Origin of the sequence: Arcticibacter sp., assembly GCF_045629565.1 — a bacterium.
In the GTDB taxonomy this organism is placed as follows: Bacteria; Bacteroidota; Bacteroidia; order Sphingobacteriales; family Sphingobacteriaceae; genus Arcticibacter.
Genome location: NZ_JAZQRL010000043.1, coordinates 1 through 57,671 on the forward strand (window position 1 = coordinate 1; position 57,671 = coordinate 57,671).

Annotated in this window: 34 protein-coding genes and 1 pseudogene (1 of these 35 running past the window's edge); 28 read left to right on the forward strand and 7 right to left on the reverse strand. The window is 45.6% G+C overall.

Annotated features, from left to right (window positions below):
• The 21 genes and pseudogenes from ACKI5J_RS05790 to ACKI5J_RS05890 form a co-directional block, all read left to right on the forward strand.
• Positions 1-2,679 (forward strand): SusC/RagA family TonB-linked outer membrane protein (locus tag ACKI5J_RS05790; RefSeq protein WP_407427445.1); only part of this gene is annotated, 2,679 nt, incomplete at its 5' end.
• Positions 2,680-2,694: 15 nt separating this feature from the next.
• On the forward strand, positions 2,695-4,407 hold the full coding sequence (locus ACKI5J_RS05795; RefSeq protein ID WP_407427447.1) for a RagB/SusD family nutrient uptake outer membrane protein: 1,713 nt from the start codon (positions 2,695-2,697) through the stop codon (positions 4,405-4,407).
• Positions 4,408-4,622: 215 nt separating this feature from the next.
• The gene (locus ACKI5J_RS05800) at positions 4,623-5,642 is read left to right on the forward strand and encodes a LacI family DNA-binding transcriptional regulator (protein WP_407427449.1); all 1,020 of its coding nucleotides are present in this window, start codon (positions 4,623-4,625) and stop codon (positions 5,640-5,642) included.
• 82 nt (positions 5,643-5,724) lie between these two features.
• Positions 5,725-6,124 (forward strand): annotated as a pseudogene (locus ACKI5J_RS05805) (sodium:solute symporter family transporter); the annotation flags it as partial.
• Positions 6,125-6,216: 92 nt separating this feature from the next.
• On the forward strand, positions 6,217-7,206 hold the full coding sequence (mgrA, locus tag ACKI5J_RS05810; protein WP_407427451.1) for an L-glyceraldehyde 3-phosphate reductase: 990 nt from the start codon (positions 6,217-6,219) through the stop codon (positions 7,204-7,206).
• A gap of 160 nt (positions 7,207-7,366) precedes the next feature.
• Positions 7,367-9,694, forward strand: coding sequence for a glycoside hydrolase family 2 TIM barrel-domain containing protein (locus ACKI5J_RS05815; RefSeq protein WP_407427453.1), 2,328 nt, complete (start codon positions 7,367-7,369; stop codon positions 9,692-9,694).
• A 563-nt stretch (positions 9,695-10,257) separates the two neighbouring features.
• Positions 10,258-11,613 carry a glycoside hydrolase family 43 protein gene (locus ACKI5J_RS05820; RefSeq protein ID WP_407427455.1) on the forward strand — a complete coding sequence of 452 codons (1,356 nt, stop codon included), beginning with the start codon at positions 10,258-10,260 and terminating at the stop codon, positions 11,611-11,613.
• Positions 11,614-11,620: 7 nt separating this feature from the next.
• Complete coding sequence (locus ACKI5J_RS05825; RefSeq protein ID WP_407427457.1) at positions 11,621-12,994, forward strand: glycoside hydrolase family 43 protein; 1,374 nt, start codon at positions 11,621-11,623, stop codon at positions 12,992-12,994.
• 10 nt (positions 12,995-13,004) lie between these two features.
• Positions 13,005-15,047, forward strand: a complete 2,043-nt coding sequence (locus tag ACKI5J_RS05830) for an NPCBM/NEW2 domain-containing protein (protein WP_407427459.1) — start codon at positions 13,005-13,007, stop codon at positions 15,045-15,047.
• 2 nt (positions 15,048-15,049) lie between these two features.
• Positions 15,050-17,026 (forward strand): glycoside hydrolase family 97 catalytic domain-containing protein, encoded by a 1,977-nt coding sequence (locus ACKI5J_RS05835; RefSeq protein ID WP_407427461.1) that lies wholly within the window; start codon positions 15,050-15,052, stop codon positions 17,024-17,026.
• A gap of 20 nt (positions 17,027-17,046) precedes the next feature.
• A complete protein-coding gene (locus tag ACKI5J_RS05840) occupies positions 17,047-19,656 on the forward strand; it encodes a TIM-barrel domain-containing protein (protein ID WP_407427463.1) in 2,610 nt (869 codons plus the stop codon).
• A 70-nt stretch (positions 19,657-19,726) separates the two neighbouring features.
• Positions 19,727-20,683: a glycoside hydrolase family 43 protein gene (locus tag ACKI5J_RS05845; RefSeq protein ID WP_407427465.1), complete on the forward strand. Its 957-nt coding sequence runs from the start codon at positions 19,727-19,729 to the stop codon at positions 20,681-20,683.
• A gap of 29 nt (positions 20,684-20,712) precedes the next feature.
• Positions 20,713-23,133, forward strand: a complete 2,421-nt coding sequence (locus tag ACKI5J_RS05850; protein ID WP_407427467.1) for a TIM-barrel domain-containing protein — start codon at positions 20,713-20,715, stop codon at positions 23,131-23,133.
• Positions 23,134-23,183: 50 nt separating this feature from the next.
• On the forward strand, positions 23,184-23,675 hold the full coding sequence (locus ACKI5J_RS05855; protein WP_407427469.1) for a hypothetical protein: 492 nt from the start codon (positions 23,184-23,186) through the stop codon (positions 23,673-23,675).
• Between the two features lie 449 nt (positions 23,676-24,124).
• On the forward strand, positions 24,125-27,199 hold the full coding sequence (locus ACKI5J_RS05860; RefSeq protein ID WP_407427471.1) for a SusC/RagA family TonB-linked outer membrane protein: 3,075 nt from the start codon (positions 24,125-24,127) through the stop codon (positions 27,197-27,199).
• 12 nt (positions 27,200-27,211) lie between these two features.
• Positions 27,212-29,167, forward strand: coding sequence for a RagB/SusD family nutrient uptake outer membrane protein (locus ACKI5J_RS05865; RefSeq protein ID WP_407427473.1), 1,956 nt, complete (start codon positions 27,212-27,214; stop codon positions 29,165-29,167).
• Positions 29,168-29,328: 161 nt separating this feature from the next.
• Positions 29,329-31,167 carry a sialate O-acetylesterase gene (locus tag ACKI5J_RS05870; protein ID WP_407427475.1) on the forward strand — a complete coding sequence of 613 codons (1,839 nt, stop codon included), beginning with the start codon at positions 29,329-29,331 and terminating at the stop codon, positions 31,165-31,167.
• A 282-nt stretch (positions 31,168-31,449) separates the two neighbouring features.
• Positions 31,450-35,598: a two-component regulator propeller domain-containing protein gene (locus ACKI5J_RS05875; RefSeq protein ID WP_407427477.1), complete on the forward strand. Its 4,149-nt coding sequence runs from the start codon at positions 31,450-31,452 to the stop codon at positions 35,596-35,598.
• 137 nt (positions 35,599-35,735) lie between these two features.
• On the forward strand, positions 35,736-38,165 hold the full coding sequence (locus ACKI5J_RS05880) for a DUF4982 domain-containing protein (protein WP_407427479.1): 2,430 nt from the start codon (positions 35,736-35,738) through the stop codon (positions 38,163-38,165).
• A 195-nt stretch (positions 38,166-38,360) separates the two neighbouring features.
• Complete coding sequence (locus tag ACKI5J_RS05885) at positions 38,361-38,660, forward strand: ArsR/SmtB family transcription factor (RefSeq protein ID WP_407427515.1); 300 nt, start codon at positions 38,361-38,363, stop codon at positions 38,658-38,660.
• Positions 38,661-38,671: 11 nt separating this feature from the next.
• Complete coding sequence (locus ACKI5J_RS05890; RefSeq protein ID WP_407427481.1) at positions 38,672-39,778, forward strand: NADH:flavin oxidoreductase; 1,107 nt, start codon at positions 38,672-38,674, stop codon at positions 39,776-39,778.
• A gap of 51 nt (positions 39,779-39,829) precedes the next feature.
• On the opposite strand, the gene ACKI5J_RS05895 is transcribed toward ACKI5J_RS05890, so the two are convergent.
• Both ACKI5J_RS05895 and ACKI5J_RS05900 read right to left on the reverse strand, forming a co-directional pair.
• Positions 39,830-40,651, reverse strand: coding sequence for a ferritin-like domain-containing protein (locus ACKI5J_RS05895; protein WP_407427483.1), 822 nt, complete (start codon positions 40,649-40,651; stop codon positions 39,830-39,832).
• A 10-nt stretch (positions 40,652-40,661) separates the two neighbouring features.
• A complete protein-coding gene (locus ACKI5J_RS05900; RefSeq protein ID WP_407427485.1) occupies positions 40,662-41,357 on the reverse strand; it encodes a ferritin-like domain-containing protein in 696 nt (231 codons plus the stop codon).
• Positions 41,358-41,495: 138 nt separating this feature from the next.
• On the opposite strand from ACKI5J_RS05900, the gene ACKI5J_RS05905 reads away from it, so the two are divergent.
• The 6 genes from ACKI5J_RS05905 (at position 41,496) to ACKI5J_RS05930 (ending at position 49,706) form a co-directional block, all read left to right on the forward strand.
• On the forward strand, positions 41,496-42,044 hold the full coding sequence (locus ACKI5J_RS05905) for an RNA polymerase sigma factor (protein ID WP_407427487.1): 549 nt from the start codon (positions 41,496-41,498) through the stop codon (positions 42,042-42,044).
• 1 nt (position 42,045) lies between these two features.
• Positions 42,046-42,858, forward strand: a complete 813-nt coding sequence (locus ACKI5J_RS05910) for an anti-sigma factor domain-containing protein (RefSeq protein WP_407427489.1) — start codon at positions 42,046-42,048, stop codon at positions 42,856-42,858.
• Positions 42,859-42,999: 141 nt separating this feature from the next.
• Positions 43,000-43,710 carry a carboxypeptidase-like regulatory domain-containing protein gene (locus ACKI5J_RS05915; RefSeq protein ID WP_407427491.1) on the forward strand — a complete coding sequence of 237 codons (711 nt, stop codon included), beginning with the start codon at positions 43,000-43,002 and terminating at the stop codon, positions 43,708-43,710.
• Between the two features lie 97 nt (positions 43,711-43,807).
• On the forward strand, positions 43,808-46,936 hold the full coding sequence (locus ACKI5J_RS05920; protein WP_407427493.1) for a glycoside hydrolase family 2 TIM barrel-domain containing protein: 3,129 nt from the start codon (positions 43,808-43,810) through the stop codon (positions 46,934-46,936).
• A complete protein-coding gene (locus ACKI5J_RS05925) occupies positions 46,936-48,981 on the forward strand; it encodes a DUF2264 domain-containing protein (RefSeq protein WP_407427495.1) in 2,046 nt (681 codons plus the stop codon). The genes ACKI5J_RS05920 and ACKI5J_RS05925 overlap by 1 nt, the downstream gene beginning before the upstream one ends.
• A gap of 83 nt (positions 48,982-49,064) precedes the next feature.
• Positions 49,065-49,706: a DUF1801 domain-containing protein gene (locus ACKI5J_RS05930; protein ID WP_407427497.1), complete on the forward strand. Its 642-nt coding sequence runs from the start codon at positions 49,065-49,067 to the stop codon at positions 49,704-49,706.
• A gap of 88 nt (positions 49,707-49,794) precedes the next feature.
• On the opposite strand, the gene ACKI5J_RS05935 is transcribed toward ACKI5J_RS05930, so the two are convergent.
• The gene (locus tag ACKI5J_RS05935; RefSeq protein ID WP_407427499.1) at positions 49,795-51,264 is read right to left on the reverse strand and encodes an aminoacyl-histidine dipeptidase; all 1,470 of its coding nucleotides are present in this window, start codon (positions 51,262-51,264) and stop codon (positions 49,795-49,797) included.
• A gap of 80 nt (positions 51,265-51,344) precedes the next feature.
• Positions 51,345-53,381 carry a M13 family metallopeptidase gene (locus ACKI5J_RS05940; RefSeq protein WP_407427501.1) on the reverse strand — a complete coding sequence of 679 codons (2,037 nt, stop codon included), beginning with the start codon at positions 53,379-53,381 and terminating at the stop codon, positions 51,345-51,347.
• A gap of 227 nt (positions 53,382-53,608) precedes the next feature.
• Between ACKI5J_RS05940 and ACKI5J_RS05945 the strand changes: the two genes are divergently transcribed.
• Positions 53,609-55,066, forward strand: coding sequence for an aldehyde dehydrogenase family protein (locus ACKI5J_RS05945; protein ID WP_407427503.1), 1,458 nt, complete (start codon positions 53,609-53,611; stop codon positions 55,064-55,066).
• Between the two features lie 65 nt (positions 55,067-55,131).
• Here the strand turns inward: ACKI5J_RS05945 and ACKI5J_RS05950 are convergent, their stop codons facing one another.
• The 3 genes in view from ACKI5J_RS05950 to ACKI5J_RS05960 are tightly spaced (at most 54 nt apart) and all read right to left on the reverse strand, a layout consistent with a single transcriptional unit that may run on beyond the window.
• Positions 55,132-55,995, reverse strand: coding sequence for a family 16 glycosylhydrolase (locus ACKI5J_RS05950; RefSeq protein ID WP_407427505.1), 864 nt, complete (start codon positions 55,993-55,995; stop codon positions 55,132-55,134).
• Between the two features lie 54 nt (positions 55,996-56,049).
• Positions 56,050-57,435 (reverse strand): PKD domain-containing protein, encoded by a 1,386-nt coding sequence (locus ACKI5J_RS05955; protein ID WP_407427507.1) that lies wholly within the window; start codon positions 57,433-57,435, stop codon positions 56,050-56,052.
• Between the two features lie 16 nt (positions 57,436-57,451).
• Positions 57,452-57,671 carry the 3' portion of a RagB/SusD family nutrient uptake outer membrane protein gene (locus ACKI5J_RS05960; protein ID WP_407427509.1) on the reverse strand. It continues 1,355 nt past the right edge of the window, so the window shows 220 of its 1,575 coding nt (coding positions 1,356-1,575); its start codon lies off the right edge, out of view; its stop codon occupies positions 57,452-57,454.

A 57,671-nucleotide genomic window follows, 5' to 3' on the forward strand; every position in this document is an offset into this window, starting at 1 on the left:
GTTGTAGTGGTGGGTTATGGTACGCAGAAGAGGTCGGATATTACGGGATCGGTTGCGTCAGTATCCAAGGAACGTCTCTCCAAACTACCTGTTAATAATGTTATGCAGGCTATTCAGGGAGCAGTTGCGAACGTAACGGTAAACCAGGCGTCCTCTATCCCTGGTGATGCACCATCTGTTCAGATACGTGGCAGAAGCTCCATCAATGCTTCTTCAGAGCCGTTTGTTGTAGTGGACGGAATTCCGTTAACAAAAACTGATGGAAGTATTAATGACATCAATCCAAATGATATCGAATCTGTGGAGATCCTGAAGGATCCTTCGGCAGTGGCTATTTACGGGGTGAACGGGTCAAACGGCGTTATTCTGATCACGACTAAACGAGGTACGACGGGTAAACCGACAATCCGCTATAGTGGTTACGGAGGTGTGGAGAATGCTACCGACGTGCTGGAAGGTGCCACTCCTGATGAGATGTTAGCCAGATACGCTGAGTATGCGCGAATCAATCAGGCTCCCCTGTTTAACGGCGGGCCTGTTAGAAATGAATATGAGTTTGAAAACTACCAGAACGGAGTTTCCATCGATTGGCTTGACGCCGTTATGCAAACGGGTGTTAATCAGAATCATAACCTAAGCATGAGCGGGGGTAATGAATACGCCAAGTATTATGTGTCGGGCGATTACATGACGCAGAAGGGTGTAGTGCTGGGATATGATTACAAACGTTATTCGTTCCGTGCTAATACAGATGTTAAACCTACTAAGTATCTTACTGTTGGAACTTCTTCTTTTATTGTTTCTCATAACCGGGATGGCGGTCGTGCTCACTTATTGAATGCTACGGCAATGAGCCCCTTTGCGAGAATGTACGAAGCGGACGGCAGGCTTACGCAGTTTCCAATGCGAGGAGAGCAATTGTGGACCAATCCCCTGCTGCCAACTACCATTAATCCAGAGAGGCGCCAATTTAATATGACGCTAAATGGCTATGGCGAGCTTAACTTTGGGGAGCTGGCGAAGTCTCTAGAAGGATTAAAGTTTAGGTTGAATGCGGGATATACTTTCGTGCCTAGACGTGAAAACTATTATGAAGGCGAAACAGTGTATAATGTGAATGGTCGGGGTAGAATAACCAACACCGAGTCGCAAAGTTATACTATTGAAAATATCCTTACCTATAACAAGGATTTCGGTAAACATCACCTGGATTTTACCGGCTTGTACTCTGCCAAGCAAAAATATTGGCAAGAGGCATTTGCAGAAGGCCAGATTTTTCCGAATGATGACTTGGGTTGGGGTAACCTCGGGGGAGCCACCACCCAGATTGCATCATCTGTAGCTGATAAATACAACACTCTTTCGCAGATGGGTCGTCTGAATTACGGCTATGACAGTAGATATCTGGCAACGTTTACCGTACGCCGTGACGGATCTTCAGTGTTCGGTGCCAATAAAAAGTATGGGGTATTCCCCGCTGGAGCACTCGCCTGGAACATGCATAATGAATCTTTTATGAAACCAATAAAAGATGTTTTGAATAGTCTTAAACTTCGTGTGTCTTATGGCCTTGCCGGAAACGAAGCCATTGGAATCTACCAATCCTTATCGCTGTTGAACACGAATGGTCTCGCGATGGGTGGACAATCTAGAACAGCCCTCGATGTCAGGGCATTGATGGGAAATCCAACGCTGGAATGGGAAAAGAACCGCTCCTTTAACACCGGGCTTGACTTTGGATTATGGAATAACCGCATAAGCGGAACTGTAGATTTTTATAAGTCGAACACTTTCGACTTGCTGTTGCAGCAAAGCCTGCCAAGATTGACAGGTTATGAACGCGTTTTTTCGAATCTTGGCGAAGTGTCGAACACCGGTGTTGACGTAACGTTAAATACCAGGAATATCGTTAAAGAGAATTTCACCTGGTCAAGTGCAATAGTTTTTGCAACCAATAAAAACAAGATTACTAATCTCTATGGAAATGGTCAGAGTGATGAAGGAAACCGCTGGTTTATCGGCCAGCCTATAGGTGTGATCTATGACTATACGAAAGTAGGCATTTGGCAGGAAGACAAGATTGCTGCGGGTGTACATACCACCTGGGATGCGAATGCCCGGGCAGGTGACGTGAAACTGGCTGATCTTAGTGGAGACGGTAAAATTGATAATAACGACCGGTCCATTCTTGGACAAACTGCCCCAAAATGGACAGGAGGTTTAACGAATACATTTACTTACAAAAATCTTTCTTTAAATATCTTCATCAACACCGTTCAGGGCCATTTGAGAGAAAACAGTCAGCTGAGAGTGGCAGGTGATGAGACGGGCCGTCGAAATTCTCCGCGTATAATCGGTTACTGGACACCGGAAAATAAAAGCAATGAGTTCCGTTCACTTGGTAATAACTCAAACCGCTATGGATACGGATTTCCGTCAGATGCAAGTTTTACCCGGCTGAAAGATGTTACGCTAAGCTATACGCTACCTGGGGCCGTAATGAGTAAGATCGGTATTGGAAGCGTGCAGGTCTATGCCAGTGGTCGTAATCTGTATACCTGGACAAACTGGGTAGGATGGGATCCCGAATCACGCGATATAACGCGCGGATCTGAAAATGCAGACATCAATTACCCAATGGTAAGAAGCTTTGTTTTTGGCGCCAACATCACCTTTTAACTTAAATCACAGAAGATGAAATATCCTAAATATATATACGCTATCCTTGGTGTCACAGCGTTGACAGTGGCATCTTGCAAGGATGATTTTCTTGAGGAAAAACCTTATTCACAATATAGCCTGTCGGGATTAAGCGCCTCCACCATCGAGGCTCAGCTTGTAGGTTTACATCGTACATATGCGGAACTTTGGGGCTATAGCAGTGAACAGGGTTTTGTAGCTGCGTGGCACATCGGTACAGACATTGCCAGTGCGGGTTCCACGCAGGGGGTGGAAAATCCTTTCTATCAGTATGCTACTCTTAATCCGGAAAACGGAGCCGTGAGAGTGATGTGGCAGCGCTGCTATGACTTTATCAATAATGCGAACATCATCATTGCCGCAACCGGTGAGAATAATACAGCAGCGAATGCGGAAGCAAGGTTTTTTAGGGCCTACGCTTATAATACGCTAGTAACCTTATGGGGAGATGTGCCCCTACTGACAGAGCCCATCTCTGTTCCGACGTTTGACTTCACCCGGCAATCAGTCGCCGAAGTCGATCGGGTGATTGATGAAGATCTGGTATATGCCATTGCTAATCTTCCTGATGTTGACCAGCCCAGTGTTTATCAGAGCCGCACGAATAAGGATATGGCCCGGCAATTGGCCGCTGAGGCTTATCTGCGAATTGGAATGAGAGACAATGCATTTTTCGCTAAAGCCGAGCAAGCCGCTACCGATATCATTAACGGAGGAAAGTATAAGCTGATTGAAGCGAGGTATGGCCGGTTTACCGGAGAGGGTGGCGACTATTATCGTGACATGTTCCGGTATGGAAATCAACGGCGTAATCAGGGGAATACGGAGGCCATCTGGACTTTCGAAATGGAATATAACCGGAATGTGCCTAACGGAACAATTGACAACCCTCAGCATCGTCGTATCTGGCAACCGTCGTATCATAACTGGGCCGAGATGGTAAACGCTGATTCTTTAGGTGGTCGGGGAAACGGACGTCTTCGATTAAGCAACTTTATGAAATATACGGTATGGCAGGGGCTGCAGGGAGATATCCGTAATAGTAATTATAATATCCGTAGGACCACCAACTATAATAAGCCAGGCGTTAGTACGGTTATTGGCATTGACGCAAAGGGATTTCGCGTTGCAGCGAACTCTCCTCTTGCGGTGAGCACAAGGACGATTAGAACTGGTGATAAGGTAATACCGTTTGAAGCAGACAGCCTGCAAAACTGGTATCCCTTTCCGACCAAATGGGGGGGGTATGATCCTGCAGATGACTTTGGTTTTGCGTTGGTTAAAGATTATCCTGTGATGCGGTTTGGTGAAACGTATTTATTGCGTGCTGAAGCCCGCTTCCGTCAGAATAATCTAAGTGGGGCAGCTGAAGATATTAATGTTTTGCGCGACAGAGCCTTTAAGCTCGCCAGGACGGCTCAGGCTAATCCCAATCTTGGAAGAGTGACTGCCGGCGATATTAATATCGATTTTATCCTTGATGAACGTGCACGTGAACTTATTTCAGAAGAGAACCGTCGTATGACCCTTGTCCGCACAAATAAACTAAAAGACAGGATTGCTAAGAACGGCGACGCTGGCCCTGCAGAAAAGATCATTACCGGTTTCCAGGACTTTAATGTTTTGTTGCCTATTCCGTTACAGGATATTCAGCTTAACAATAAGTCAGGTGAGTCATTGGTGCAGAATCCGGGATACAGTAAGTAAGGACGGATGCCCGTTTAGATGAGCGAAGGCCTGAGAGAAATCTCAGGTCTTCGCTCTTTTCACGCGCAAACAACAACTCATTGAATGGCTATCTTGGTATGAGGGTTTTAATTATGCAGGAAGCCGAATGGTCTTTACTTCTTCTAACTGAAAAGCGTTTACCTAAATATTGTTTAGCAAATTTTTTATTATTATGTTCGTAAACGATTACGACGATGAAAAAACCGGTAACCATCAATGATATTGCAAAAGAGCTGAACATTACTGCGGCGACGGTTTCACGCGCTTTAAGTGATCATCGCGAAATTAGCGCTGCTACAAAAGAAATAGTGCGACAGGCTGCCATAAGGCTCGATTATAATCCGAACAAGGTTGCGTCTTCGCTGCGGTCGGGAAAGACAAATATTATCGGGGTGCTTATTCCTACAGCTGAACATATTTTTTTCGGTTCTGTGATTCATGGCATTTCCAATGCCGCCAGTATGAACGGATATGAAGTGTTGATTTACCAATCGAATGAATCAGAACAATTTGAGAAGAAGGGCATTAACGCGTTTCTAAGTGCGCGCGTTGATGGAATACTTGCTTCAATTGCTAAAGACACCAAAGATTTTTCACACTTCAGCTATGTTAAAGAAAAGAATGTTCCTATTGCTTTTTTTGACCGCTTCAATGACAGTTTGGGAATATCTTCAGTTTGCATTGACGATTACCGGGGCGCCTTTCTGGCTGTTGAAAGCTTAGTCAAAGAAGGATATAAAAGCATTGCTTATATTTCGGGTCCCTTGCACATCAAAACTTTTTCGGAACGTGTGCGGGGATATAAAGATGCGCTAGAACACTACGGTATTGATTTTGATCCTGCGTTTATTTACCCCGGGGATATCAGTATCGAGGCGGGAAAAAATGCCATCAAGGAGTTTTTTAAACTCAATAGGAAGCCTGATGCTGTCTGTGCGGTGGAAGACTTCACCGCTCTTGGGGCACTTAAGGAGTTGAAGGAGATGGGAGTAAATGTACCAGAGGATTTTGGGGTGATAGGCTTCTGTAATGATCTGTTCAGTGAACATATATCCCCATCGTTATCTACTGTAGATCAGCAAACTGTAGCGATGGGAGAGGAAGCATTTGAGCTTATTCATAAGTTGATCAACAATGGCCAGGTAAATCAACGGGTACATAGAAAAGTGCTCGAACCTGTGTTAGTGATCAGGGAGTCATCTAAAAGAAGATAAATACTATTTTTTTCCGGTTCTACGTAATCGATTACGGGATCTTACTGGAAATAAACTGAGATTGCCAATTAAACCGATTATGATGAAACATTTGTCCGTTGCGGATTATCTTGTGTTTTTGATTTTACTTCCTGATCATCGCCATCTACGGCCGGTGGATTTACCGCCGGAAAAAAACTGTCGGTCAGGATTCAAAAGAATACTTTCTTGCAGAAGGTTCATTGACCTGGTGGGCAATAGGGGCGTCCCTTATTGCATCGAATATTTCTGCGGAACAGTTTATAGGAATGAGCGGGTCGGGATTTAAAATGGGCCTCGCCATAGCAAGCTATGAATGGATAGCGTCTGCTACGCTGATTTTAGTGGCTATTTTCTTCATACCGGTATATCTCAAAAATAAAATTTATACAAAGCCGCAGTTCCTTAACCAGCGTTACAACGGTACAGTAAGTATGATTATGGCTGTATTTTGGTTACTGCTATAGGTTCTGGTGAATCTTACCTCCATCCTTTATCTAGGAGCATAACCGGAATACTAACCGCACTTTATACATTATACTGGTAAATATATTATATGACTTATATAGCTGCAGCAAATCGCTACGAGCGAATGGAGTACCGCAGGTGCGGAAATTCAGGATTAAAACTATCAGCGTTTTCGCTTGGTCTATGGCATAATTTCGGTTATGTCAACAATTTTGAAAATGCGCGGAACCTTTTAAAGACTGCGTTCGATCATGGGATTACTCATTTTGATTTAGCGAATAATTACGGCCCCCCGTATGGATCGGCTGAGAGTAACTTTGGCAGGTTACTGGATCTGGACTTCCGGCCTTACAGAGATGAACTGATCATTTCTACTAAGGCAGGTTATGATATGTGGGAGGGGCCTTATGGAAACTGGGGATCAAAAAAGTACCTTACCGCTAGTCTTGATCAGAGTTTAAAGCGTATGAAGCTGGACTATGTCGATATTTTTTATCATCATCGTCCCGATCCTGAAACTCCTCTGGAAGAAACCATGTCGGCTCTGGATTTGATTGTCCGTCAGGGAAAAGCATTGTACATAGGGATATCGAACTACCGGCCGGAGGAAGCGGCGAAAGCATTGAAAATATTGAAGGGACTTGGTACACCATGTCTCATTCATCAGCCAAAGTATTCTATGTTTGAACGCTGGGTTGAAGATGGTTTACTTCATTTGCTTGAGCAGGAAGGCGTAGGTTGCATCCCTTTTTCGCCGCTTGCCCAGGGCTTGCTTACAGACAAATATTTGCAGGGGATACCGGTCGATTCCAGGGTGGCAACCAGCGGGAAGTTTCTTAACGAAAGTCATATCACGCCTGATAAAATCGAAAAGATCGCCAAGCTCAACGTATTGGCAAGTCAAAGGGGACAAAAGTTGGCGCACATGGCTTTGTCCTGGTTGCTCAAAGATAGCAGGGTTACATCAGTTCTTATCGGCTCGAGTAAGCCTGAACAAATTGTGGATTCGATTATGGCCCTGCAAAATACTGATTTTAGTGAAGAAGAGATTGGCATCATCGACAATATTTTAACATAAACAACTGCCCCACGTCATCAACGCCAACGACATCGCAGCCGGGACGGATGAGCGTGTGAGAGATTCCGTTGGTAAAGAAAGGGGTACACATTTCGAGTATAAATGCGCTAAAGAAAACTAATCAATAATGAATAATACAACTAATCGAAAACTGAACAGCATGTTAAATTGGAAAAAACTCAGTCTGGTATTGCTCCTGGCACTATCACAAACAGTCATTTATGCTCAATCAAGAAAAATAACATCCTTCGATGAGAGCTGGAGGTTCTTCAAAGGGGATATGCCCGGCGCTGAGAAAGCGACTTTCAATGACTCGGAATGGAGACTCCTTGATGTGCCGCATGATTGGAGTATTGAGGGGCCATACGACAAATCCAATCCAACGGCACGCGGTGGTGGGTATTTGCCTGCCGGCATCGGCTGGTACAGAAAAACCTTCACACTGGATGAAACGGGCGTCCGGAAAAAGCATTGGATAGAGTTCGATGGTGTGATGATGAACAGTGAAGTTTGGATAAACGGAGTTTATTTGGGTAAGCGGCCGTACGGCTATATCAGCTTCGCCTATGATCTGACGAAACATCTGAAATATGGAAAAGACCGGAAAAATGTTTTGGTGGTTAAGGCCGATAATACTATCCAGCCTGCTTCCAGGTATTATCAGGGTGCGGGTATCTTTCGCCATGTTCGTTTGGTCTCCGTAAATCCGGTCCACTTTACAAAGTGGGGGACTTTTATCACTACGCCCAAAGCGACAGCTGCCAGCGGTACTGTAGTTGTTAAGGCTGAGGTGGTCAATACAAGTGGTAAAGCAGCTGAGTATACGGTTGAAACAATTATTCAAGATGACCGTGGTAAGGCTGTTAAGAGTTCTGTATCCAAGGAGTCCATAGCTGCGGGAGATACTCTTGAGTTTTCTCAAAATCTCGAAGTCGCGAAGCCTAAGCTTTGGGATATTGAGCAGCCTAACTTATACAAAGCGGTTGTTAGACTAAAATCGGGAGCAACAGTTATTGATGATCAGGCCATTACTTTTGGTATAAAAACGTCGAAGTTTGATGCCGCTACCGGCTTCTGGCTAAATGATAAGAATTATAAGATCAAAGGGGTTTGCCTGCATCATGACGCAGGTGCGGTAGGAGCGGCGGTGCCGTTAGCTGTTTGGGAGGAGCGCTTCAAACTACTGAAAGAAGTGGGTGTAAATGGAATCAGAACCTCTCATAATCCGGTAGCCCCGGAGTTCCTTGATCTTTGCGACCGTATGGGGTTCGTGGTTATGGATGAGACGTTTGACACCTGGACTGCATCTAAACATAATGGGGAGAAAGGTTATAATCTCTATTTCAGAGAATGGTGGGAGCGAGATACCCGCGATATGGTTTTACGCGACAGGAATCATCCTTCTATTGTGATTTACAGCATCGGAAATGAAATCCATGATCCGCTTACTTATCCTGAAGGTTACAAGCGTTACAAGGATCAGGAAGACGTAGTGAAGAAGTTTGATCCTACCAGGCCGGTGACGATGGCGTTATTTCGTCCAAATGTTTCGAAGGTGTATTCTAACGGCTTCGCAGAGCAGATGGAAGTTGTGGGGCAAAATTATCGGGAGAATGAACTTGTTGCGGCTCACGAAGCGAATCCTCATTGGAAAGTTATTGGAACCGAGAATACGCATGTATTAAATCAATGGCTCGCCTTGCGGGATAAGCCTTATATGGCAGGTCAGTTTCTGTGGACAGGATTTGATTATCTCGGTGAAGCAGACTGGCCGGAAACAACTAATAACCAGGGATTATTCGATCGTGCAAATAATTGGAAACAACAGGCGCTGCAACGCCAGAGCTGGTGGTCGGCTAAGCCAGTGGTTCGCATCGTTCGCAGGTCTGATAACGCGGGAGCAGGAAACTGGGTAGCGAACTGGACGCCGACGGACTTCGATACCTATGATAACGCAAAAATACAGGTATATAGTAATTGTGATGAGGTGGAGCTTTTCCTGAACGGTAAATCGCAGGGTACAAAGTCAAAGCCGGCTGACGATTCAGCCCGCGAGTGGGATATTACCTTTGAGCAAGGAACACTTAGAGCCGTAGGCAGGAACAAAGGGGTCGACGTCGCGTCGGAAGAATTTAAGACTGCGGGAGCTCCAGCGAAGCTGATACTGTCTGCTAGTAAAAATAACCTGGAAGCTAACTGGGACGACGCATCGGTCATCCAGGCAACCATTGTGGACGCTAAAGGGATTCCATGTACCAATGCTGACAACCTGATTAAGTTTAGCGTTACTGGTCCCGGAAAGATACAGGGGGTCGATAACGGGAACATTATCAGTCACGAACCCTATGCATCATCACAGTATCCAGCTTTTATGGGCAAAGCAATAGCAATTATTAAAGCTCAGAAAGGTCCGAATAAAAAAATAACAGTGAAAGCACAAGCGGATGGTTTAGAAGCAGCATCTGTGATTATTGATATCACTCAATAGTTGATGTATGTTTCATAGAGCTTCGTACAGCCTCGTGCGCATTTAAAGATATAACGGGGAGGCCTTCGGCTTCACGGGCGAAAGGCCTCCCCGTTATGCGGAAAAGTGGCATTCCTATTTATTATTAACATTGCCGTTTGTATGCGCAAACAGTACTGCTAAGGACGCTTTCTCGACTGCTGTGCTTACTGCTATTAAAAAAGCAGACAGACGCATCCGTCTCATACCGTAATTAATGTAAGCTTCAACCGGCCAACGAAGTACCTTGAGTCACCAAGTCTTTATGAATAATGAAAATCAAAGGACAGTTACAACGGGTTTTATAAGCAATAAGTAAATCCTCCGGAGCTCAGGACGTTATTGAACTAAGCCGCACAATCAAGTTTTCAGAAGTACTTTCCTGCCTTAAATGAACATTCTTGTTGCTCATTTAGACAAATGTCCCATTCTGTTCGCTTTCTTCTGTTGATTTTTGTTTTAAATGGTTGCCTGGCAGCCGTTGGCTAACCGTAGGCCTCGACTAGTGTCAAGTGTAAGCGCCTACTACTATAAATCAATTACTGATGGGTATTAAGAAAATCGGACTACAGCTGGCTGTGGTTTTTGCGGCCTTTACTGCACATGCACAAAATCCAATTATCCAAACTATCTATACGGCCGACCCGGCACCGATGGTATACAACGATACCGTTTACCTTTACACAAGTCACGACGAGGATAATTCAACCTGGTTCACCATGAACGACTGGAGGTGTTACTCGTCAACGGACATGGTGAACTGGACCGATCGGGGATCACCGCTCTCGCTCAAAACTTTCAGTTGGGCAAAGAAAGATGCCTGGGCTGCGCAGTGCATTCCGCGAAATGGTAAGTTTTATTTTTATGTGCCGGTTAATCATCATACACTGGGTATGTCGATAGGGGTCGCGGTATCCGATAGTCCTACTGGTCCGTTTACCGATCTTCTTGATAAACCACTCGTTCATAGTGGCAATGGAGATATTGATCCATCTGTTTTTATTGATACGGACGGGCAGGCTTATCTGTATTGGGGAAATCCCTATCTGAAGTATGTAAAGCTGAATGAGGATATGATATCTTATTCGGGAGATGTGGTTGAAGTTCCTCTTGAAAAAGAAGGTTTTCATGTGCGATACAAGGATACAGACAAGAGGCCTTCCGCTTACGAGGAAGCTCCCTGGTTTTATAAACGCAAGGATCTTTACTACATGCTCTATGCTGCGGGCGGGGTGCCTGAGCACCTGGCCTATTCAACCAGCAGTAGTCCTACCGGTCCCTGGAAGTACCGGGATACCATAATGCCGGTTATCACTAAAGGAGGGGCCTTTACCAATCACCCCGGTGTAATCGATTATAAAGGGAAATCTTATCTCTTCTATCATAACGGTGCACTTCCCGGAGGAGGCGGTTTTAACCGTTCGGTGTGTGTTGAAGAATTTAGCTACAACGAAGACGGAACTATTCCGCGAATACCAAATACGGTAGAGGGTGTGCGGCCAGTTGGTACTCTGGATCCTTATCAGCGTCAGGAGGCGGAAACCATTGCCTGGGAGGTGGGAGTTGAAACGGAGAGCAGTGTTGACGCGGGGGGATTATACGTGACGGATATAAGTAACGGAGACTATATCAAAGTAAGAAGCGTCGACTTTAAGAAAGGGGCCAAGGGCTTTGAGGCGGATGTGGCTTCTGTGAGCGGTGGTACAATAGAAGTGCGTCTTGGAGGTTTTGACGGGATCTTGCTGGGTAGATGTGAGGTATCAAATACCGGAGGAATGCAGTCGTGGAAAACGTCGTCAGCGACGATGAAGAAGGTTAAAGGGGTTCATGATGTCTATTTTGTATTCAAAGGTGGAGATGGTCCTCTGTTCAATTTTGACTGGTGGAAATTCAAAAATTAAATTTTTTATGCTAAATCGCCTTTTTGTTTTTGTCGTTTGCCTGTTTTATTCTTACGCAGGGTACACTCAGAATCCTATAATTCAGACAAAGTATACTGCAGATCCCGCTCCTCTTGTATATAAGGACACCGTGTTTCTTTATACCAGCCATGATGAAGATAATTCGCCTGTAGGGCAGGGTAAGTTTTTGATGCGCGACTGGCTTTGTTACACTTCTACTGATATGGTGAACTGGACAGATCGCGGTACAGTTGCTTCTCTGAGAAATTTTGAATGGGCCGATAAGGCCATAACCGGTTGGGGTGGTTTTGAAAATGGAGCCTGGGCTCCTCATACGATCGAACGTGATGGTAAGTTTTATATGTATTGTCCGGTTCAGGGAAGAGGAATTGGAGTGCTTGTAGCGGATAATCCCTTAGGACCATTTATAGATCCGCTGGGCAAGCCGCTGATAGGTGATAAGTATGACAGCATCGACCCCAGCGTATTTATCGACGACGACGGGCAAGCGTACTTATATTGGGGAAACCCAAACCTTTGGTATGCAAAGCTGAATAAGGATATGATTTCCTTGTCGGGTGAAATAATAAAGGATGCTTCATTTGCGAAAGTGAAAGATCAGCCAGATCCGTTTCACTATCAGGAAGGGCCCTGGGCATATAAACGAAATGGTAAATATTATATGGCGTATGCTTCGACTTGCTGTCCGGAGGGGATAGGATACGCAATGAGCGACAGCCCTGTAGGTCCCTGGGAATATAAAGGATATATCATGCCGCCTAACAAGAAATCCACGGGCAATCATCCGGGGATCATTGATTATAAAGGGAAGTCATATGTATTTGGATTTAACTTCCGCTTAAATTTCATGATCACGGATAAGCACCACGAAAGGCGCTCAGTATGTGTCGCGGAGTTACGCTATAATCCGGATGGTACTATACAGGAATTGCCCTGGTGGACAGAAGAAGGACTTGAGGAAACCGGTTCGATTGATCCGTATGTAGTTAACCAAGCGGAAACTATTGCCTGGGCTTCAGGCTTAAAGACCGCACAAGATTCTTCAGCAGAAGGCATATATGTAACTCAGATCAATGACGGTGATTACATGAAGGTACGCGGTGTTAATTTCCAGAGAGGATCAAAGGCTTTTTATGCAAATGTGGCGTCTTTATCTGGTGGATCTATCGAAATTCGTTTAGACAGCCTCGGTGGAAAGCTGATGGGAGTTTGCGATGTGAAGACCAGGGGTGGATTGGAGAGGTGGAAAACCGTGACTGCAAAAATCAGTAAAGCAAACGGCACACATGATGTCTATTTTGTATTCAAAGGTGTAAAAGGTGCTGATCTGTTCAACTTCAATTGGTGGAGATTTAGTTAGGGAAAATCGAATGGAAATCGGAAAAAGATCTATGCTTGTTCTGGCATTAATAATAGTGGGGCTGCTCTTTACTAATGGCCTCGTATATGCCCAGAAAAGTCAGACAGTGTGGCTCGACCAGCTTGATCTAAGTGCGGCTACACAGGGCTATGGCGTACCCAAAAGGAATAAAACGGTCGACGGGAACATTATGACCATAGCCGGAAAAACGTTTGAACGGGGATTTGGAACACATGCTGAAAGCTCTCTTACTATTCAACTGAATGGACAAGCGAGGAGCTTTACCGCACAGGTAGGTGTGGATGATGAGATGAAGGATCATGAACCGGCTGTTGAATTCATTGTAAACGGAGACGGGAAAACACTTTGGTCAAGCGGTGTGATGCGTTTGGGTGATAGGGCAAGAGCCTGCTCCGTCTCTCTCGCTGGTATTCAAAAAGTTGAACTTGTGGTTGCCGATGGAGGTAACGGAAATTATTATGATCACGCGAACTGGGCTGACGCCAAGTTCGAAGCTGCAGGAGTTCAGACTTTTGCGACGACTAACCCTGTTCCCAGCGAACCTTATATCTTAACACCGGCGCCTCCCGCTAAGCCCAGGATTAATGGTGCAAGAGTATTTGGTGTACGGCCCGGGTCGCCTTTTCAATTTAGAATACCAGCTACAGGACTTAGGCCTATGACCTTTTCTGTAAGCGAATTGCCTGAGGGACTTCAGATAGACACAGAAACCGGTGTCATCACGGGCAAGCTTTCAAAAGCCGGAACTTACATTGTTGGCTTGAAGGCAAAGAATGCAAAAGGGGTTGCGGAAAAAAAGCTCCGCATTGAGTGTGGAGAGCAGATTGCCCTGACGCCTCCTATGGGATGGAATAGCTGGAATTGCTTTGCAGGTGAGGTTTCAGCAGAGAAGGTGAAGCGGGCGGCTGAAGCGATGGTCAGTAGCGGTCTTGTAAATCATGGCTGGACTTACATCAATATCGATGACTTCTGGCAAAATAACCGGGATTCTAAAGACCCTGCGTTGCAGGGAAAGTTGCGCGATGGGGCAGGTAATATTCTGCCAAATGCCCGGTTTACCGATATGAAAGGTCTCGCCGACCATGTGCACGACCTTGGTCTGAAAATTGGGATTTATTCGAGTCCAGGTCCCTGGACATGCGGTGGATGTGCAGGCAGCTATGGCTTTGAAAAGCAAGACGCGGAGAGCTATGCGAAATGGGGTTTCGATTACTTGAAGTATGACTGGTGCAGTTACGGTGGAGTAATTGACGGATTGCCGGATAACGACCCTTACAAGGTGGGTTCGCTATCTTATCAGGGGGGCAGTGAACTTACAACCGCGATGAAGCCATTTAAAGTTATGGGCGACCTTCTGCGTGCGCAACCAAGGGATATTGTATACAGCTTATGTCAGTATGGAATGTCTGATGTTTGGAAATGGGGTAACACGGTTGGTGGCCAAAGCTGGCGCACTACGAATGATATTACCGATACGTGGACAAGTGTAAAGAATATCGCTCTGGCCCAGGATCAGTCGGCAGCATGGGCTAAACCCGGAAGTTGGAATGACCCCGACATGTTGGTTGTAGGTACGGTAGGTTGGGGTGACCCACATCCCAGTAAGCTTAAGCCAGATGAGCAATACCTCCATTTTAGTCTTTGGAGCTTGTTTTCGGCGCCCTTGCTGATTGGCTGCGACATGGAAAAGCTGGATGCATTCACCTTGAATTTATTGACCAATGATGAAGTGATTGCGATTAATCAGGATCCGCTCGGTAAGCAGGCGACTTGTGCCCAGACGATCGGTGACCTGCGCATTTACGTTAAGGAGCTTGAGGACGGCAGTCGCGCAGTGGGGTTCTGCAATTTTGGTCTCGAAAAGGTTAATCTTTCTTATAGTGATTTTCAAAAGCTGGGAATTACGGGTAAACAAAAGGTCCGTGATCTTTGGAGGCAGCAGGATGTTGCGACTATACAGGCCGGAGACGGGGTGCTTTCAGTTAAAGTTCCGGTTCACGGGGTAATGCTATATAAATTAACATCGCTGTAGATATGAAATATCAACTTTTTATATATAGATATCGTCGTTCCTTGCGGTTGGCTGCTCCTGGTTTTATGGTGGTTTTATTATCCTTCTGCTTTCAGCGATCCTTTGCTCAAAAACTTACTGTTCAGTCACCAGACAGGAAGATTGCAGTTAGTTTACACGAAGAAGGTACAGACAAGCAAGTGCTTTGGGTTTTGAAGACCTCCTATAGCAACGAAGGGAAAAGTACGGACGTGATTCCGGAAATAGCGCTGGGGCTGAAAAGAAGCGATCAGGATTTTTCAAAAGGCCTGAGGTTTGTTATAAGAAGTAATGAACGGCTGATACATGAAAAGTATAGCGCGCTCCACGGTAAGCGTTCCGAGCGTAGCAATTCGGCAAATGAAGTAGTTGTTGCTTTTGAAAATCCTGCAAAGGCGAAGATTAATGTAATTATCCGCGCTTACAATGACGGGATAACCTTTCGTTATGAGTTTCCCGGAAAGGGAGGAAATTATGTAATAGAGGATGAGCTTACATCATATACAGTGCCGAAGGAAACGAAACGCTGGATGCAAAAGTGGAACCCTGCCAATGAGGGGATTTATACTGTGATGAGTGATAGTGCTATACAGGTTAGGGAATGGTGCTATCCGGCGCTTTTTCAGACCGGCGATGCGTCTTGCTGGTACTTGTTGCACGAGGCAGATCTGGACCGAACCTATTGTGGGACGAAATTAAGTAACACGGCGGATGTGCATAAGTATAAGCTTACCTTTCCTGACCAGGGTGATGGGCGTGGACAGGGAGCATCGAAGCCGGTGATTTCGTTGCCATGGAAGTCGCCCTGGAGAGTTGTTATCATAGGCAGTTTGCAAAATATTGTAGCTTCAACTCTTGTTGATGATGTTTCTACACCATCACTTTTGAAGAAAACCGACTGGATCAAGCCGGGCAACGTATCCTGGAACTACTGGTCGAGCAATCATGGAACGAAAGATTATAAAATAGTAACAGATTTCGCTGACCTGGCCGCAGAAATGACCTGGCCCTATACTCTGCTGGATTGGGAATGGGATGGTATGACAAATGGTGGCAATGTTGAAGATGCTGCTAAATACATCCTATCAAAGGGAGTAAAGCCCTTGATCTGGTATAATTCAGGTGGAGATCATACCTGGGTGCCTTCAACGCCTAAGGACAGAATGCTGACGCATGAGAATCGGGTGGCCGAGTTCACTAAATTGAGGAGGATGGGCTTTTCCGGGGTGAAGATTGACTTCTTTGAGAGTGAAAAGCAGGATATGATCAAATACTATCTGGATATTCTGGATGATGCCGCTAAATTCGAGATGCTGGTCTATTTTCATGGCTGCCTTGTTCCTCGTGGCTGGGCAAGAACCTATCCGCATTTAATGACCTATGAGGGCGTGAGGGGAGCGGAATGGTACAACAACGGTCCGGAGTTTACCTACTCGGCACCGGAGCATAACACCATTCTTCCGTTTACACGTAATGTTGTTGGAGCAATGGATTATACCCCCGTTACTTTCACTAACTCCCAATTTCCGCATATCACTTCTTATGGTCATGAACTGGCACTGAGCGTCCTGTTTGAGTCGGCTTTGCAACACATGGCCGACCGTCCTGATGGATATCGGCTGCTGCCGGACTTCGCTAAGTCTTTTCTAAAGACAGTTCCAGCAGCCTGGGATGAAACAAAGCTGTTGGGCGGGTTTCCAGGCAAAGACGTTATAATAGCCAGACGGAAAGGTGACATCTGGTATATCGGCGGGATCAACGGTGAAATAAAAGAGAAAAAACAGACTGTTGCCCTGGGTTTTCTTAAACCTGATGCTACATACTCACTTAACCTGATAGCAGATGGTAAGCATGACAAAGAATTTGCTGTCAGATCCGGAGAAGTTGACTCTTCTGATTCTGTAGAGGTCAGACTACTTAGACGTGGTGGTTTCGTAGCCACTTTGACGCCAGTTAATTGAATATGAACTGAATTTTGATTATGAGAGCTTTAATATATTTACTGTTTTTTCTTCCCGTTGTTGCGTTGGGTCAGGCGTACCAAAAGCATTCGCTTCGTGCGGACAGGCTTTCTATAGAACTGTCGGATGGCATACTCCACCTCATTCCGCTTTCTGAAAAGGCAGTTAGAGTGCAGTGGGAAAAGGATGAAATACGAGAGGAACAGCAATTCGTTCTTATTAGTAAAACTGCTGTTCCGAAATTTAAATATTCGGAATCTCCGTCTCAACTGAGGTTGAATATGGATAAACTAACTGTTGTGTTCAATAAGCAGAGTGGAAGCCTGGAATTTATGGACAACCTGGGTGCCGTTTTTCTGAGCGAAAAAGCCGGTAGCAGGAAACTGGTTGCTGATACGGTTCTCGGAGAACGCTGCTTCGTTGCAGAACAGCGTTTTAATTCGCCCGAAGGAGAAAGCTTATTTGGTCTCGGTCAGTTCCAGGACGGGAATTTTAATCTCAGGAATGTAAGCAGAAAGTTAACGCAAGTAAACTCCCAGATAGCGATACCTTTCTTGTATTCGAGCAAAAACTATGGGCTCCTCTGGCACCAGTATGGTCTTACCTACTTTAATCCCACAGATAACCAGGTTCCACTTGAGAAAGGTGCGGTCTCTTCCGGAGAGAAAGGCGAGGTGGAAGTAACAACAACTTCGGGAACGCAGCGGGTGTCCCAGCAGCAGTCAGTTTATAATGGTAAATTCAGGGTTGACAAAGATGGCGAGTATTCCATTATGCTCGATTTGGGGGATATGGATAATCGGCATTTGGTGGTCATTGATGGAATTGCGCACATCGATCAGTCTAACTTATGGCTCCCTCCGTCTGCCGGGAAGCTGATCAGGCTGAAGGCGGGAGAGCATACCGTTCAGATTGTTTGTAAGGCAACGAACACCCCCAAGTTTTCATGGAAGCCTACTGAGGATGTTACTACGTTTCGCTCTCCTCACGCCAAATCGTTAGACTATGTGGTCTTTTGTGGGAAGGATGCAGATGAAATCATAGCAAACTACCGCAATTTAACGGGCAACGTACCTATGCTCCCCTTGTGGGCCTTCGGTTTCTGGCAGTGCCGCGAGCGTTATACTTCGGGTACACACCTGGTGGAAACGGTGAAAGAGTTTCGAAAGAGGAACCTTCCGATGGACGTTATTGTGCAGGACTGGCAGTATTGGGGAAAATATGGCTGGGGAGTGCCAAAGTTTGATGAGACTCATTATCCTGAACCAGCTAAGTTTATCAACGAACTGCATGACCTGAATGCAAGGTTATCTGTCTCGGTATGGGAAAATATTGACAAGAAGTCGGAAATCGCAAAGCCATATCTGGAAAAAGGGCTTTATATACCCAATAGTCCCTGGATTGATATTTATAATCCGGAAACGCAAAAAATGCATTGGAATGCATTGAACGATAATCTGTTTAGTCTGGGAGTGGATTCCTGGTGGATGGATGCTACGGAACCGGAGAATGATGCGCTTGCAGGAAGGAAGACCTATTTTGGCCTGGGTAATTTTTATCGTTTGACTTATCCTTTGTTTGTCAGCAAAGCTGTTTACGAGGGCCAGCGCAAGACCGATCCGAGCAAAAGGGTTGCAATCCTGACTCGTTCAGCTTTTGCTGGTCAACAGCGTTATGGGACAATTAACTGGTCAGGTGATATCGGCTGGAACTGGGATACGTTTAAGAGGCAAATAGTAGCAGGGCTGAATTTCAGCCTGACAGGAATGCCATACTGGACAACGGATATTGGCGGATTCTTCAGACCAGGACAATCTCAGTATACGGATGAGAAGTATCATGACATCTTAGTTCGTTGGTTTCAATGGGGTGCTTTTAATCCGGTTTTCAGGATACATGGTTACCAGTCGGAGACCGAGCCCTGGAAATATGGCGAAAAGGTAGAGAATGCCATGAGAAAGATGTTGAACCTTCGCTATCGCCTGATGCCTTATATCTATTCCACTGCATGGCAGGTGTCAAAGAATGGTTCAACGATAATGAGACCACTGGTTATGGACTTCAGTACAGACCAGAAAGCTGTTCAGCAAGGGTACGAGTATATGTTTGGGAAGTCAATGCTAGTTGCTCCTGTGACTGAGGCTGGTGTATTAGCCTGGGAGGTCTACTTGCCAAAGGACTTTGTATGGTATGATCTGTGGACTGGCAAAAAGTCCAGCGGAGGTCAGACACTGAGGGCAGACGCTTCTGAAAACAAGATTCCTGTTTTTGTGAAAGGTGGTTCGATCATTCCGCTTGGTAAACAAATGCAGTATACGGGTCAGAAATCTGCTGATACGCTTGAAATCCGGATTTATAAAGGAGCTGACGGACGGTTTGACATGTATGAAGACGAGGGTGACAATTATAATTATGAGAAAGGAAAGTATACGGTTATACCGTTTAAATGGAGTGAATCAACCAAGTCGCTGAGCATTGGATCACTTCAGGGTACCTTTGCTGGTAGTCTGAAGAGTCGGGTGTTCAATGTGGTTGTGGTAAAAGAAGGAGTCGGGATAGACGAAACCAATCATACTGTAGGCAAACTTATCACTTACAAGGGTAAAAATGTATCCATAAGACTGGAATAGCGGATATGAAGAAAAATATGCAATAGTTCCGGACACATAAAAACGAAATACTAATTATAACCAAATTGATATGAAAGCAACGTTTCTCACGGCCGCTTTGACCCTTGGTGTTATCTTCGCCGTCAAAGCTCAAAATCCGATCATTAAGCACATTTTTACGGCTGACCCGTCGCCGATCGTTCACAATGATACGGTGTTCCTATACACTAGCCATGATACAGCATCAGTGAAGGACACCAACTATAAGATGCCCGATTGGCATGTATTCTCTTCCACCGATATGGTCACATGGAAAGATCATGGAGCTTTACTGTCTCCTAAAACATTTTCCTGGGCAACAGGTGACGCTTATGCGGCACAGTGTATTGAACGCGACGGTAAGTTCTACTGGTTTGTTTCCACTTTTCATAAGAATGACGGACGAAGCAAAGGGGGGGCGGCTATTGGTGTAGCGGTATCCGACAGACCTACAGGTCCGTTTAAGGATGCTATCGGACAGGCTCTTATTATTAATGAGATGACTAAAGATTTGCCACATGCCTGGGATGATATCGACCCGACTGTATTGATTGATGATGACGGTCAGGCGTATATGTATTGGGGTAACGGAAGTTTAAAATGGGTAAAACTGAAGAAGAACATGATCGAAATGGATGGTCCGATTACTACATTGAAGCCGAAAAACTTTATTGAAGGTCCCTGGGTGTATAAACGTAACGGGCTGTATTACTTGGTGTATGCCAGCGCCGGCACTAAGCCTGAAATGATAGAGTATTGTACCGCTACAAGTCCGACAGGCCCCTGGACCTACCGAGGTATTATTCAGGAAAATGTTCCCAATAGCTTTACAACCCACCCCGGCATTCTGGATTACAAAGGGAAGTCTTATTTTTTCTATCATAATGGAGTGCTACCGACTGGAGGCAGCTACAGACGTTCCATTTGTGTAGATTATATGTATTATAACGCAGATGGAACTATACAAAAGATAGTTCAGACCACTAAGGGCGTAGATCCAGTTAAATAGCTATATTGTATCGACCATAGATAAACCGAATGATAAACCGCTTTATAAGTGCATTGGTATGTATCCTCACCAGTACATGCTACTTCTCAAATGCCCAGAACTTCCAAAGGACTAGCACTGGAGTAAAAACGAAGTTTGGCTCCAGTGAGATTGAAATACGTTTCTACTCTCCGTCAATTGTGAGGATTTTGAAATCGCCGGAGTCGGGAATGATCGTGAAAGAAAGTTTATCCGTGATCAAAACACCAGAGAAAACATCCTTCAGCGTGAAGCTGGTGGGTGAAGAGTTGCAATTGTCTACTACGGATATCCAGGTTGCGTACAATCAAAAGAATGGTCAGTTATCCTATGGAACCCCGAGGCAAAAAAAGCTATTAAGGGAAAAAGCGTCGGGCTCTTCCTTCAAACCCTTCAATGATGCCGGTAGTCAGACATATAGCGTGACACAGGTGTTTGATCTGGAAAAGGATGAGAGTATATATGGTTTAGGTTCGCAGCAACAAGGTAGGATGGTACAACGGAATCTGAAGTTAAATATGGTTCAGGGCAATACCGATGACTACGTTCCCTTCTTTCAATCGGTAAAAGGATATGGGCTGTTCTGGGATAATTATTCTCCAACTGTCTTTGAAGATGGTCCCGGTGGTACTTCTTTCCAGTCGGAGGTAGGGGAGGGCATAGATTACTATTTCATGTATGGTGGTAATGCTGACGGAGTCATCGCAAAAATGAGAGATCTTACTGGTCAGGCTCCGATGTTTCCATTGTGGACTTACGGTTTTTGGCAAAGCAAGGAACGATATAAAAGCCAGAACGAGCTGGTCGATGTAGTAAAGAAGTACCGTGAGCTGGGTGTGCCGTTAGACGGCATCATACAGGACTGGCAATATTGGGGAAACAACTATTTGTGGAATGGTATGGAATTTCTAAATGGTGAATTTTACAACCCCAAGAAGATGGTGGATGATGTACATGCGCTGAATGCAAAAATGATTATTTCCATATGGTCGTCTTTCGGACCCCATACCAAACCTTTCAGGGAAATGGAGAAGCAAAATATGCTTTTGAATTTCGAAACATGGCCTCAGGCCGGGACAGATACCTGGCCCCCAAACATGGATTATCCATCCGGAGTACGTGTATATGATGCTTATAATCCTGCAGCCCGTGACATTTATTGGAAGTACTTAAAGAAGGGGATCTTTTCTTTGGGGATGGACGGATGGTGGATGGATTCCACGGAACCTGACCATTTAAGTTTCAAGCCCGAAGACTTCGACAACAAAACGTTTCTGGGATCATTCAGAAAGGTTAGAAATGCGTATCCATTGATGACTGTTGGCGGTGTGGCCGAACGTCAAAAATTAGATAGCGAGGCGAAAAGAGTGTTTATTCTTACCCGCTCAGCTTTCGCCGGCCAGCAACGGTTTGGTGCTAACATGTGGTCGGGAGATGTAACAGCTTCCTGGCAGGCTTTGGAAAACCAGATATCCGCAGGACTAAATTTTTCGTTAACCGGAATTCCCTATTGGAATAGCGATATAGGAGGATTTTTTCTTTCTAAATTTCCTTTGAAGCTAAATGATCCGGAATACCGGGAACTGTATGTAAGATGGCTGCAGTTTGGGGCATTTACCCCGATGATGCGCTCTCATGGAGCTGATGCGCCCCGCGAAATCTATCAATTTGGTACCAGGGGAGGCAAGGCCTTTGATGCGATCGAAAAATTTATTCACTTAAGATACCGCTTGTTGCCCTATATCTATTCTACATCCTGGGAAGTTACGGCCAGACAGTCGAGTATGATGCGGGCATTGATGATGGATTTTGCTGAAGATCAAAAAGTGCTGGATATTAATAATCAATTTATGTTTGGTAAGGCTATTCTGGTAGCGCCGGTTACCCAACCGATGTACATTAAAGTCGCTCAGGGAGCAGGTAGTCCGGAGGAAGATTTCAGTACCATCAAGAGTAAAGAAGTTTATTTGCCACAAGGGGCTAGCTGGTACGACTTCTGGACAGGTGAGAAGAGTATTGGTGGTAGAAACATAAATAAAAAAGCGCCTATTGATATTATTCCGCTTTTTGTGAAATCCGGTTCAATAATACCTCTCGGCCCCAAAGTGCAGTACGCGAAAGAAAAGGACTGGAGTAATCTGGAGATACGCGTATACCCCGGAGCTAACGGATCATTTACCCTCTATGAGGATGAGAATGACAATTATAATTATGAAAAAGGGGTTTATTCAACCATCACTTTCGATTGGGATAATGCAAGGAGGACTCTGGTTATAGGTAGCAGAAAAGGCTCTTTTCCAGGAATGCTTAAGGCTAGAAAGTTTAATGTTGTCTTGGTTGGGGAAGGGCAAGTGATGCGAAATCTTGAAGGGGATGATTCATTTGACAAAATTATAAGCTATTCTGGTAAAAAGGTGGCCGTGGAATTTTGATGTCTTTGAATATCAAGTATGTTCTGTAAATTAGCATGAAATCGAAGGTTATGAAAAATTACGCGTCAGCCATTGTGGGTATTGTTTCAGTTCTTGTTTACGGTTGTGGTTCGGGCAACGATAGCAAGCAATCGAATTCGGGTAACCAATCTGCTCAGGATTCGGTTCAAAGCAGCCAGTGCTACATTGCAATCGATGGTCCGGATACAGCCTATCTTAATTTGGACAGCCGCGCTAACGGCAAAATCACGGGCAAACTGTTAATTGATTTTTCGGAAAAACCGAATAATGACGGGACTTTTGAGGGAGAGTTTAAAGGTGATACCTTATATGCGAATTACGTTTTTACGACGGGTGAGAATAAAACGCTATATAAAAATCCACTTGCCTTTTTGAAAGATGGCAGTAAGTTACTTCTAGGTGTAGGGGAAATTGAGTCTTACCTCGGAAAGGCGTATTTTAAGAAGGGAACTGTAATTGACTTTGACAGGGGCCGTTTCAAATTTGACACGCTGGATTGTAAAGACCAGAAGTTGAAGTAATATTTCTTACGATTTAGCATCCGTATTCTTCTTTTAAATTACTGTCAGGTATCGGCTTCGTCCCTAACTGACGGCATGGGGTTCGTACGCTTGTAAGCATTTGGTTGATTATCTTCGGTTTAAGTGTGGTGTTTATGTCTGTTAATGCCCGATTTAACATTTTTACCCGAAATATAACGAATGCTTTCCGTCACTATATGTGATTCGCCTATATCTTTACCTTCAGGAAAACAGCCATAAAACCTGTATTTATTATCTACTTATTATCTACTTAACTATCTAGCCGGATTTACACTGAAACAGCTTGCCAGGGTCTTTTAAAATATTAGCCCATTCCGTGTAATTGTTTATTGCGATATCCGTCCAGGCATTTGAGACAATAGTATCAACAACCAATCAATTTTATAATACGTTATGCAAACCAATTTTGAACTAATCAACAATCATTTATGACACGATTTTTATTAAATCCCTATCGGAAGGAATGGATACTTACCATGTTTTCCTTGCTTCTTTGCTTATCCACTTTTGCTCAGACAAAGTCCATCAGTGGAACCGTATTAGACGATCAAAATCAACCTTTACCAGGGGCATCTGTGAAAGCTAAGTCGGGAACCGGTTCTGCTTCGACTGATGTAGAAGGAAGGTTCAGGCTGAATGTTCAGGCCAACGAGCAAACTTTAGTAGTATCGTTTGTAGGTTTCAATACACAAGAAGTACGTATTGCCGGACAAACAACCGTTACGGTGAGAATGGCAGCCGACAGCAAGGTTCTGGAGGACGTTGTTGTAGTAGGTTACGGTACACAGCGTGCTGAAGCTGTTACAGGCTCTGTCGCGTCTATTCGCGGTGACGCAATTCGCGATGTTCCTTCAGCAAATATTTCACAGGCGTTACAAGGTCGCTTGCCTGGGGTGGAGTTTTCTCAAACCTCATCACAACCGGGAGCTGCCATGCAGATACGTATTCGCGGTACAAGATCCCTGACCGCGAGTAATGATCCGCTGGTGGTTCTGGACGGAATTCCTTTCGCCGGATCTATTGCTGATATCAATCCCAACGACATTAAAAGTGTCGATATCTTGAAGGATGCTTCTGCTACTGCAATCTATGGTTCCCGCGGTGCGAATGGAGTTATTTTGGTCACCACTAATAAAGGAATCACTGGCCAAAAAGCGAAATTAAGCTATAACGGCTTTGCCGGACCTAAAAGTATCTTTGCCAGGTATCCTATGATGAATGGTCCGGAGTTCGTTGAGCTCCGTAAAGCCGCTGGCGGCGTATTTACGAACTCATTGGATGAGGCTGACGATGTGGATACTGATTGGCAAGACCTTCTCTACAAAACAGGTATGATGATGAGTCATGATGTCGGTGTTTCTGGTGGTACAGAGCAGGGAAGCTATAATTTTAATGTTGGATATCTCGAAGACGAAGGAGTTGTGCCTACTCAACAGTACAGACGATTTTCGCTTAGAGGTAGTCTTGATCAGAACATAGGTCAGTATTTCCGCGTCGGGTTTAATACAAATAACAACTTTAATATTACTGATGGTGCTAACGTAGGGCTATACGGAGTGCTAAGTGCTTCTCCTATCGCTAATCCGTACAACGAAGATGGCAGCTGGAAGAGGATCATCAGAATGCCACGGGATGATCAGTGGATTTATTCCAGAGAAATTGTTGAAGATTTGAAGGATACCTGGTTAACTCAAAATAGAGCCTATGGTTCGTACAACACACTCTACGGAGAATTTAAGGTTCCTGGAGTTGATGGTTTGAAATACCGTGCCAACGTTGGCCTTAATTATCGCCAAAGCAACAACGGTAGTTTTGTAGGAAGGGGTATTACATCGGCTAATCCAGAAACAGAATCCAGCGCATCGATTAGTAATGCTCTGACAACTGATTGGACGATCGAAAACTTGCTAACCTATGATCGTACTATTGCTGAAAAACATCAGATAAACGTAGTCGGCTTGTACTCTGCTTCTCAAAACAGGTATAACAGGTCAGCCACATCTGCAAGGGACATACCTAATGAAGCGTTTCAGTTCTACAATCTTGGAAGTGCAGCCGGGGAGATCACGGTAAGTCCTGAGGATAACGGCTATACTGTTAGTGGCCTGATGTCCTGGATGGGACGTGTGATGTACTCATACGATAATCGCTACATGATTTCGGCTACACTACGTTCCGACGGATCTTCCAGGTTGGCGCCAGGACATAAATGGCATACTTATCCGGCGGTCTCTGTAGGATGGAATATCTCAAAAGAGTCATTTATGGAAAGCGTCCCGGCTATCAATATGCTGAAGTTGCGCGCAGGCTATGGACAAACTTCAAATCAGTCGATTGCGCCTTACGCGACATTGGGACGCCTGGGCACCAGACCGTACAATTTTGGAAATGAGTACTCTACCGGTTACTATGTAACGGAGTTGCCAAATCCGGATTTGGGTTGGGAGTATTCTACTACATGGAATTATGGGCTAGATTTCTCGTTGTTTGATAGCCGTCTGTCTGGTACAGTCGAATATTACCAGACCAAGACACATGATTTGCTGTTAGGCGTTGGCTTACCTCCAACGTCGGGAGTGGGAAGCTATACCGCAAATGTTGGAAAGACTGAAAATAAGGGTATTGAGCTTTCCTTAAACGGAGTAATATTGGACAATGTCAATGGCTGGACGTGGGAAGCTGGCGTCAACTTATACGCTAACCGTAATAAACTAGTGTCTTTGGCATCTGGTTCCACAGAGGATAGGACTAATTGGTGGTTCGTAGGTCATCCGATTGATGTAATTTTTGACTACGAGAAAACAGGTCTGTGGCAAGAGGGAGATCCTCATCGCGAAGTTCTTGAACCTGGTGGTAACGTCGGTATGATCAAGGTAAAATATACAGGTGGATATAAAGAAGACGGAACACCTCTGCGTGCAATTAACTCCGATGATATGCAGATCATGAGTATCGAGCCGAAGTTTCAAGGTGGGTTCAATACCAGGGTAGCCTATAAAGGTTTTGACTTGACAGCTATCGCTGCGTTCAAAAAGGGAGGTATATTAAACAGTACGCTGTATTCATCTTCAGGATACCTGAACATGATGAGCGGTCGCCGGGGAAATGTGAAAGTAGATTACTGGACTCCGGAAAATACAGATGCAAATTATCCAAAGCCGGGAGGTATTGCCAGTGGTGACAATCCTAAATATGGAAGCACGCTGGGTTACTTTGACGCATCTTATCTCAAGATCCGTACTATTTCTCTTGGATATAATTTCAGCCAGAACATGCTGAAGAGTGTTGGTGTAGACAGGCTAAGAGTTTATTTTACTGCACAGAATCCGTTTGTTCTTTTCTCTCCTTATCATAAGGAATCAGGTATGGATCCTGAAACAAATTCATTGGCCACTGAGAACGTCGCAGTTGCTTACTCGCAAAATCTGAGACGCTTGTTGACAATAGGAACTAACTCTCCATCAACTCGTAGCTATCTGCTTGGTGTTAATTTAACATTTTAAAGTTTATCAATCATGAGAAATACACATATAAAGGCTTTTGTGGGAGCAGCGTTGCTCACGTTGTTTTCTTCCGGTTGTAAGGATATTCTGGACGAACAACCCCGCAGTATTTACGAACCTAGTTATTTTACGACGGCAAACGGTGTAAATGGAGGGTTAACTTCATTATATGCACATCTTCGGTATATCTACGGGCAGGCATATTATTACAATACTACAATTACCGGCACAGATGAAGCAACTTACGGAAGGGATGCCGACCAAAACTTTAAGGATATGGATCTGTCTGGAGTTGGGCAGATTACTCCAGAGAGCAGCCGTTCGGACGCTATTTGGGCTCCTGCATTTTATAATATTAACACGGCCAGTGGCATAATAGAAAACGCTACTGCAGTGGGGATTTCGGATGCCCTGATAGCTGAAGCACGATTTTTTAGGGCGTTTGACTATTTTCTGCTTGTGCAGACATTTGGCGGAGTTCCTCTGGATTTAGGAGCCGGTGAGTTAAAATTTAATACCTCGCCATCGCGCTACTCCGTCCGTAATACAGTGCCGGAGGTGTATACCAAAGCTATATTTCCGGATCTGCTGCAAGCTATAAATGACTTACCTCAGACTGGACGGGTAACCGGCGGCGCTACAAAGACACTCGCTCGTTTATATCTGGCGAAAGCGTATCTGACTTATGGCTGGTGGCTTGAAAACCCCAATAATATACCAACCTATCCCGAAACGCCCAGGACTGACCCAGACGGTCATAACGCTCAGTGGTATTACCAGCAGGCATACGATGTGGCAGTAGCAGGAATTGACAATCCCGGGCCATTTGGATTGCAGCCTACATACTATGACGTGAATCTGGCCCAGAATGATCGTAATAATGAAATCATGCTGTTTGCTGATCATACAGAGGATAGTGAGTTCTATAACGGAGGTAGTCTTACTTTCGGCAGTGGTGGGGCGCCGGATAATTTTGCAGGTTGGATGATGACGTGGAACTATACCGACATCAGGAGTGCTACCGCTACTGACTGGAGTACGGTTATCAGTTCAGTTCAGCGCGAAGCAGCGCAGGCGTTAGGACGTCCATGGACACGTATGAGTCCTACTATCGGTGCGATCGTTAACACCTTTACAGATAAAACTATCGATTCGCGGTACGACGGTACCTTTACAACTGTTTACAGAGCCAATTGGCCAAAGGCAGGGGGTAACAATATTCCTGGTTTTGTATATAATGCTAATAATCTTCAGGTTCTGCCGGGACAGCCAATACTTACTTTCTTAAACGAGGAACCCGGTACACCTATCGACTACTCAAATACAGTGTATAAAAGTGGTGTTGGTGCAGGCGTGTTGCCGGGAAGAGCAGATTTTGTCATTTCCCCAAGAGGCATAAGCAGGGTGGTCTACCCGGGTCTCTGGAAACTTGGCCCTTACCGTACAGATAATGCCGGTGGGTTAGGTCAGCCGAACGCCGGCAGTACCCGGCCATTTAATATCGCTAAGTTCTCAGAACTCTACTTTGTTGCTGCAGAAGCTGCTGTAAAAGGAGCCAATGCTCAAGCTGGGAAAAGTGCCAGAGATTTAATCAATGTTATCCGTGCCCGCGCTGCTAAATGGCGTTGGGACAATAATGGCAATGCAGCCAGAACAGAAGATAACAGTGCTGCAATGACCGCTGCAACTCCTTCTACCATTACCATCAACTATATTCTTGCGGAACGTTCCAGAGAGTATTTTGGAGAGGGATATCGTTGGTATGACTTGATACGCACGCAGAAATGGAATGAACTTGCGTCTTCTTATCAAATCTGCGGACCAAATAAAGGAGACCATGAGCCAATAACCGTACAGCGCACCATCGAGCCAAGACATTATCTGCGTCCTATTCCTATTGGGCAGATCAACGCTATGGAGATGTCAGAAGCAGAGAGGAAAGCTTATCAGAACCCTGGATACAACTAACAACATCGAAAATGGCTGTCATATTATGACAGCCATTCTTTTACATGCATTTCTAACCGTCTATGGATCGGAGTAAACTACTTTTATTTGTTTTTTTTAACCTTTTCTTTTTTCAACACACCTTCTCTCAAGTGACTCTTCCGCGACTAATCCGGGATAGTATGGTTCTACAGCGGGATGCCAAGCTCAATATATGGGGGTGGGCGTCACCGGGTGAAAAAGTGAGTGTTCGGTTTAACCGTAAATCGGTCTCGACAATAGCAGCGTCTGACGGCAGGTGGAAAGCCACCCTTCCTGCGATGAAAGCCGGGGGGCCTTACGTCATGCATATAAAGGGCAAAAATACCATCCAGCTTGAGGATGTTCTAATAGGAGATGTATGGCTTTGTGCAGGCCAGTCGAATATGGTGCATCAACTGTCATTACATAACATTAGATACGCCTCTGATATTGCAGAAGCAAATTATCCGGAGATTCGGCAATTTTGGGTAGCTACCAAAACCAGTCTGACCGGACCAGAAAAAGACTTTTCCAGCGGCAGCTGGAAGTCGGCAAATCCCACGGATGTTGAAGATTTCTCTGCAGTTGCTTACTTCTTCGCAAAGCAAATTCATCGAAAGTATCGTGTGCCAATAGGAATAATCAATACGAGTGTGGGCGGCACACCGATAGAAGCCTGGACCAGTGAGGATGGATTGAAAGATTTCGCGGAAATCGCTGCTACCATATCGAAAAATAAAGACACATCATATGTTAACCATATAAACCGAAAAGCAGCTGCGAGTCAGAAAATTGCCCCGGCCATTATAGACAAGGGGTTAACCGGTGAGATCAAATGGTACGACAGAAATTTTGTGCCTAAAAGCTGGCAAAGAATAAGTGTTCCCGGCTATTGGGAAGACCAGGGTTTAGGGAACCTGAATGGTGTAGTGTGGTATAGGCGAGAGGTAAATATCCCTAAGGAAATGACGGGTGTTCCCGCCAGGCTATTCTTAGGTCGGATAGTTGACGCAGATATGGTCTATGTGAACGGGAGACAAATAGGGCAGACGGGCTATCAATACCCTCAAAGGAGGTATGCTGTAGAGCCAGGAATTCTTACGCCAGGCAAAAATATACTGGTCGTACGCGTGCAGAATACTGGTGGAAAAGGAGGCTTTGTGCCAGACAAACCTTATCATGTAGAGGCAAATGGAAAGATTATTGAACTTACCGGATATTGGCACTACAAGGTAGGGGAAGTCTATTCACCCACGAAGCGAAATGGTGTTGAGTCTATCTCGGCTCAGAATCAGCCAACATCTTTGTTTAATGCCATGGTAGCACCTGCGGCTAACTTCCCGATTAAAGGTGTGCTCTGGTATCAGGGGGAAAGCAATTCAGGCAACGCTCTGCAATATCGCGAATTATTACCCGCTTTGATCAAAGATTATCGCAGGGTGTTCTCTCAACCTTTGCTTCCATTTTTATATGTGCAGCTGCCCAATTTTGGCGATGCTAATTATCTGCCGGCCGAAGGCAGCTGGCCTATTTTGCGTGAGGCAGCTTTGCATACATTGGAAGTGCCCAATACCGGCATGGCAGTGACCATAGACTTAGGAGAATGGAACGACATTCATCCAGATAATAAAAAGGACGTTGGTGAGAGGCTGGCGCTTGCAGCAAGAACGCTTGTTTATAATGAACGTAACGTTGTTTCTTCAGGGCCACTTTTCAAGTCATCACACATAGATGAAAATAAGATCATTATTGAGTTCGACCATATTGGCAGTGGTCTGGTTGCGAACGACGGAGAGGAACTTTCGCACTTTGCAATTGCTGATGACAGCAAGAGATTCGTCTGGGCAAAAACCAGGATTGAAGGAAATAAGGTTATCGTTTGGGCTGAGGGCATGAATAATCCTAAGTATGTGCGGTATGCATGGTCAGATAATCCGGCAGGCGCAAACCTTTTCAATCTGGAGGGCTTACCTGCATCTCCTTTCCGAACGGATAAGTAATCTTACGCTTTATCACCACCGGGAAATGGAAAGGGACACCTTCACGTTATAGATAGCTGTTGGTATGAACATCTGAAAAAGGACATTTCCTTTAACATGCCTCAGATTTAATGTGTATTTTCGTTTGACCAATTTTGTAAGATTTGTAACTCTAACCAATAATCTAAACATATGTAAGAGCATCAGATAGTCACAAAATGGTATCCAGAGAGTCTTTTGCCTATGTTAAATTTCTTGATATCAAAATCATTTTCCTGTTTTTGCATACTACTTTTATTGATCATGCAAGGGGCATATGCCCAGGAGCGAAAAATAAATTTCACGTCTCTGACGTCGAAAGACGGGCTTTCGTCTAACGTAGTTACCGCCATGGTGAAAGATCGTTTTGGCATCATGTGGTTTGCTACTGAGGATGGCTTAAATAAGTATGACGGGACCAGTTTTACCGTGTACAGACACATTGCTGGTGATAGTAGCAGTTTGCCAACTAATGAGGTGGTGTCATTACATGAAGATGGCTCAGGCACTTTATGGATAGGCACCAATGGCGGATCAATCTGTTCCTATGACAGGCAGCAAGATAAGTTCAGAGCGCTGCCTCCTCATGAGGGTTTTAATAATAAAAATAACGTTATCAGGGCCATTGCCAGTGACTACCTCGGGAATTTGTGGATTTCCAATGTCAATGGTCTCAGCGTACGGAACGCCAAAACAGGGAAGTTGACTACTTTTCCTGTAGGCCCTGCAAGAAGCGGACGTCTGGCTAGTAAAACTGTGCTTTGTATTTTCGAAGATAGCAAGCGCAGACTATGGGTCGGATCAGCAGATGGTCTGTTTCTGTACAATAGGGCAAAAAATACATTTTCCCATTACACTAACATTCCAAACGATGCAAGTAGCTTGCCAGGTAATGCGGTAAGAAGCGTAGAAGAGGATGCGAACGGCTCCATCTGGGTAGGTACGGATCATGGACTTGGTATGCTGCTTCCAGAGGGGGGGAAGTTTAAAAAGTTTCGCTACGGCGAAGGTGAAGGCCAAATAAGCAGCAGCGATATTTACGCGGTGGTGGCAGAACCAAATGGTAAACTTTGGTTAGGCACTGAGGACGGAATTAGCGTCCTGGATATTCATTCGGGCGATATCGACGTTTACAAGCCCGATAGTCGAAATATCTACAGCCTGTCTGGTAAGTCAGTTCGCTGCGTTTATATTGACGACCTCGGTACACATTGGATAAGTACCTATAAAGGGGGTATCAATAAGTCGGATGTAAATTTAAACCTATTTAATCTCAAGCAAAGCAATCCCTTCGATGATCGGGGGCTAAGTTCTTCAAATGTAACCTCTTTCGAAGAAACTCATGACGGCAGAATTTTTATAGGAACAGATGGAGGCGGATTGAATTTATTTGACCGCCGTACCGGATTATTTCGTCATTTTGATTTAAAGCCGGCGAACGCTGTTTCATCTAAATTGGCTATCCTTTCTCTTGAGATGAGCAAGGATAATAAATTGTGGATTGGTACCTATGTCAACGGACTCTTTGCACTTGATGTGCGTACTGGTAAGTATGAGCAATTTACCAAGAGTTCGGGTGAGAGTCTGATCAACAATAATGTGTTTTGCTTAAAAGAAGATTCGAAAGGACACATCTGGATTGGTACCAATGGGGATGGAATAAGCATTTATAATCCGAAGACAAAAGCATTTACATCAATACATAAAAATACATCCGCCGCAGGAACTCTTCGCCTGCCTACTAACGGTTATATCCGGGCTATAGAGGAAGACAGCCGAGGAGATATTTGGATCGGCTCCCATGGCTCTGGCCTGGCTGTATTCACTCCGGGAACTAAATCCTTCAGGCTTTACGATAAAGCCAACAGCCGGCTTCCTAATAACGTGGTTTTATCCGTAGTGATGGACAAAAGCAAAAAAGTATGGGTAGGAACCCGCGGAGGCTTAAGTTTGTTCAACGAAAAAAGCGGCCAGTTTATATCCTTTTCAGAAAAGGACGGATTATCGAATGCTGTGGTTTATGAAATTGTGGAGGATGGAAAAGGGCTCTTGTGGCTAAGCACGAACTCCGGGATCAGTAGTTTCGATCCGAAAACCAGGAAGTTTCACAACTATAATACCTACAATGGCGTCCAAAATAGTAATTTCAACAGTGGTGCAGGACTGAGGACTTCAGATGGCGAGCTGTTTTTTGGCGGTCAGGACGGTTTTAATCACTTCAATCCGGCAAATTTAAAAACGGATGCTAATGTTCCTTCTGTGTTGATTACTGAATTGAAAGTAGACAATAAAGTAGTCGGTCCGGGAGAAGAGTCGCCTATTAGTGAACATATCACCGTTTCGAAGGATATCCATCTTGATTATGCGCAAAACTTTTCTCTGGATTTCGTTGCTCTGAGTTATGTCACTCCGCAGCAATACCAGTATGCGTACAAGCTCGATGGCTTCGATAGGTCGTGGAACCATGTAGGCCCTTCCCGAACGGCTTCATACACAAATCTGGATCCTGGAGAATATGTGTTCAAGGTGAGAGCCATGGATGCGGATGGGACTAAATATGGTGAAATAACAACGATCAGGATACACGTGAAGCCGCCGTTCTGGCTGACGATTTATGCCTACATATTGTATGCTGCTACAGGTCTGGGGATCTTGTTATACGTTCGATATCGTGGAATTCAAAAGTTGAAAAGGAAATTCGAAGCAGAACAAGAAAAGAGCAAGGCAAAGCAGTTGCTCGAACAGGAGCGAAAGGAAGCAGAACGTTTGCATGAGCTCGATATGTTGAAAATCAAGTTTCTAACGAATTTAAGTCATGAGTTTCGCACGCCTATTTCTCTCATTATGGGGCCAGTCGATACTCTTCTATCCGAAGAAAAATTTGAATCCGGGAGCAGCCACCTGTTCATGATTAAGCGCAATGCCCGGAGACTTTTGAACCTCGTGAACCAACTCTTAGACTTCCGGAAAATGGAAGAGCGGGAGTTGCGGTTGAGCCTATCAGAAGGCGAGGTTATTTCTTTTGTGAAAGATGTATCTGAACTGTTCAGGGATCTGAGTGCACGAAAGAATATTGCCCTGATCTTTGAGAGCCAGCTTCACTATTTTAACACTTCTTTTGATCATGACAAATTGGAGCGTATCCTCTTTAATATATTATCAAACGCATTCAAGTTTACACCGGCAGGCGGAACCATTAAGGTCGAAGTGGAGAAGAATCATAACGAAAACGCACCGTCAGGTTCCGGCATAGTTGTTAAAATATCTGATACGGGTATTGGAATACCTCCTGATAAGAAGGAGAAGATCTTTAATCGGTTTTTCCAGGGGGATTCCAACGCGTCAGTCCTTAATCAGGGTAGTGGCATCGGCTTATCGATTACCAAAGAATTTGTGAAAATGCATGGGGGAAGCATTAGCGTGATAAGCGAGCAGAGTAAAGGGAGTTGTTTTGTAATTAATTTTCCGTTTGTCTCGGAAAAGTTTGCTGAAAAAACGGTTGATAGCCTTGTTGCATCGGTTGCAGCGGAACAGCAATTGAATGATGATATTTTGGAACCACAAAATGAAATTGCTGTGATAGAGGATGTAGCCGAATCCGGAGTTTCAGCTTCGGTCGACATGCCGACAGTCTTACTCGTTGAAGATAATGATGATTTTCGATTCTATCTCAAAGACAACCTAAAGAGCTTTTATCGTGTTTATGAAGCTTCCAACGGAAAAGAAGGCTGGCAGAAAGCCCTAGCGCATCATCCACAGATTATTGTTAGCGATATAAGTATGCCCTTTATGGACGGAATAGAACTTTGCAACAAAGTCAAAGCTGATAAACGGACCAGTCATATTCCGATCATTTTGTTAACAGCTCTTACCGGAGAAGAGGAACAGATCAGGGGTTTGCAAACAGGAGCAAATGATTACATGACTAAGCCCTTCAACTTTGAAATCCTGAACGCTAAAATTAAGAACCTGCTGGTTTTAAACCGGACACTGAAAGATACCTATACCAAGCAGATAAAAGTCCAGGCTCCTGAATTGGTAATCGAATCGCAAGGCGATATTTTACTCAATAAAATTATGCTCTATCTGGAAGAAAATCTCAATAATCCGAAATTGTCGGTTGAGGATCTGAGCAGACATGTGGGTATGAGCAGAGTATCGTTGTATCACAAGATATTGGAACTTACCGGCCAGTCTCCCGTAGAGTATATCCGGTCAATCAAATTAGAAAGGGCGGCGGTTTTGCTGGAGAAAAGCGATCTGAACGTTGCGCAAATCTCTTATATGGTGGGGTTTGCTACCCCTAACTACTTTGCAAAGTCGTTCAAATCCCGCTTTAATATGCAGCCATCTGAGTATATGGCAGCTAAACGGAAGAGTGCAGAGAGTAAGATCAAGCTGGAAAAGTCATAAATCAGTCTGATACCACCTTATATCAACGCTACTTTTATACTTTCGATTGATTATATTTACAGCAGGTTGTATCGTGAAAGCCCAAATGAACAATATTACGGATCACACAATATCCGTAAATACCTTAACTCTGTGATATGTACAAGAAGCCCTGTTTATTTTTCCTGACTCTTCTTCTAATCTCTGTTGTCGCCACTTCTCAGGTCCGCGTCGTCACTGAACTGAGCAATGGCTGGAAGTTTAAAAAAGGTCAGAACAATCAGGCTTATCAAACGGAGTTCAACGACAAGAGCTGGGAATCAGTAAGTGTTCCGCATGATTGGGCAATTTACGGACCCTTTGATAAGGAAATTGATAAGCAAATGGTAGCCATCGTACAGAATGGTGAAGAAGTTCCGACGGAGAAAACCGGTAGAACTGGCTCCCTGCCTTATATCGGCGAAGGCTGGTACAGAAATCAGTTTACTCTCCCCGATTATACTCCCGGACAAAAAGTATTGATCGTCTTTGAGGGTGCTATGAGTGAGCCGAGGGTCTATATAAATGGGAAAAAGGTGGGAGAGTGGAATTTCGGTTATAACTACTTTTATTTTGATATTACCCGGCATATCAAAGCCGGGAAAAAGAATTTGCTAGCCGTTCAGCTCTCTAACAAAGGACTGTCATCACGGTGGTACCCGGGTGCGGGCTTATACAGAAAGGTCCAGATCATAGTTAAACATGAAGAAAGTATCGACCAATGGGGGACGTACGTAACCACTCCATTTATATCAGCCGAGCTCGCTAAAGTCAATATTAAGACAAAGGTGTCGGGACAAAATGCGCGTCTGGTCACCTCAATTATAGATGCCAATGGAGATACAGTTGCAACTGACAACAGTAATACCCCTTATGGTAAAGAGTTTGACCAAAATATTGCTGTGAAAAATCCCAGGCTCTGGAGTCCGGAGACGCCTTATCTCTACAAAGCGGTTACAAAATTGTATGTAGGGAATGATCTAAAAGATGAAACGACCACCAGATTCGGGATCCGGGAGATCAGTTACACTGCGGCAAAAGGTTTCAGTCTTAATGGTGAAGTGCGAAAGTTTAAAGGCGTTTGCCTCCACCATGATCTCGGGCCTCTCGGAGCGGCAATCAATATAGCTGCTCTGCGCAGACAGCTGCGGATTCTGAAAGACATGGGCTGTGATGCGATAAGAAGTTCCCATAACATGCCTTCTATTGAGCAACTTGACCTATGCGACGAAATGGGCTTTATGTTTCTCGCCGAGTCCTTTGATGAGTGGGCGAAGCCAAAAGTCAAGAACGGATACAACCGCTTTTTTCATACAGATGCGGAAAAAGACATTGTAAATCTAGTGCATGCCACCCGAAACCACCCCTCAATTGTGATGTGGAGTTCGGGAAATGAAGTGCCCGATCAACACGGTGCTGAAGGCGTGAAGCGTGCGAAATGGTTGCAGGAGATTTTCCATCGCGAGGATCCAACTCGTCCCGTTACTGTAGGTATGGACCAGGTTAAGGCTACCATGGCATCAGGCTTCGGCGCTTTGCTGGATGTGCCTGGTTTAAACTATCGAACTCATCTTTATGAGGACGCTTTCAAATCTTTCCCCCAAGGTTTCATTCTTGGCTCCGAAACTGCTTCGACAGTCAGCTCTAGAGGCGTATATAAATTCCCTGTAGTGAAAGGTGTTGAGAAGACATATGACGATCATCAGTCATCATCTTACGATCTTGAATATTGCAGCTGGTCTAATCTTCCTGAAGATGACTTTATTCTGGAAGACGACAAGCCCTGGGTCATAGGTCAATTTGTATGGACAGGTTTTGACTATTTGGGAGAACCTACGCCGTATGACAATTTCTGGCCGTCAAGAAGTTCCTATTTTGGGATAAATGATTTGGCAGGCCTACCTAAAGATCGCTTCTATCTATATCGCAGCAAGTGGAATAAAAAGGATGAAACCCTGCATATCTTGCCTCACTGGAATTGGGAGGGAAGAGAGGGGCAGACCACCCCGGTGTTTGTTTATACCAGTTATGACAGTGCAGAGCTGTTTATCAATGGTAAGAGCATGGGGGTGCAGAAGAAAAACGACTCTACTCCCCAGAGTCGGTACCGTCTGATGTGGATGGACGTCAAGTATGAACCGGGAACGGTAAAGGTGGTTGCCTATGACAAAGAGGGCAAGCCTGCTGCCGAAAAATCGGTGGTAACCGCTGGCAAACCCACTAAGCTGGTTCTTGAAGCGGATCGTACGGAGCTCGATGCTGACGGCAGAGACATAGCCTTTGTCACGGTGTCTGTCGTAGATGAGCATGGTAATCCTTGTAGCACCGCAAACGATCAGCTGACCTTCCATGTCACCGGCAACGGAACTTATCGTGCGGCGTGTAATGGGGATGCGACTTCTTTAGAGCAGTTTCACCTCCCTGCCATGAAACTGTTTAATGGAAAGCTCGTAGTTCTTGTGCAATCGGGGAATAAAGCTGGTCCTATCAGATTATCCGTAAAGGGAAATAAGTTGAAGACGGCCGAGCTGGTTCTTAGGTCGAAATAATACAAAACGCGAGACTTCAAAAACCGCTCTTCCCAAAGAACGCATTAGCAAAAGTAGAAACCTCTAAAGAGGTGTTTTTTAGATAGACCTTCAGGGGGTAATCCTTCCAACGGACCCGTCCCGGCTAATTACATCCCTATGTCATTTCTTGAGACAAGAGCGGTATATCGGGAAATTCCGATATATCTTTGCATCATGGATCAGGTAGAGATTTTTAAAGCGCTTTCAAACAAAACCAGGTTACAGATCCTCAATTGGCTTAAGGATCCTGAGGGGAACTTCCCCGATCAGGAACAGTACGGCTTTAGTAATGGAGTATGCGTTGGCCAGATACAAAAGAAGGCCGGGCTTACTCAGTCAACTGTTTCCGAATACTTGTCAGTGCTTCAAAGGGCAGGCCTTGTGAAGTCTACACGGGCAGGGCAGTGGACCTACTACCAGCGGAACGAAGAAGCGTTCATCGCGCTGAGCCAACTCATTCAAAAGGATATTTAATTCATCAAGAAATGAAAACAGACAGTTTGTTCAGGCCTTTTAGCTTGAAATCATTACATCTTAAGAACCGTGTTGTTATGGCACCCATGACGCGTTCTTTCTCCCCTAACGGAGTTCCCACATCCGATGTAGCCAAATATTATCAGAAAAGAGCCGAAGGTGAAGTGGGCCTGATATTATCGGAAGGAACGGTCATTGAACGTCAGTCTTCTTCCAATGACCCCAACATTCCTCATTTTTATGGCGAGGCCGCCCTTAGCGGTTGGAAAAATGTCATTGATGGCGTTCATGAGGCGGGTGCTAAAATGGCACCACAGATTTGGCACATGGGCGTTATGGATCCTCATCCTTCAGGTTGGTTGCCGTCTGCGCCTTTCGAAGGACCGTCAGGCATGGGCCGCCCCGGTTTTGTAAACGGAGTCACGATGACTGAAGCAGACATTGCTGATACGATTTCCGCTTTCGGACGCGCGGCTGCCGATGCTAAACGGCTCGGCTTTGATAGCATAGAGCTTCATGGAGCACACGGCTACCTGATAGATCAATTCTTTTGGGAAGAGACTAATAAGCGCAGCGATATCTGGGGAGGGCAGACTCTTGCAGAACGATCGCGCTTTGCGGTGGAAGTAACCAAGGAGGTACGTCGGCAGGTAGGTGATGACTTTGCCCTGATTCTGCGTATTTCTCAGTTCAAACCTTCTGTGTATACCAACAAGCTCGCGAAGTCTCCTCAAGAGATAGAGGCCTGGTTAAATCCTTTGGCCGAGGCAGGTATTGATATTTTCCATTGTTCCCAGCGGCGCTTTTGGGAGCCGGAATTCGAAGGTTCGGATCTGAACTTTGCTGGCTGGGTGAAGAAAGTTACTGGTAGTGCTACGATAACCGTCGGTTCGGTAGGTTTGACCGGTGAATTTCTTGCAGCCTTCGCCGGAGAAAGCTCTCAGCCAAGTTCCCTTGACGAACTTCTTCGCCGCATGGATCGTGGAGACTTTGATCTTGTAGCAGTCGGCAGACCGTTGTTGTCAGACCCTGAATGGGTTAGAAAGATTCACGGACAACGCACAGACGAGCTGAAGGGCTTTACCAAAGAAGCCCTGACAGAATTAGTAATGGAATAGAAGGGAAGAAGCTTTGCAGCTTCTTCCCCGCAGTGTTAAGACAGCGTGTTGCTACATGACGAAAGGTCCCACTATCGCAAGTACTTGTTGTTGGGTCAAGGGTTCGTCAAATGATTCGGAAGCTGCCGCCGTCGATATGGCAAATCCGTTAATACCAGCAATTTGTACTTTTGCCTGTTGGGTGATCTCCTCACCAGCATATACGTTGTCTACCGCTGCTCCTATTGCCGACTGGTTGAGAGTAATCCACGGCTTAATGTTTGCTCCGCGCGCTTTCCTCATCTGCCGGATATGCGAGGCATGCCTTGCTTCTACAGAATGTATATTTAGCGCAGCAGTCAACACAGCTCCGTTTCCTTTCAGATTTCCCGCCTGTCCTTTATAGGCTCTCACTCCGGTATCTTCAAATGCCTGGGCAACTGCCAAAAAAGTGTCATAGTTACTGAACACATCTGCGAACGCGCCTTTAGCGGTAAAGTCAAATGAGGGTTTTGCTACAGGTGTTGCGCTCAGTGCCTTAATGGTATCCTGAAGAAACTTCACATGTGCGGCTTCATGCTGACCTATAGTGGTAATGGCGCTTCTGCCTGGTCCTGCTGGTATAAGGGCAGCGTTTTGCGTGAGCCCTTTGTCGTAAAACTCTGCCTCTAGATATTCCAATGTCAGCGCGAATTGCAGAACACCAACTACGGTACCAGCGTTCTGTCCATAGGCCCTATTAAACATGGAACCAAGCGCCAGTGGTAATGCAGACAAAGCGACTTTTGAGCCAATGTTCATAAAGCTTTTCATAGCTTTTCTACGCGGATTGATGCGATCATAGATTTCGGTATCAACCTTTTCGATTTCTTCAATAATATTTAGAATGTTCATGATGGTAGTTTTAACCTGGTAGATTCTGAATGTTTAATTCGGTAATAATATAAGCCTGCGCGATACTGAGAACTTCTCTTGGAGAACGTGATTTGTCCAGTCCCATCGCATCGACAACTGTGTTATCTGCAAAGCTGCCATTGCTGATCAAGTCGCGTATAAGTGCTGCATGCCGGGCTTCAACAGACACTATTTTACCGGCGAGCGTAAGGTAGTCCGCAGATTCGAGGTATTGTCCCGCACCATTATAAGCAGATACACCTAAATCCTCGAATGCTTTTGCCGTAGCCAGGACGCTATCTCTGCTGGAAAAGTTGACTGAACGAAAATCGACCTCCAGGGCCGGAATAGCGTCGTTCCCGATGGCCGTTTTGAATAACTCTCTGTGCGCGATTTCGTGATCCCGGATATCGGTCAGCAGTGACTTTTCATTGTCTGTCATGTTGGAATAAGGTTCCATAAGAACTTTAATATAAAATGCTGCCTCCAACTGCTCCAGAGCGTAGGCATAATTTAAAATTGCGGTATCCTTGTTTCCAAACGATACGCCTGAGTCGCTGCTGTCCTTCTTACAGCCTGCAGCAACGAGCGCGACGGTGGCCGCGCTGGCACCTGCATATTTCAAGAAGGAACGACGTTCAACCTGTTTGTCAAAGAATTGAGCTTCTTCCGGAAGCTGCCTTCCTTCATCGGGAATGATTTTCATATGTAGTAGCGTTAATTGTTAATTAATCAGACATACGGGAATTTGACAAGTCCGGATCTAAGACGGCAGTTTATTTAAAATTCGTTGCGTTTAAAACCTTCGGGGGCTTTTTGAGTTTTCAATGTTCGGATTCCCACATTGAAAAAAGCTAAAGTAGATTATACAGAGCCTCAATTGATAGATGCCATTCGCCGGAAGGAAAGGATGGCAGCAGAAGCTTTGTATGATAAGTATGCGGATACGCTTTATGGGGTCATATCCAGAATTGTTCCTGCTCAGGAGCAAGCTGAAGATCTGTTACAGGAAAGCTTTGTCAAGATCTGGAATTCCTTCGCATCTTATGATGAAAAAAAAGGCCGGCTTTTTACCTGGATGGTTAATATCGCCCGCCATCTGGCTATCGACACAGTAAGATCGAAAGAGTTCAGGAATTTGAGCAGGACGGACGCGATGGACGAAAATACAAACGCTGTTGATGAAAAAAAATATTGGGAGATACATCAGGATGGGGTTGATATCAAAGATCTGATGACCAGGCTAAGGCCGCAGGATAAGCAGATATTAGACCTCATTTACTTTAAGGGTTATACACATGTTGAAGTTTCAGACGAATTAAATTTACCTTTGGGGACAGTTAAATCCAGGTTAAGAAGTGCAATTATAACATTGAAAACATTTTTCAATTAAGGTGGAGAACATTAGGGATTATATAGAAAGTGGGATCCTGGAATTATATATTCTGGGCGATCTTCCTCAGGCGGAAAGGCTTGAGGTGGAAAGACTGCGCGCTATACATCCCGAAATAGACGCTGAGTTAAGACATATTGAGGAATCTGTTATAAGCTACTCACGCATGAACGCAGTTGCTCCCCAAGCTTCAGGTCGCACCAGGTTTCTTTTAGCTGTGGACACAATTGAAGATCAGCCGAACGTGTTTAAGATGCACTCCGGGCAAAAGAATGCGAATTTCTACAAATACGCGTTAGCTGCCTGTGTCTGTTTGCTGCTGGTGTCCCTGGTGGTAATCTTAAACCTAAACAATAAGCTTAGGGACCGTGATCAAAGGATTTTAGCCCTTCAATCTTCAAATCAAAAATTTGCGAATCAAGTTAATCTTCAGGAAAAGCAAATTAAGGATAGCAGGAAATATCTGGAGGTTTACCGTAATCCACGGCAATATCAACTGTTGACTTTGAAAGGCACAGATAAGGCTCCAAACGCTAGTATGAAAATTGCTTTCAATACTATCAGTAAGGAAGTGTCAATTGATCTGTCATCCTTGAATTTACCAGTCCTTGACGATCAGCACCAATATCAACTATGGGCAATAGTTGACGATAAACCTGTCGACCTTGGAGTCTTTGACTATGCTCAATCCCGGGATAGTCTTCTCTTGATGAAATCTGTAGCCAATGCAAAGGCTTTCGCGGTAACCCAGGAGAAAAAAGGAGGAAGTCAGGTACCCACTCTTAGTGAGATGGTAGTGATAGGAAGCATCTGATAATAATCGCATTCACACTGCAGATGAAAGTTCGCGGATGCAGGTAAGTATGTCAGGCCGGGCATGTGTCAAAGAATGTTAAATTTCCTCTTCATGGTATTCTTCTTAAGTATCTTTATACGAGCTTTAACCAGGAAGAAAATGAAGTCCGCCCTGCTTGTCGTTTTACTGTTACTCCATATAAGTGCGCTGTGGGGACAGCAGCAACTAGCAGGTTCTGTTATCGATTCTGCATTCAGTCTCCCGTTAAAGAACGTAACCGTTCAGAATCATACGCTGAACACCAAAACCTTGTCGGATGCTGAAGGGAAGTTCTCCATAGCAGCGCAGCGGGGGCACTCCATATCATTCTCCCTGTTTGCTCATCAAACTCAGACCGTCGTGCTGAATACTCTTGATCCTCTTAAAATAATCTTATCTCCAAAAGTGAATCTTCTTCAGGAAGTGGAAGTAAGACACCTCAACACTTCTCCATCAACCTGGCAAAGCCCGGCTTTTCGCGGGCAGTCTATGGTTTATACAAAAGAATACGACGACCCTTCAGCCGGTGGCGTTGTGTTTAGGGTCTGGTACTGGAAAAAGGACGAAAAGCGTAGGAACAAGCGGCTCGAAGCGGAGAGGATACGGTCCGTTGAAGGCCGTATTCGCGACATTTTCAGTCCGCTTAATATCTCACTTTACGTTCCACTCAGGGGCGAAGACCTGAATAATTTCATCTGGCATTACACTCCGTCTCCTGAGACCTTTACACACCCGAACTTTGAACTGCTGTTATACCTGAATGATAGTTACAAAAAGTTTCAGCAATTGCCTGCCAGCGATAAAAAGATTCCTGAACTCATGGGCAGATAACATATCTACCAGTTTATCCCCTTCATATTGCTATTTACCCCCCTTGCTTTCTTAAATTTAAGTGCATTTTTGTAAATTCAATTATACACCTAGATTAATGAAGACAAGCAAACCATTGCAACTTCTTGTTGTCCTATCCCTAATGATCAGCCAGGCTCTTAGCCAATCTAAAAACAACGACTGGGAAAACCCCAAGCTCATCGAGTTTAACAAAGAAAAGCCCAGAGCAACCTTTATGCTGTACGATAATGCAGCAGATGTGAAGGCAGACGTATATAGCCAATCTCCGTGGCACAAATCCTTAAATGGCACATGGAAATTTGTATACACCGATAAGTATGCAAACCGGCTAACGGATTTCTACCGTGACGATCTTAATGATAAAACCTGGGCCGATATCCCGGTTCCTTCCAATTGGGAATTGAAAGGATTTGGTATCCCGATATATACTAACATCACCTACCCGCATCCAAGGAATCCACCCTTTATAGGCGAGAACAACCCTGTAGGTACCTACAGGCGAACGTTTACAATTCCGGAAAACTGGACCGGTCGCGAGGTGCTGCTGCACTTCGCATCTATTTCCGGATACGCAGAAGTTTATGTTAACGGAAAGCGTGTTGGTATGTCGAAGGTCTCCAAATCGCCTGCTGAATTCAATATTACAAAGAACCTCCGCAAGGGAGACAATACAATAGCTGTACAGGTATTCCGTTGGCATGACGGCAGCTACCTTGAGGACCAGGATTTCTGGCGTTTGAGTGGAATAGAAAGGGATGTCTTCCTTTATGCTGTTCCAAAAGTAAGCGTCTGGGATTTCTTTGTAAAAGCGGATCTTGACAACCAGTATAAAAATGGCGTACTCACCGCTTCAGTAGATCTTAGAAAATTTGCAGGTGCGCGTACGAAAGCGACTACTGTTTCTGCCACCGTAGTGGATAAAAGTGGTAAGACGGTGTTTTCTCAGGATAAGAAGCTCGATGTAAAGTCAGAATTGAATACTGCCACTTTCAGCGGAACGATTGCTGATGTGGCAAAATGGAGTGCTGAGTCACCTGCTCTTTACGACTTTATCATCACCGCGAAAGATGAAAACGGTGCTTCGCTTGGTGTAACCGGCTCTAAGATCGGTTTTCGCAAAGTAGAGATCAAGAATGCTCAGCTGATGGTAAATGGGATGCCCATATTGGTTAAAGGCGCCAACCGTCATGAACATGACGATGTAAACGGCCGGGTTCCCAGCCGTGAACTCATGGTCAAAGATATTCAGCTCATGAAGCAGTTTAATCTCAATGCGGTACGTACGAGTCACTATCCAAACGACCCCTTATGGTACAAACTGTGCGATCAATACGGCCTTTACGTTGTCGATGAAGCGAATATAGAAACTCACGGCATGGGGGTCTCCTATGACAGGTCATTAGATAAGTCGAAGCACCCCGCTTATCTTCCAGAATGGGCACCCGCGCACATGGACCGTATTAAAAGACTGGTCGAGCGCGATAAGAACCACCCTTCTGTAATCATCTGGTCCCTTGGTAATGAATGTGGAAATGGACAGGTCTTCTTTGATGCCTACAAGTGGATTAAAGAACGTGATAATACCCGTCCGGTGCAGTTTGAACAGTCAGGCGAAGATTCCAACACCGACATCGTTTGCCCCATGTATCCCTCGATTGAATACATGAAAAGCTATGCAGCTGCAGAAAAAGAGCGCCCTTACATCATGTGCGAATACGCTCACGCTATGGGTAACAGCAGTGGAAACTTTCAGGAGTACTGGGATATCATCATGAGCAGCAAACATATGCAGGGGGGATTTATCTGGGACTGGGTGGACCAGGGTATAAAAACGACTTCGCCGGATGGAAGGGTATTCTGGGCTTATGGAGGCGATCTCGGCGGGTACCATTTGCAGAATGATGAAAACTTTTGTGCAAACGGACTTATTTCAGCCAACCGGATACCACATCCGGGCCTCTATGAAGTAAAGAAAGTCTATCAAAACATCCTTTTCAAAGATAGCGGCCTTGGGTCTGGCACCATCACTGTTCATAACCTGTTCGATTTCACAAACCTCGACCAATTTGACTTCAAATGGGAGTTGTACCGTAACGGAGAGAAGATTAAGGAAGCTCCATTCCAAGTTAGCCTGGCACCCCATCAGCAAAAAGAGGTCATGTTACAGGTTCCTTCCATTAAATCCCTTCCCGGAACGGAGTACTATCTGAACGTTTATGCCTATACCAAACAAGCTGATGAGCTTGTTCCGGCAGGTCATGAAATCGCCAGGGAGCAATTCAAGACTGGAGGTGATTATTTCCAGTCGGAATCAAAAAGCGATAATCGATTGGTGGTTTCTAAGGATAATAACACGCTTAAACTGACAGCTGGAAACGTGCTTACCGAGTTCGATACCCGTAACGGACGCATCATCCGGTTTGGCACCCAGAATAACTCCCGGACGGTTCTTCAGTTCCCGGAACCGAACTTCTGGAGAGCACCTACAGACAATGACTTTGGCAGTGGAATGCAGAACCAGCTTGGTGTGTGGAGAACAGCACATGTTAATAAAGTTGTTAAGAATGTCACAGTAGGGCAGCAGACGGCCTCTGGTATCCCTGTCAAGGTGGTGTATGAACTAACCGGTATCCATGTGCCTTATACTGTAGATTATTATTTCAGAAACGACGGTGCTATTCAGGTTACCGCTTCTATGAACATGGAAGGCAGGGAACTGCCGGAACTTCCGAGGTTTGGAATGACAATGGAGCTGCCGGCAGCACTCTCTGAACTGAGCTACTACGGAAGGGGCCCATGGGAGAACTACAGTGACCGCAAAACCTCTTCGTTTGTGGGTCTTTATAGAGACCAGGTAAAAAATCAGGCGACCTGGACTTATATCCGGCCTCAGGAAAACGGTTATAAGACAGATGTTCGTTGGTTGAGTCTGACGGACGCAACAGGAAAGGGCATACGGATCGAAGGTTTGCAGCCTATCAGTTTCAGTGCTTTGAACAATCGCACAGAGGATTTCGACCCCGGACTAACCAAGAAACAGCAACATCCTACAGATATCAAGCCGCGACAGAACGTTTTTCTGAATGTAGATCTGAAGCAACGCGGTGTCGGTGGTGATAACAGTTGGGGCGCCCTCCCTCATGCACCCTATCGCCTGCTCGATAAACAATATACCTATAGTTATATCATCAGACTGCTGGACTAATGACTTTCAAATACGCTCTCCCGCTACTTTGTGCACTATTGTCCTCATTGGGCAGCAGTGCCTTTGCTGTCAGTACTGATAGCCTGCTCAGCCTCAAAGAACAGGTTGCCGGCAAGCAGATCTTTCGCATCAATCAACCCGACTTGAAATTGAGCCCTCATACCGGTATAAGCCGGAAGCACTGGAAGGAAGCTGCACTTTACCTGTTGGGCGGAGCCTTTAATTATGTAAAGACGGCCGATGATCCGATGAAGTTTCCAAAGCAGCCCGGAAAAAGTTACCCTCAGGATGGGAAGCCAAACAGGACGGAGAACCTTGAAGGGCTATGCCGTACCATGTTCATGGCCGCTCCTCTTCTAAAAGACGACCCCTCGCTGCAGATCAATGGCATGTCTGTTGGTCAATATTACCGTCATCAACTAACCTTGCTGCTAGACCCCAACAGCCCGTCCTATATTCCACAAAGAGCTAAAAACGGTGGTCCGAGTCAGACGCTCGTAGAGTTTGGCGGACTTTCTGTTTCGCTCTTCGCTGCTCCTGAAATCTTTTGGGATCCGCTTCCAAAAACAGTCAAAGATTCGCTCGCTTCCACGATGCTCAGCTATGGCAACGGGCCAACCATCGATATGAACTGGCGATTCTTCAACATTTTCATCATGAGCTTCTTCAAAAGTCGGGGCTATGTCGTGAGCGATGCTTACCTGAAGGATCTGCTGGAGAAGACATTGGCCGATTACAAAGGCCAGGGTTGGTATACAGATAGTCCGTATTACGATTACTACAGCATGTGGGCGTTTCAGATGTATGGTACATTGTGGACTCAATACTTCGGGAAAGAGTATTATCCCGAGTACGCAGACAGGTTCATCACTAACTTTAAAGGTTTGTATGCCAGCTACCCTTATATGTTTGCCAGAAACGGCGACATGATCATGTGGGGCAGGAGTATCGCCTACCGCATGGGAGCAGCAGTTCCTTTTCCTTTGATGGGATTTACCAATGATCCTGCAATAAATTATGGTTGGATGCGCCGTATTGCTTCAGGAACGCTCCTTCAATTTGTGAGAAACCCGGAACTGCTGCAAGACGACATTCCAACTTTAGGCTTCTATGGTGCATTTGAGCCCGCCGTGCAACAATACAGTTGTCGCGGAAGTGTCTTCTGGATGGGCAAGTTCTTCCTGGGACTATTTGTTCCGGAAACAAGCGCTTTCTGGACAGCAGAGGAAAATGAGGGAGCCTGGGAGACGGAACTGAGGAAAGGCGAGGTCTGCAACAAGTTTGCAGAAGGTTCCAATATCCTCATTACAGATTATCCGAATATTGGCGCTGCCGAGATCAGAGCATGGTGCTATAGCAAAACTCAGGGATATTATCAGGGAACGGAGAACTATAACCGCTTATCCTACAACAGCGCCTTCCCATGGCAAGCCGATGGGCCGAACGGTGAAGTCGCCATGAATTACGTGGTCAAAAATAAAGAAGGTAAGTGGGAAGCATTCCGGATGTTCAACTTTAAAAAGTATGAAGAGGGAACTTATTACAGGGACGCGGTGCTTGCTTCTGACGAGCACGTTAAGATGAATCTCGCCGATATCACGCTGCCAAACGGCATATTGCGTGTAGACAGGAATATCAGCACTGTTCCTGCGGAGCTTAGGCTTGGTCATTACGCTTTGCCCGTCTTGAACGGTCCAGTTAAAACCCGGACACTGAAGGTGAAGGGCTTTAATGTGCAAATTATGGATAATGGCGTGTACCAGCTGGCTGTAGTACCCCTAAAAGGTTGGCAGAAGCAAGAAATTGTGAAGACCGGAGGACTGCATCCAGAAGCAGAAAATAGCGTAGTGATAAACGTATCGGACAGGTATGTGCCTCAAGAAAGACAAGAAGGTGTTTATGCCGCACTGATGCTGTGGAAAAAGTCAGGTGAGTCCTGGAGTAACGATGAGCTAGTGCCAGTTAAACAGCTGAAATATTCTTCAGCCACCAATCAGGTCAGCATCACATGGCTAAACGGGGAAAGGAAAGTTGTATCTTTTTAGCTCACCGCGTGGCAGTAACTTCCAACAGAAATTCCTATATTGAGGTTAACAAGCCGAAGTAATACCTGAACCCGGAAAAAGAAATGGAAGCCAGCTTCAATGATACAGAGTCTTATATTAACAGCTTTCCTGAGGATGTAAGGCTGATTCTACAACAGCTTAGGTCGGCCATAAAGGAAGCTGCCCCCGAAGCAGAGGAAACGATCAAATATGCCATGCCAACTTATGTTCAATATGGTAATGTTGTTCACTTTGCTGCTTACAAGAACCATATCGGATTTTACGCCACACCGACAGGGCACGCCGCATTCGAGAAAGAACTCTCCGCATACAAGAGTGGGAAAGGTTCCGTGCAGTTCCCAATAGATCAGCCTGTCCCTCTGGATGTAGTTAAGGAGATTGTCCGGTTCCGGGTATTGGAAAACAAAGAGAAATCAAAGAAAAAGAAAACGCTGCGAACCTGCAAAAATGGTCACCAATATCATAAAAGTAGCGACTGCCCGGTTTGCCCGGTCTGTGAAAAAGAGCCTGCGCGACGCGAAAACTTTCTTTCTTTGTTGGGTGCCCCGGCCAGGCGAGCGCTGGAGGGTAAAGGCATAATAAACGAAGAAACCCTGTCACAATACAAAGAAAAGGAGATCTTACAATTGCATGGGTTGGGAAGGTCTTCCCTGCCTGTTCTGAGGGAGGCGCTTTCAAAGAAAGGGCTTAGCTTCAATGAATAGCTAACGATTAACCCGAAGGCTGTTAATCCCTCTCCCCAAAAGCAGACAGAGTCAGCATCAGGGGAGGGGGAAATTACCAGTCACATCTCTACCGCGCCTTGGCAGGTATATGAGCCAGGACCTCCAGCAAAAACTTCCAGAACTTCTGCACGGAGCTTATCGAAACTCTTTCAGCAGGAGAATGCGCTCCGAGGATTGTGGGTCCGAAAGAGATCATATCCATATTCGGATAATTCCTTCCCAGGATGCCGCATTCCAGCCCGGCATGACAAGCAACAACATCCGGCTTCGCGTTATTCTGCTTTTCATATACATGAGTGAGTAGCTTCAGGATCTCAGAGCTTGGGTTAGGTGCCCAACCCGGGTATGAACCCGAAAACTCAACATCGCAACCCATCAGTTCAAAGGCAGCACGCAACGCGTTGGCCAGATCAAACTTCGAGGTTTCTACAGAGGAGCGGGTCAAACATTGAATGCTGATACTTCCTTTTTCAACGGAGACCCGTGCTATGTTGTTCGAAGTCTCGACGAGGTTGTCCAACGCTGCACTCATCTTGTAAACGCCGTTATGCGCTGCATAAAGTGCCTGAATCAACGCTTTTTGTTCAGCAACGGGCATTACGGAAGGCGGAACTGCATCCTGCTTAGCCGCTGTAATAGCCAGTGAAGGTTCGATGCTGCGGTACTCAAACTTGATATCGTCCACCGCCATTTGCAAGCATTGGAGGAACGCTGCTTCTTTATCCGAAGCGACGACTACCTGCGCAACACTCTCCCGCGGAATGGCGTTACGTAAGCTGCCGCCCTGCAGGTTGGATAAACGCAACCCGGCATGCATCTCAGCTTGAAATAAGAGCCTGTTCATAATCTTATTGGCATTGCCAAGCCCTTTGTGAATGTCCATCCCTGAATGACCACCCTGCAATCCCCTGACAGTGATCAAATAGGGTATTCCGGTTTCCGGAGCGGGCTCCTCTGTATATGTTTTAGTGGCTGTTACATCAATTCCACCTGCACAGCCGATGTCAATTTCATGGTCTTGTTCCGTATCCAGGTTAAGTAATATTTCCCCCTGGAGTATACCTCTCTTCAGTCCCATCGCGCCCGTCATCCCTGTTTCTTCATCTACCGTGAAAAGCGCTTCAATCGCAGGGTGAGCAATCTCCTTAGATGCAAGGATAGCCATGGTAGCTGCCACGCCGATGCCATTATCAGCGCCCAGTGTAGTGCCTTCAGCACGTACCCAGTCGCCATCAACCAGCATCTTGATTCCCTGTGTTGAAAAATCAAACTCCGTATCATTATTCTTCTGATGAACCATGTCCAGATGAGACTGCATTACCACCGTCATGGCATTTTCCAAACCATTTGTCGCAGGCTTTCTGATGATGATATTCCCGGTTTCGTCTTTGTAAGCATCCAGGGAAAGCCCGGCGGCGAAGTCCATCATAAAAGCAACAACCTGGTCTTCTTTCTTAGAAGCACGTGGTACGGCATTAAGTGCATCAAAATTGGTCCACAGCTCACGAGGTTCAAGCTGTGCTATATCATTATTCATACGCTTATCAGATAATTGTCATGTAAGTTCCAAGTTTAAAAAGAAAAAGGCTGCCGGGATTCGCGGCAGCCTTTTTCCGTTTACCAGATGCGGATACGCTCTTCTGGTTTTTTATACAGCTTGTCGCCAGGCTGCACATTGAATGCTTCATACCATGCATCCATATTTACAGGAGCACCAATAGTGCGGTATTGTCCCGGAGAATGTGGATCTGTCAGAATAAACTGAGCAGCAGTTTCCGGAAGAATGTTGCCTCTCCAAACCTGCGCCCATGAGAGGAAGAAACGCTGATCGGGAGTGAACCCGTCGATCTTCTCGTTTGACTGTCCCTGTTTGGTCATTTTGAAGGCTTCGTAAGCCGCATTCAAGCCACCCAGGTCACCAATGTTTTCGCCCATTGTAAACTTACCGTTCACATGCAGGGTGTCGAGTACCGTGTATTGGTCGAATTGCTCCCCTAATGCCTTCGTCTTTTCTTTAAACCTCGCAAGATCATCCTCAGTCCACCAGTTGCGAAGGCTTCCGTCTTTGTCATATTGACTGCCTGAGTCGTCAAACCCGTGAGACATCTCGTGTCCAATTACCGCACCGATGCCGCCATAATTCACCGCGTCATCCGCATTCGGGTCAAAGAACGGGAACTGTAAGATTCCGGCAGGAAATACGATTTCGTTCATAACCGGACTATAGTATGCATTTACCGTCGGAGCAGTCATTCCCCAACGGGTGCGATCAACCGGCTTACCCAATTGACCTACCATATCGTTATAGGCCCAGGTATCAGCATTGCGAACGTTCTGGAAGAATGTCGCTGAAGTGATATCCAGTCCGTCGTAGTTCTTCCACTTATCGGGATATCCAATCTTGGGTCTGAAAGCATGGAGTTTGGCCAGTGCTTTTTCCTTAGTTACATCGCTCATCCAATCCAGGTTCTTGATACGGATTTCGAATGCTTTTCTCAGGTTCTCCACGAGGACCTGCATCCTGGCTTTCGCCTCTGGTTTGAAATACGTTTTCACATACAGCTGGCCAAGCAGGTCGCCAATGGAGTTGTCGGTCAGAGACGACATCCTTTGCCATCTTGGGGTCTGCACACGCTGACCAGACAGGACCTGATTGTACTCAAATTGCGCAGCTACAAAAGGAGAGCTCAGGTATGAAGCTGAATTCTTCAGCACATTCCATTTAAGATAGACCTTCAGGTCATTTACCGGAGTTTGTTTTAGTGTACCGTTCAGAGCAGTAAAGAATGACGGAACACCCACCAGAATGGTATCCTGTCCGTTCACCCTCAGCTTGCTTAACATGGAACGCCAGTTAAAAGTGGGGGTGCTTTTGCTGAATTCAGAAATAGCAAACTTATTGTATGTTTTGTGCGGGTCACGGAGCTCGACGCGACTCAGCTGGCTTGCAGCAAGTGTCTTTTCAAAATTAAACACGATATCAGCATTCCGCTTTGCTTCTGCCTCTGTAGAACCGGTCAGCCTGAAAAGCTTCGTCATGTAGGTTTTATAGGCTTCCTGGATCTTCAGACTTCTTGCGTCAGACTTTAGATAATAGTCGCGGTCAGGAAGTGAAGTTCCGCCCTGCGAAAGCTGCGGTACCATGTTGTTGACATTTTTGCGATCCTGACCCACGTAGAAGCTGAAGAAAGGCGATGCAAGTCCGCTCGTGCGAAGCACTGCTGCTTCGTTTAAGATACCGCTGAGGTCTTTGATCGAACTAACACGGGCAAGATCTTTTTCAATGGGCGTATAGCCAAGCTTCTCGATAGTCAGACTATCCATAGCCGCTGTATAAAAGTCGCCTACCCGCTTTTCAGCAGATCCCGCCGGTGCATTCTTATTTGCCGCAGCCTCTTCGATTATGTTCTTGACGGCATTGATATTGAAGTCGCGTAAGACGTTGAAGCTGCCCCAGCGCGTTTCCTTGGCAGGAACCGGATTGTTTTTAATCCAGGTACCGCTGGCATACTCGTAGAAATCGTCACCGGGTTTTACTGAAAGATCCATATTGGCAGGATCAATGAATTTAGCCTGAGTAGCTTGTTGAGCCTGAGCCTGAAGTTGTAATGCAACCAGGCCAGGTAGAATGAAGTGAAGGTATTTACTTTTCATGAATGATTATAACGCAATTCTATATGAGAATATGATGCAAAACTATCGATTTTACTTTTCAAAAGTGAATATCTCCATATAACAAGGTTAACATTGCTGTCAGAAGCCTGCCGGAAACCCGTTGCGCTTTCTACGGGTAGGATAGTGTGCTAAAGTTGCCGCGTTATACATATTGATAATGTTGTAAACATTTTATATTCAGACTTGTAGCTTTGTAAAATGAAGTTATGGATGCCTATAAGGACTTGAACAAGCAATTTATTGAGGGCCGCTGGCTAGAGGGTAGCGAGGTTGACCACATTGAGAACCTCAATCCGTTCAACGATGCTGTACTTAATTCGTTTAAAGGGGCGGGAAAGGCGGAGGTCGACAGGGCATTTAAAAATGCCAAAGAGGTATCAAAGACCTGGAGTCGCACGAATCCGCTGGTTAGACGTGACCTGATGCTTAAGGCTGCAACTATTCTGATGGAGCGGAAGGATGAGTTCGTACACTGGCTGATCAAAGAGGTGGGGAGCACCCGTGTGAAAGCGGAGGTTGAAGTGAAGCAGTCTTACGACATGCTTCTTGAGGCTTCCGGTTATCCTACCAGGATGCACGGGATGGTTGTCCCCTCCATCACAGATGGCAAAGAAACCTATGTATACCGCAAAGCACTCGGCGTCGTAGCGATGATCAGTCCCTGGAATTTCCCCTTGTATTTATCCATGCGCACCATTGCGCCTGCCCTGGCCTGCGGCAATACCATAGTAGTAAAGCCTGCATCTCAGTCTCCGGTGACGGGAGGGACTATAATTGCTAAGTTGTTCGAAGAAGCGGGACTGCCCGCAGGGGCCATGCAAGTCGTTGTAGGAAAGTCGTCCCTGATAGGTGATTATTTCACCGGCCACCCTGAATCGCGTCTTATCTCCTTTACCGGATCTACTCCTGTGGGCAAGGGCATCGGGCGGATAGGAGGTGAGGGGCTTAAAAAACTGGCCCTTGAGTTAGGCGGTAATAATGTATTTATTGTTCTGGAGGATGCAGATATTGAACGGGCCGTAAACTCTGCTGTATTTGGACGATATATGCATCAGGGACAAATCTGTATGTCGGTAAATCGCATCATGGTCCATGAAAGCCGTTACCAGGAGTTCAAGGAGAAATTTATAGCTAAAGTGAAGACTATTCCCTATGGTGATCCGGAAGATCCCCAAACGGTAGTCGGGCCATTGATCGACAAGAAATCGGTTCAACGGGTAGTGGAGCTGATAGAGCGGTCCGTGAAGGCGGGCGCAATATTGGAGGTAGGCGGTAACGCAGAGGGTAACGTAGTGGTGCCTTCCGTGTTGTCGGGCGTCACCCGCGAGATGCCCATCTTTCAGGAAGAAGTGTTTGGTCCGGCAGTAGGACTGATTTCTTTTAAGGACAATGAAGAGGCCATAGAGCTGGCAAACGCAACAGACTTTGGTTTAAGCGGTGCACTGCATACCAAAGATCTGCAACGCGGAATACAAATGGCGTTACGTATTGAAACGGGGATGATCCACATTAACGACCAGTCAGTCAACGACGAAGTTAATACGCCTTTCGGAGGTGAAAAAGATTCGGGAGTGGGCAGGTTCGGTAATGACTTCATTGTCGACGAGATGACGACTGTTCAGTGGATAAGTGTACAAGTTGAGCCGCGTAAGCTGCCGTTCTGATGATATTATGGATTTTAAAATGAGCCAGAGGCCGCAAGTGCAGCCCCTGGTCCCGGCATTCCGCATTATTTATCGATCATCTTGTATACCCGTACATAGTCTATTTCCATTGATTTAGGGAACACAGTGTCATCTACACCTTGTGCCCCGCCCCAGTTTCCGCCAACTGCAACATTCATCAGCAGATGAAAACGTTTGTCAAACGGCCAGGCAGCATAACCTTGTCCGTTGTTGATAAACTCAAAAATGAGCTCATTCTGGATATAGCCGCGGATCGCATAGGGGGTCCAATCCAGACGATAGAGCTGAAATTCATCAAATGCATTGGGAAACTTTTTCGAGACGCCTTTTTGCGTGTTGATCGAATGGTTGAAGGCCTCCGTGTGAACGGTTACATGTATAACGGTGGGATCATACCCCACGTGTTCCATAATATCGATCTCTCCGGATTTTGGCCAGGTACCATATGCGTTGTCTGTAGGGAGCATCCAGAGCGCGGGCCAGGTACCCCGACCTGATGGTATCTTTGCCTTTATCTCTACGCGGCCGTATAAAAAATCACCCTTGCCTTTGCTGACGACACGTGCAGATGTATAGGCATTTGTTCCGGAGTTTTCCTTCCTGGCTGTGATGGTAAGGATCCCGTTATTTACGCTGGCATTACTCAGGTTGTTGGTATAGTTCTGCAGTTCATTATTTCCCCATCCGGTTCCGCCGAGATCATATCCCCACTTCGTGGCGTCGGGAGCTCCGCTGTAGTTAAACTCATCGGCCCATATGGGACTGCTCTCGAATGCCCAGCCTTTGTCGGTCGGCGGTCCCGGCTCTGCAGTAGTCGTATCCTTAGGGATAGGTTTCAGATCTGCTTTTCCCGAACATGCCATTAACATGCCGGCAAGTATTACTTTACCAAAAATTAGTGTTTGCATTTTAAATATCTTGATGTTCTGGATCATATGCTTTTCTTTAGATGGCGGGCAGGTTTATTGAAGCTCAAATAAACCAAGATAAAAAATTCCGGGTGTTTGATGTCCTTCGCCTCCGGGCTGAATGACAATCTGGTCATAAATTATCGTCGATGAGATGGACGAGAAGTCGAATTCCAATTCCACCCATTGATTAAGCTGACTGACTTGTTTAACGATCTCCGTCTGCGTCTGCCATGCATTTCCGCCTGCGAGTGAATTCTGAAGTTTCACAGCTACCTGCTGTTTTACTGCGGGGTATTCATTTCCTCCGGGGAAGAAAACCTTCATTTTAAATTTATTCCGCGTACTTAGGTCGATGCGGTAATCAAGCGTTGTTTGAAGATTGCCGTACTGATTGGCCTCACCCTCAAGGCGCTCATAATAAGCTACCTTTGCATCTTTATGAAGACCCTGCGGGAAGGGATTATCAAAGTTAGGTTTAAACACGATGGCGTCTGCCCTCCATGCAATGGCGCCCGTGCCATCGAACTTATCAAGAAGATTTGCCGTTTTCAGCGGTTTTTCAACAATAGGGCGGGTATATCCTTTAGGTACCAGTTTCAGATACCAGGCATTAGCAGGGTTAGCCTTATCGGCGGCCTTCAAGTACAGTTCTGTGTCACTCAGTGCCAGGATCTCATATTTAGACATGCCGGTATAGTAAGCGATAAATCCACCGCCTGAAATACTAAGGAACTGTTTTCCGCCTTCTTCTGTGATACTCCATTTCATTCCGGCGGGTGGGGCGTAGGCTACAGGGCGGTCATCACCAGGACCACCACCGTTTATTCCGGCAGCGTTTGCGCCGTTAGCGAAGGTGTCTCCATTGTTTACATAGGTATAAGCGAGGTTATTGCTTAAGGTAAAGGTCATTTCGTCATCGTAAAAACCCAGGTCTTTCTTTTCGTTCGGAGCTGCAGTGTACCATTCCGGAACAGATTTCTCTGCTGGCCCCACGCCAAGATGCCCGGAGGCTTCCTTGTCGATCACCCAGGTTTTTCCGGGCACATTGCTTCCTCCGCCTGTCAGAAAATTGTAATCCGGACGGTCGAGCATCTCAGGTCTGGTCTGTGCGATGTTGATGGTCTGCGTACTGCTCGCAGAACCGCCACTGGTGTATATGGTTAGTTTTACCACATAATCGCCTGAAAGTGGGAATGTGCCGGTGATCTGGTCGCCTGCTCCGGTCTGGCCGTTACCGAGATCCCAAACTGCGCGGTTTACTGCTCCTGACTCGTTTCTAAATGTAATGATGTTGGCATTCTCCGATGAAGGACTGGCCGAAAACTTCACCTGCTCCCCGGAAGGAGCGGGGCCTAGCTCCGGATCTTCTACCTGGCAGCCGATTAGTCCTGTCGCTATAAAAAGCAGGAGGATCAGATAATTTATATGTGCTTTCATCTTAATCGGATAATAGTTAATAATTGGGTTTAAGTACTCCGGCGCATTGATCGATCTCACTTTGAGGGATCGGGAAGAGACCGCGCGTTGCCGGATTGAACGTGACGTTGAAGTCTACCTGGTCCCCTACGTATCCGGGGCCGCGCCTGTTCTGGATGCTGATGTTTTGGTTGGCAACTGCTAATCCCTGACGTAAAAGATCCCAATAGCGATGTCCCTCCAGCGCCAGTTCAACC

Excerpts from the sequence above, each read along its gene's own strand:
- ACKI5J_RS05925 (WP_407427495.1), top strand. The coding sequence starts at position 46,936 with ATGACTTTCAAATACGCTCTCCCGCTACTTTGTGCACTATTGTCCTCA.
- ACKI5J_RS05880 (WP_407427479.1), top strand. The coding sequence starts at position 35,736 with ATGTACAAGAAGCCCTGTTTATTTTTCCTGACTCTTCTTCTAATCTCT.
- ACKI5J_RS05935 (WP_407427499.1), bottom strand. The coding sequence starts at position 51,264 with ATGAATAATGATATAGCACAGCTTGAACCTCGTGAGCTGTGGACCAAT.
- ACKI5J_RS05955 (WP_407427507.1), bottom strand. The coding sequence starts at position 57,435 with ATGAAAGCACATATAAATTATCTGATCCTCCTGCTTTTTATAGCGACA.
- ACKI5J_RS05850 (WP_407427467.1), top strand. The coding sequence starts at position 20,713 with ATGATAAACCGCTTTATAAGTGCATTGGTATGTATCCTCACCAGTACA.
- ACKI5J_RS05940 (WP_407427501.1), bottom strand. The coding sequence starts at position 53,381 with ATGAAAAGTAAATACCTTCACTTCATTCTACCTGGCCTGGTTGCATTA.
- ACKI5J_RS05830 (WP_407427459.1), top strand. The coding sequence starts at position 13,005 with ATGGAAATCGGAAAAAGATCTATGCTTGTTCTGGCATTAATAATAGTG.
- ACKI5J_RS05875 (WP_407427477.1), top strand. The coding sequence starts at position 31,450 with ATGCAAGGGGCATATGCCCAGGAGCGAAAAATAAATTTCACGTCTCTG.
- ACKI5J_RS05870 (WP_407427475.1), top strand. The coding sequence starts at position 29,329 with ATGGTTCTACAGCGGGATGCCAAGCTCAATATATGGGGGTGGGCGTCA.
- mgrA (WP_407427451.1), top strand. The coding sequence starts at position 6,217 with ATGACTTATATAGCTGCAGCAAATCGCTACGAGCGAATGGAGTACCGC.
- ACKI5J_RS05820 (WP_407427455.1), top strand. The coding sequence starts at position 10,258 with ATGGGTATTAAGAAAATCGGACTACAGCTGGCTGTGGTTTTTGCGGCC.
- ACKI5J_RS05800 (WP_407427449.1), top strand. The coding sequence starts at position 4,623 with ATGAAAAAACCGGTAACCATCAATGATATTGCAAAAGAGCTGAACATT.
- ACKI5J_RS05920 (WP_407427493.1), top strand. The coding sequence starts at position 43,808 with ATGAAGACAAGCAAACCATTGCAACTTCTTGTTGTCCTATCCCTAATG.
- ACKI5J_RS05890 (WP_407427481.1), top strand. The coding sequence starts at position 38,672 with ATGAAAACAGACAGTTTGTTCAGGCCTTTTAGCTTGAAATCATTACAT.
- ACKI5J_RS05930 (WP_407427497.1), top strand. The coding sequence starts at position 49,065 with ATGGAAGCCAGCTTCAATGATACAGAGTCTTATATTAACAGCTTTCCT.
- ACKI5J_RS05825 (WP_407427457.1), top strand. The coding sequence starts at position 11,621 with ATGCTAAATCGCCTTTTTGTTTTTGTCGTTTGCCTGTTTTATTCTTAC.
- ACKI5J_RS05840 (WP_407427463.1), top strand. The coding sequence starts at position 17,047 with ATGAGAGCTTTAATATATTTACTGTTTTTTCTTCCCGTTGTTGCGTTG.
- ACKI5J_RS05835 (WP_407427461.1), top strand. The coding sequence starts at position 15,050 with ATGAAATATCAACTTTTTATATATAGATATCGTCGTTCCTTGCGGTTG.
- ACKI5J_RS05815 (WP_407427453.1), top strand. The coding sequence starts at position 7,367 with ATGTTAAATTGGAAAAAACTCAGTCTGGTATTGCTCCTGGCACTATCA.
- ACKI5J_RS05885 (WP_407427515.1), top strand. The coding sequence starts at position 38,361 with ATGGATCAGGTAGAGATTTTTAAAGCGCTTTCAAACAAAACCAGGTTA.
- ACKI5J_RS05900 (WP_407427485.1), bottom strand. The coding sequence starts at position 41,357 with ATGAAAATCATTCCCGATGAAGGAAGGCAGCTTCCGGAAGAAGCTCAA.
- ACKI5J_RS05865 (WP_407427473.1), top strand. The coding sequence starts at position 27,212 with ATGAGAAATACACATATAAAGGCTTTTGTGGGAGCAGCGTTGCTCACG.
- ACKI5J_RS05895 (WP_407427483.1), bottom strand. The coding sequence starts at position 40,651 with ATGAACATTCTAAATATTATTGAAGAAATCGAAAAGGTTGATACCGAA.
- ACKI5J_RS05950 (WP_407427505.1), bottom strand. The coding sequence starts at position 55,995 with ATGCAAACACTAATTTTTGGTAAAGTAATACTTGCCGGCATGTTAATG.
- ACKI5J_RS05845 (WP_407427465.1), top strand. The coding sequence starts at position 19,727 with ATGAAAGCAACGTTTCTCACGGCCGCTTTGACCCTTGGTGTTATCTTC.
- ACKI5J_RS05855 (WP_407427469.1), top strand. The coding sequence starts at position 23,184 with ATGAAAAATTACGCGTCAGCCATTGTGGGTATTGTTTCAGTTCTTGTT.
- ACKI5J_RS05915 (WP_407427491.1), top strand. The coding sequence starts at position 43,000 with ATGAAGTCCGCCCTGCTTGTCGTTTTACTGTTACTCCATATAAGTGCG.
- ACKI5J_RS05795 (WP_407427447.1), top strand. The coding sequence starts at position 2,695 with ATGAAATATCCTAAATATATATACGCTATCCTTGGTGTCACAGCGTTG.
- ACKI5J_RS05945 (WP_407427503.1), top strand. The coding sequence starts at position 53,609 with ATGGATGCCTATAAGGACTTGAACAAGCAATTTATTGAGGGCCGCTGG.
- ACKI5J_RS05860 (WP_407427471.1), top strand. The coding sequence starts at position 24,125 with ATGACACGATTTTTATTAAATCCCTATCGGAAGGAATGGATACTTACC.